The organism is Buchananella hordeovulneris (genome assembly GCF_001907235.1).
In the GTDB taxonomy this organism is placed as follows: domain Bacteria; phylum Actinomycetota; class Actinomycetes; order Actinomycetales; family Actinomycetaceae; genus Buchananella; species Buchananella hordeovulneris.
The window spans coordinates 56,818-114,488 of sequence record NZ_MQVS01000004.1 but is presented as its reverse complement, the minus strand read 5'-3'; the positions used below and the strand labels follow the sequence as shown (position 1 = coordinate 114,488).

Sequence of the window (57,671 nt, the reverse complement as noted above, 5' to 3'; positions counted from 1 at the left end):
CGAGCGCCAAATGGTACGCCGAGGTGGCGCGCACCCACACAATGGAAATAGGCTAAACCGGGTAAGGGGAGGAGGGATGATGGCCCGGCGACAAGCCCCGACGCTTGACGATGTCGCCCGCCTGGCGGGAGTCTCGCGCGCGACGGTGTCGCGGGCGGTGCGCGGTGGCCACCTGGTGAGCGCCAGCGCCCGCCGGGCCATTGACGCCGCTATCGAGGAACTCGGCTACGTGCCGAACCAGGTGGCCCGCTCCCTGGCCACCCGGCAAGCCAACAACATCGCCGTCATCGTCTCCGAGCCCCACGCCCGCCTCTTCGGTGACCCGTTCTTCGCCACCTCCGTGGCGGGCGTGGCGGAGACGCTGGAGTCCACCTCCCGGCACATGGCGCTCTTCATGGCCTACGGGGGATACCGGCGCAAACTGGAGGAATACCTGCGCGGGGGCTACGCCGACGCCGCGCTAGTTATCTCCCACCACGACGAAGATCACCTGCCCGATCTGCTGGCAGAGCTGCGGCTGCCCTGCGCTTTCCTCGGCCGTCCGGCCGCCGCCACCCGCAGCGGCTTTTCGGTGGCAGACCGCTTCGTCGACATCGACAACGTCGCTGGGGGGCGCATCGCGACCGAGCACCTGTTGGCGCAGGGTTGCCGTCGTATCGCCACCATTACCGGCCCGATGGACATCGCCTCGGCGCGCGAGCGCCTGGCGGGGACACGGGCCGCGCTGGCCGCCGCGGGGTTGGAACTGTGCGGCAGCTACCCGGGCTCATACGAACCAGCTTCGGCGCAGGTGCAGACCCTGGAGCTCTTAGATCGGGGCGAGCCCATCGACGGGCTCTTCGTCGCCTCGGACCTAATGGCGGCCGCCGCCATCGGGGTGCTGACCGCCAACGGCAAGCGGGTGCCGGACGATATTCGCGTCATCGGGTTCGACGACGCCGACATTTCCCGGCTCATGGTGCCGTCCCTGTCCACCGTGACCAACCCCTGGCGCGAACTGGCCATTCGCGCCACCCAGATGGTGTTGGCCGAATTGGATGGGGCCACCCCCGCCCGCCCGGTGATCTTGCAACCAGAGTTGGTGGTGCGTGAGAGCACCCAATAGTGGGCCCGGTCCCGCAGGCGGACCGCGAGTTTTGTCGAGCAAATTTTGTCCGGGGCAGGCAGGCCCCGGTGGCCAGAAAGGTCTGTGATGGGAGAGCAGCCACGCTGGGTGGTGTTAGTGCAGGCCGGCGGCACGGCCCTGCTGCTAGAGGTCGGGCAGGCGGGCCTACCCCACGTGGTGCACTGGGGACCGCACTGGGGGGCAGCCAGCCCCGCGGACCTGGCCGAGTTGGTGGCAGGAACGGCCCGCATGGACGTGGACAACGTCCCGGACCTGCCGCTTAACCCGGGGGTACTACCGGGCGGCTGGACCGGCTGGTCAGGCCGCCCGGGCCTGCTGGGGCACCGCGACGGTGGGGCAGCGTGGTCGCCCCGCCTGCGCACCACCGCGGTGAGCTTCGTGGCCACCCCGGCGGACGGGGGCGCGCCGACTGGCGAGAGTGCGGCCGAGAACCTGGCCCCCGGAGAGTATTGCCGCGGTAGTGGCACCCTCACCTTTACCCTGACCGATCCGGTGGCGCAGCTGGCGGTGCAGCTGGAGCTGAGACTCACCCCCGTCGGCACCGTGCAGGTGCGCGCCCAGCTCCACAACGAGGGCCAGGACAACTACCACCTGCACGAGCTCAACCTGGCCTTGCCGCTGCCGCTAGAAGTCGACGAAGTGCTGGATTTCAGCGGGCACTGGGCGAAGGAACGCTGCCCGCAGCGGCGGGCCCTGACCATCGGCACCCATCTGCGGGAACATCGCCGGGGGCGGCCCGGCTTCGACGCCACCACCTGCCTGCTGGCCGGGCGGCCCGGCTTTAACTTCCGGCGCGGCCAGGTCTACGGCCTGCACGTGGCGGCGCCGGCCAACTCGCGTTTCTACATCGAACGCCTGCCGGAGGGCTGGCAGGTGCTCGGTGGGGGGGAGCTGCTGCACCCGGGGGAGGTCACGCTCGCCCCGGGCCAGAGCTATCGCGGCCCGCTGTTGCACTTTACGCAGGGACAGGGGCTAGACGAGGCCGCCGGGCGCTTCCACGACTGGATCCGCAGCCTGCCCACCGCTCCGGGCCCCGCCCGGCCGGTGACCCTGAACGTGTGGGAAGCCGTCGGCTTCGACCAGCGGCTGGACAAGCTGCTGGCCCTGGCCGATGCCGCCCACGCACTGGGGGTGGAACGCTTTGTGCTGGACGACGGCTGGTTCCTGGGACGGCGCGATGACACCGCGGGCCTGGGGGACTGGCAGGTAGACCCGATCGTGTGGCCCGACGGCCTCACGCCGCTCGTAGAACGGGTCGTGGGCCACGGCATGGAGTTCGGCCTGTGGTTCGAACCGGAGATGGTCAACCCGAATTCGCAGGTGGCGCGGGAACACCCCGACTGGCTACTGGCCGCCCACCCGGAACTGCCGGTGGCCTGGCGCCACCAGCAGGTGTTGGACCTCACCAACCCGCAGGCCTGGAACCACGTGCACACCCAGATGGATGCGCTGCTGCGGCGCTACCCCATCAGCTACCTCAAGTGGGACCACAACCGCGACACATTCGACGCGGGCAGCCAGACGGCCGACCGGCGAGCAGTAGCGGGGGAACAGGTGCGCTGTGCGCTGCGCCTCATGGACCGCCTACGTCGCGACCACCCCGGCCTGGAGATCGAAAGCTGCTCCTCCGGCGGGGGCCGCATCGACCTGGAAACCATCACCCACACCCAGCGCTTCTGGGTCTCAGATTGCCTGGACCCGTTGGAGCGGCAGGCGATGCTGCGCTGGACACTGCAACTGGTGCCCCCCGAATTCCTCGGCAGCCACGTGGCCTCCGCCCGCTCCCACACCACCGGTCGGCAACACGACCTCGCCTTCCGGGCGCTGACCGCCCTGTGGGGCCACCTGGGGGTGGAATGGGATCTGACCGCGGCCAGTGCGGACGAGCTGGCGCAACTGGCCGACTGGATTGCCTACTTCAAAGAGCAGCGAGAGCTGCTGCTCACCGGGCGGGTGGTGCGCGACGAGGTGGGGGAGGGAGCCCTCTGGTTGCACGGGGTGGTGGCCCGGGACGCCTCCACCGCCCGTTACATGGTGCACAGCCCCTACACGGGCGCCCTCGGACTGCAAGGACGCCTCCGCCTGCCCGGCTTGCAGGCTGACACCCGCTACCGGGTGCGGCCCCGGTTCGTCGGTCGCGCCCCGGCCGGGCTCATCCCACCCCCTTGGTTTACCACCGGCGTCACCGCCACCGGTGCGGCGTTGGCCAACGTGGGCCTGACCCCCCCGAGCCTCAACCCGGAACAAGCCGTGCTGCTCGAAGTCGAGCGGTGCTAGGCAGAGAGGAAAACATGCGCGCACTACTGCCCCAACCCGCGACGGTCCAGTGGCGGGCGGAGGGATACACCCTCACCTCCACCACGACTCTGGGGCCCGCCAGCGCGGCCGCCGCTCCCGCTGCGGCGGTGGTGTGGCGACTGCTCAGCCGCACCACCGGCCTGCCGTTGGCCCCCCGGCAGGCCCCGGACGTCGTCGTGCAGTTGACGGATGAACTAGCGGAAGAGGCCTACCACCTGGCAGTGGGGCCGGAGGGAGTGCAGATTGTGGCCGGCGGGCAGCGCGGTGCCCTGTGGGCCGCCCAGACCCTGCTGCAACTGGGCCCGGCAGAAATTTACGCCGCCCCCCGCGGCGTCGACGTGCCTCTGGACGGGGCCAACATCAGCGATGCCCCGCGGTTTGCGCGGCGCGGCGCCATGCTCGACTCTGCCCGCCACTTCGTGCCGCTGGCCGACGTGCTGGACTTTGTCGACTGGCTGGCCCGGCACAAGCTCAACGTCTTCCACTGGCACCTGACAGACGACCAAGGCTGGCGCGTGGCCCTCGACAAGTATCCGCGCCTGGCCACGCACGCCAGCTGGCGGGCCCGCACCACCAACCGGGCCGGGGGCGACGACCACACCCCACACGGTGGCTACTACACCCTGGACCAAATCCAGCAGGTAGCCGACTACGCCCGCGCCCTCGGGATCGAGATCGTCCCCGAACTCGACTTCCCGGGCCACGCCACGGCGGTCCTCCACGCCTACCCCGAGTTCGCCACCGACCCGCACGCCGTCACCGAGGTGGCGCACTATCCGCAAATCTTCCCCAACGTGCTCAACCTGTCTCCCGCCGCCCTCGACTTCGTCCACGACGCGTGGCAGGCCGTCATCGACGCCACCGGCGCCACCTACGTGCACATCGGCGGAGACGAGGTGCCCACCACCCACTGGGAAGCTTCCCCGGAGGTCAAGCAGCGGGCCGCCGCCTGGGGGGTGGCCGACGTGCGCAAACTGCAGCGGTGGTTCACCGAGCATCTGCGGGACTGGCTGCGCCAGCGCGGAGTCATCCCCATCGGCTGGGACGAGATTATCGACGACGGCCCCGTGCCCGGCATGGTGTGCCAGGCCTGGCGGGGCGCGGACGCCGGCAGACGAGCCGCCCAGCACGGCATGGACGTTATCATGTCCCCCCTCAGCCACACCTACCTCGACTTCTACCAGTCGCCGTTGCGCAGCGAGCCTTACGCCCAGGGCGTGGTGTTGCCCATTGAGGAGGTCTACGCCTTCGACCCAACCGCCGAGCTCGACCCGCCCGCCGCCGCGCGCGTGCTCGGCACCCAGTTCCAGCTGTGGGCCGAGTTCCAACCCACCTACCGCAAGCTCCAATACCAGGCCTGGCCGCGGGGCTGTGCGCTCGCGGAGGTGGCGTGGTCCGCGCCTGCGGGGCGCAGCTGGCAAGCCTTCGCTCCGCGGTTGGAGGCCCACTTGCAGCGGCTCGCCGCCGCGGGCCTGAACTACCGGCCGCTGGCCGGGCCGCACCCGTGGCAGGAGGGCGGCACTGGCTGGTTCCAGCGCCCCGCTGCGGACTAGTCGGCGGCCGATCCCCGCAACTGCCAGCGGGCGGCGTCGGTGCTGGCTGCCAGATAGTCGGCATACCTGCCGCCCGCGGCGGCCAGTTGGGCGGGCGTGCCCTGCTCGCAGATGCGGGCCCCGCGGGGCCCGCCCTCCAGCACCAATATTTGGTCAGCGCCGCGCAGGGTGGTTAGGCGGTGGGCCACCACGATGACGGTGCGGCCCACGGCGAGCTCGGCGAGCACCTCCGTGATGGCCGCCTCGTTTTCTCCGTCGAGGGCGGAGGTGATCTCGTCTAGCAACAAGATAGGGGCGTCCTTGAGGAATGCCCGCGCGATGGAGACGCGTTGGCGCTCCCCACCGGACAGTCGCAAGCCGCCCGGCCCGACGCGGGTCTGCCAACCGTCGGGCAGGGAGGCGATCACCTGGTCGAGGCGGGCGGCCCGCGCGGCCGCGGCTAGCTCTGCATCGGTGGCGTCCGGCCGGGCCACTCGTAGATTCTCCCGAATGGTGGTGTCGAACAGGTAGACGTCCTGGAATACCAGCGATATCAGGGCCATGAGGTCGGTGGTGGTCACATCGCGCACGTCCGCCCCACCGACAAGCACTTGCCCAGTGTCGGTGTCCCAGAAGCGGGCGGCTAGCCGCAGGAGCGTGGACTTTCCTATCCCGGAGGGGCCGACCAGGGCGGTGATGCTGCCTGCCTGGGCGGTGAAGCTGATGTCGTCCAGGATGGGACGGTCCGCCCGGTAGCCAAAGGAGACATTGCGCAGCGTGATGTCGGTGCCCTGCGGCTGCACGGGGGTAGCGGGCTCCGGCAGCGGGCGGGAGTCCATGATGTCGCTAACCGACCGCAGCGCGACCTTGGCGTTGTTGGCTTCGGTGGCAAACAGCACCGCGGTGGCGAGCGGTCCGGTGGTGCGGGTGGCTATCGCGGCGATCGCCAGGAAGGCGGCCACGTCGAGTTGCTTGCCCAAAAGCTGGGCGGTAGCCAACGCCAGGGTGAGGGCGCACGCCGCCTGCACCAACAACTGGAAGGCTGCCCCCGGGCGCCCCTTGGCGCGCAGGCTAGCGCGGACCGCCTCGTCTTCGGCGCGCAGGGCCTGCGTCAAGGGCGACCAGTCTCGTTCGGCGTGCCCGGTGGCACGCAGCACGCTCTGGAGGCGGGCAAATTCGATCAGGCGGCCGGCCGAATGTTGGGCAGCTTGCTCCTCCACGGTGTTGACCTGCTCGGCCCGTCGCACGGTCAGGCGCCACGAGAGCGCCAGCGGCACCGCGCAGGCCAGCAACACCAGCCCCAACTGCCAGTCCACCACCAGGACGGTAACGGTCATCACCGCGGGAACAATTACCGCCGAGCATAAGGCGGGCAGCACCATGGAAGCGATGTGGGACAGAGTGTTGATATCGCGAGAGACGGCTGCCGCCACTTGCGCTTCGCGTTCGGCGGTGAACCAGCCTAGGGGGAGCCGCAGCACGTGTTCCCCGATGCGTCCGATCAGCGCGTCGCACACGTCGTACACCGAGATGCGATAGGAACGGATCATCACGGAAGTAGACAGCGCGAAACTGAGTGCCCCGCCTGCCACCACCAGCCCCGTCCAGAGGCCCAGGTGGGGTCCGCCTGTCAACAATTGACGGAGGAACGGCAGGAGCGCCGCCAACGTCAGGCCCTGGCAGAGGGCAGTCAGTACGTAGCCCCCCAGCAGGACGCGCAGCTCGCGGGCGTCGACTAGGCGGGATAACAGTCGAAACATTATTCGCCTCCTTGCTGGGCGGACCAAAGTTGGGCGTACAGTCCCTCGGCGGACAGCAACGTCGAGTGGGTGCCGCGTTCCACCACCTGCCCGGCCTCCAGCACCAGGATCTGGTCGGCGTTTTGCACGGTGGACAGGCGGTGGGCGATGACCACCACCGTGCGGCCGACCGCGAGGTGGCTGAGAGCGGCGTGGATGTCGCGTTCGGACTGCGGATCGGCTTGGGCGGTGGCCTCATCAAGCACCAGCAGGTCAGTGTCTTGCAGCAGGGCTCGTGCGATGGTCAGCCGCTGGCGCTCCCCGCCGGAGAGCTGTCCCTCCGCACTGCCTAGTACCGTGTCGTAGCCCGCCGGTAGTTGCAGGATGCGTTCGTGCATACCGACCGCGCGGGCGGCTGCCTGCAGCTGTTCGGCGCTGGCCTGCGGGCTGCCAAGGGCGAGGTTGTGGGCGACCGTGTCGTGGGCGAGGGTTATGTCCTGGAAGACGACCGCCACCCGGCTGTAGAGCCAATCGAACGAGGTCTCCCGCACGTCCACCCCGCCGACGTGGACGCTGCCCTGGTCCGGGTCGTAGAAGCGGGCCACCAGGCGGGCCAACGTCGTCTTGCCGCTGCCGGAGGGGCCAACGATCGCGGTGACAGTCCCGGGAGCCGCCTGCAAGGACACATTTCGCACGACGGGGTGAGATGGCTCGTAGCCGAAGGTGACATCCCGCAGCTCTAGGTGCCCCGGTGCCGGGTCCGGCAGGTCGCGGCCGGGGCCCTGCGGCATGGGGGGCTGCGCTAGCACGGCTGCCGTGCTCTCGGCGGCCCGCTGCGCCTCGTACAGGTGTTGCATGAGTGACATTAGGTGAATGGCACCCTGCGGCAGGCCGAGGGCCAGGGTGAAGAAGGCCACCGATTCCGCCGGGGTCAACCAGTCCTGTCGAATGAACCAGACCGCCAGGGGGGCGACCACGGCGAGCACGGTCGCGGGCTGCAGCAGCGCCTGGGCAGCAGCCATGCCGCTGCCCGCCGCCCGGGTCCACCGCAGCGAGAGGGAGGAGAAGGCCGTGCGGGCCGCGGTGAACCGAGTGCGCGCGGCGTCGGAGGCTTGGAAAGACTTGATCTCCTTGATGCCTTCAGCCATCTCCACGGTTGCCGCCGCTAGGCGGGTTTGGGCGGAGGAGAAATCCGCGAAGAGGCTTTGGTCGTAGCCGACCCGGAGGGCGAGCGCGGGAATGGCCACCCAGATGGCGACGAGGATGAGGGCCAGCACCCAGTTCACCCAGGCCAGGTACAGCAGGCCCGCCACGGCGGAGACCGCCGCAAAGGTGGCGTCGGCCGCCTGGTGGGCTACCAGGGTGTGGATGGCAGAGGTGTCGTCGCACACCAGTTTGCGCAGGGCGCCGGCCGACGTCTGTTCCACCCGCCCTAAGGGCAGGCGACTGAGGGTGGCGATCAGGGCTTGGCGCAGGCGGTAGCGCAGGCGTGCCTCCACCGTATGCGAATAGCCGAGCGCCGCACCGTGCAATAGCTCGCTGGCCAGCAGGCAGGCGCTGGCGAGGGCTATCCACGGCCACAGGGCGGAGGGGGTTTCCTGCACTAGCAGGCGACGGGCGATCTCAGTTAGGGCGATGTAGGGCACTACCGACAACAGGCCCCCCAGGCCGGAGAGCACCGCCGTTAAGCGCATGGCGGGGCGGACGGGCGCGAGTAGCTTGCGTGTCGGATTGGACATATCTTCCCCCTCGTCGTCGCTGACCAGGCGCCGGGCTACCCCGGCGTCGCCACCCACCCAGCATACTCCTAAAGTAAGGTTAGCCTTAGTTGCGAGGGGGGTGAGGGGCCAAGGTGTTGCTGTGGCGCGCAGCGGCCGCCTGGCAGGCTTCCACCGCGCCCCTGCGGCAACCCGGTGCCCTTATGTGATCAGCATGCTCTTGGGTGACCGCCGCGCCCTGGCGCAACCAGTCCTTGGGTGACCGCCGCGCTCTTGGGTAACCATCATGTCCTTGGGTAACCATCATGCCCTTGCGCAACCATCATGCCCTTGCGCAACCATCATGCCCTTGGGTAACCATCATGTCCTTGCGCAACCATCATGTCCTTAAAACACCGAAATAAGGGCATGACGGTGAAGTAAGGGCATGACGGTGGAGTAAGGGCATGACGGTGGAGTAAGGGCATGACGGTGAAGTAAGGGCGGGGTGGTGAACCATGGGCGAGGCGGTGCGCTAGATCCCCGGCACGCCACGCCGCGCCCGTACATACATCTGTGCCGCCAACCCCACACTCTTGCCGCTGCCCCACTTTGGGGGCGGACAAGGAACCGGCCCCGAGCAGGGGCGTGCCCGGGGCCGGCAGTAGCAGCTAAAAAAGGGGGTGGGGGATAGCTGCTACCCCTCAATCACGTCGCAGATGTGGCCACCACTGGCCACCTGTGTTCCCACACTAACCGCCAAACCCTGTACCAGGCCAGTACGCGGGGCCGTAATTGGTTGCTCCATTTTCATTGCTTCGATCACAACCAGCGTTTGTCCCTGTTCGACGGCTTGTCCTTCGCTGACCTCCACCTTAATCACGGTTGCCTGCATTGGGCACGTCACCGCGCCGGGACCTCCGGCACTGCCGCGCCGCCCGCCCCGGCCGCGGCGTCCGCTCGGGCGGGCGGGAGCCGCCGGGGGCACGCTGGCCGCGCGCGGAGCTGCCATCAGCCCGGCGGGCAGAATCACCTCCAGGCGCTTGCCGCCCACTTCGACCACGAGGCGCTCGGTGGCGGCCTCGTCTTCAAGGGCCGTGGCGGGCCCGCCGGGCTCTCCCAACTGATCGCGCAGCAAGTCCAACCCGCCGCTGTCAATCCACGTGGTATCCACCCCGAAACCGTCCTCAGCGGTGAATGCGGGGTGTCGCAACACGGCGGCGTGGAACGGCAGCGTGGTGGTCAACCCGGAGATGTGGGTCTCGCGCACGGCGCGCCGCGCCCGCGCCAAGGCGATCTCACGGGTGGGTCCCCAGACGATGACCTTGGCCACCAAGGAATCAAACAGGCCGCTCAGCTCGTCCCCGGCGGCGATGCCGGCATCAATACGGACCCCCGGCCCCGCCGGCCAGGTCAGGGCCGTTGGCTTGCCGGGTGTCGGCAGGAAACCTCGGGCGGGATCCTCGGCGTTGAGACGCAATTCCACGGCGTGGCCGCGTGCCTGCACCTGCGTGTAGCCCAGTTCCTCGCCGGCCGCCAAGCGAATCTGTTCGCGTACCAGGTCTATGCCCGTGATCTCTTCTGTCACCGGGTGCTCCACCTGTAGCCGGGTGTTGACCTCCAGGAAGGAGACCAGGCCGTCGGCCGCCACCAGGAACTCGCAAGTTCCGGCCCCGACGTAGCCGGCCCGGCGCAGAATATTGCGCGAAGATTCCTCGATTACCTGTTCCTGTTCGGCAGTCAGGAAGGGCGCTGGGGCCTCTTCCAACAGCTTTTGGTGGCGGCGCTGCAGGGAACAGTCGCGAGTGGAGACCACCGCGACGTTGCCGTACTGGTCAGCTAGGCACTGGGTTTCCACGTGGCGCGGCCGGTCCAGGTAACGCTCCACGAAGCACTCGCCGCGCCCGAAGGCCGCCACCGCCTCGCGCGCGGCCGCCTCGAACGCCTCGACTACCTCCCCCTGGGTGCGCGCCACCCGCAGGCCGCGCCCGCCCCCGCCGAACGCCGCTTTGATGGCCACCGGCAGTCCGTGTTCGGCCACGAAATCCAGCACCTCCTGCGGCCCGGCCACCGGGCCGGGAGTGCCGGGCGCGAGCGGGGCGCCCACCTCGGCGGCGATCCGCCGGGCCGTGACCTTGTCGCCGAGTGCCTCAATAGCCGCCGGGGGCGGGCCGATCCACACCAGCCCGGCGGCGATGACGGCCCGGGCAAACTCGGCGTTTTCCGCCAGGAAGCCATAGCCGGGGTGCACCGCCGACGCCCCGCTGCGCTCGGCCACCGCCAAGATCGCCTCAATGTTGAGGTAGGTGTCCGCCGGGCGGGAACCCGGCAGGGCAAAGGCCTCATCGACCATCCGCGTGTGCAGGGCATCTCGGTCGGGGGCGGCGTAGACGCCGATCGATTTCAGCCCCGCATCGGCGCAGGCGCGCGCGACCCGCACCGCGATCTCGCCCCGGTTGGCAATCAGCACACTGCGGGGCCAGGAAGGAAGGGTGGTCATGCGTTTAAGCTAGCCCGCCGCACCCCGAATCCAGCAATCGCTGGGGGGTGCGGCGGGCCTTTCTCGCCCGGGCACAAACCCGCCTAGTGGGTTCCGTTCCCGCTCAACAATTCCGCCCGCCACAGGTCCGTCCACGTCACCGCCAACTGGGCGCACAGCTCCCGCACTAGCGGCAGGGAGATGCCCACCACGCCGTGCGGGTCGCCCTCGATGCCGCGCACGAAGGCACCGCCCAGGCCGTCCAGCGTGAAGGCCCCGGCCACCGCGAGCGGCTCCCCGCTGGCGAGGTAGGCGGCAAGCTCGGCGGGCGTCGGGGAGGCGAAATGCACCACCGTGCTAGAGGTGGCGCAGGCCTCCTGCCAGCGACCGTCCACCGCCCGCAGCACGCAGTGGCCCGTGTGCAGCACGCCGCTGCGCCCCGCCATGGCCTGCCAGCGTTCCCGCGCCACCGCCGCCGAGCCCGGCTTGCCCACCACCTGCCCGTCCAGCTCCAGCATCGAGTCACACCCGATGACCAGCAGCTGGCGCGTGGCGTCCAGCCGTCCGGCCACCTCCGTGGCCTTGGCGCGAGCCAGGGCCTGCACTTGGTCGGCGGGCGCGGCCGCCGACAGCTGGGTCAGCAGACCCTCCTCGTCGGCGTGGGAGACGAGCACCTGCGGCGCCAACCCGGCGGCGCGCAGGGTGGTCAGCCGCGCAGGGGAGGCAGAGGCGAGGACTACTTGCATGGCACCAGCGCGTCACGAAGCACGTCCAGGCCCACCGAACCCAGCGCCAGGGCCCGGGCGTGGAAATCGCGCAGTGTGAAGTTGGGGTCGGCGGCTGCGTTCGCGTCGCGGATTTCCTCCCACAGGCGTTGGCCGAGCTTGTAGCTTGGCGCCTGCCCGGGCCAGCCCAGGTAGCGGTCCAGCTCGAAGCGCAGGAACCCTTCGGCCATGGCCACGTTGTGGCGCAGGAACCGCCAGGCGACCTCCGCATCCCAACGCTCGGCGTCGACGTCGGCCGGCAGCAGGCCGCCCGCCCGCAGTGCCGGGTCGACCGGCAGCCCCAGGTGGACGCCGGTGTCCAGCACCACCCGGGCCGCCCGTAGCCGCTGTCCGTCCAGCATGCCGAAGTAGTCGCCGCGTTCGCTGAGAAAACCGAGATCGGCCATCAGACGCTCGGCGTACAGAGCCCAGCCCTCGCCGTGCCCCGAGACCCAGCAGAGCAAGCGCCGCCAATCATTCAGGGTGTCACGGAGCGCGACCGCCGTGCCCAGTTGCAGGTGATGGCCCGGGACGCCCTCGTGGTAGACGGTGGTTTTTTCCTGCCAGGTGGTGAACGTGTCTTCCCCTTCCGGGACGGCCCACCACATGGCACCGTTCCGGGAGAAGTCGTCCGACGGCGGGGTGTAGTAGATGCCGCCCGAGCCGGACGGGGCAATCTTGCAGTCCAACTTGGTCAGCTGCTCCGGAATATCGAAGTGCGTGCCCGCCAGGGCTGCCACGGCGGCGTCCGACGTCTCCTGCATCCAGGCCTGCAGGGCGGCGGTGCCGTGTAGCTGCCGGGCCGGGTCGTTGTTCAGGCGCTCCATCGCCTCGCCGGGGGTTGTGCCCGGGCCGTACAACTCGGCGGCCACCTCCCGCTGCTCGGCGTCGATGCGGGCCAGCTCGGCAATGCCCCAGGCGTGCGCTTCCCGCGCGTCGATCTTGGCCCCGAGGAAGTAGCGAGAGGCACGCTCGTAGACCTCCGGACCGACCGCGTCGGCCTGCGGGGCGCTGGGGGCCACCTCCCGCAGCACTGCCGCCAGGTCCGCGTAGGCCGCCCGTGCCTGGGCCGCCCCGGATTGCAGGGCCGCGGCTGCCTGCGGGTGCTTTTCCGCCAACTCGCTGGCCAGGCGACTGAACGGAGACTTCTCGCCCGCCGCCTCCTCGGCTTGCGCGATGCACTTTTCGATCTGCCGTCGCGCGCTGGTGCGGCCCTGCTCGGCCCGGTAGCGCACCGCCTGCGCGAACTGCGCGGCTGCCTGCGGCAGGGCCGCCAGGCGTTGGGCGATGTTGTCCACCTGCTCGGCCGTCTCCGTGGGCATCAGATCGAAGACGTCCCGGAAGGACTGCAACGCCGAGGCGATCACGTTGACATCCCCGGTGTGGTCCAGCGCCTCGATGCTCTCCACCGTCAGGCCCAGCCGCTCGCGCATGGCCGCCACCGTCACCTCGTCGACGGCATCGGTTACTTCGACGGCAGCTAGTTGCGTCAGTGCCCGGCGCGCGAGGTCTGCCTGGGCCGCAATGCCGTCGGGGGAGTAGTCGGGCAGCAGGTGATCGGAGCCTGCCCAGCCAATCGAGGTCGCCAGGATCGGCTCCAGGGCGGCACAGTCGACGACGTATTGGTTGGCAAGTTGGTCCACTGCAGTGGGGGTACGCGAAGTCATGCCGCCAGGATAGGGGGTCCCGGCCGCGCAGGCGGCCGGGCAGGACCACTAATGCCAGGTGCGTGACCAACCGGGCGGGCCGAACGGCAGGGCCCCCGGGGTCAGGCGGACCCGTTGTTGCCAGCCTGTATTGGGCGCCGCCGGGGCCGGGGCGGGCGGTGTGGCCGCCGCCAGGGCCGCCAGGGAGGCCACCACGGCGGCGAGTTCGTCGTCGTCGGGTGCCCCCCGCACCACCTGCACCTCGCTCACAGCGGCACGTTCCCGTGGCGCCGGGCCGGACCAGCCACCCGCTTCGTGGCCAACGCTCGCAAAGCGGCCGCCAGCTGCTGGCGTGTCTCATTCGGGGAAATGACGGCGTCGACGAAACCGCGGCGGGCCGCTTCCCACGGATTGACCAACGTCTCCTCGTACTGAGCGGTTAATCGTTCCCGCTCCGCCGTCACGTCGCCGCCCGCCGCATCAAGGGCCGCCAGTTCGCGTCGATGCAAGATGTTGACGGCTCCCGCCGCGCCCATGACCGCCACCTGGGCCGTCGGCCAGGCCAGGTTGATATCCGCCCCCAACTTTTTGGAGCCCATCACGATATAGGCCCCGCCGTAGGCCTTGCGGGTGATCGTGGTTATCAGTGGCACCGTCGCCTCTGCGTAGGCGTAAATCAGCTTGGCGCCCCGCCGAATGATGCCGTCCCACTCCTGCTGGGTGCCCGGCAGGAACCCCGGCACGTCCACGAACGTCAGCACCGGCAGGTTGAAGGCGTCGCAGGTGCGCACGAAGCGTGCCGCCTTCTCGGCGGCCGCGATGTCAAGCACCCCGGCCAGCTGTTGCGGTTGGTTGGCCACGATCCCGACCGCCTGCCCCTCCAGGTGCCCGAAAGCGCAGATCACGTTCGGGGCGTAGGTGGGCATGACCTCCAGGAACTCGCCGTCATCCAGCACTGCCTCCAACACCAGGCCCATGTCGTAGGGCTGGGAGGGGTTTTGCGGCACCAGGGAGTCCAGGTCGATGTCGGTCACGGCCTGCCCCGGGGCGCAGGCCGGGGCCTCGGAGAGATTGTTGTCTGGGAGGTAGTGCAGCAGCTCCCGCACGTACGCGAACGCGTCGTCTTCGTCGGTCGCCGCGTAGTGGCAGGCCCCGGAGCGGTCGGCGTGGGCCCGGGCCCCGCCCAGCTCCTCCAGTCCGACGTCCTCGCCCGTGACCGCGCGGATCACCTCCGGGCCGGTGATGAACATGTGTGAGGTGCCCTCCACCATGATGGTGAAGTCTGTCAGCGCGGGGGAGTACACCGCGCCGCCCGCGCACGGCCCCAGGATGAGGGAAATTTGTGGGATCACGCCGGAGGCGGCAACGTTGCGGCGGAAGATTTCCGCAAATTGGGTCAGCGCGCCCACGCCCTCCTGGATGCGGGCCCCGCCGCCGTCGTTGAGGCCGATCAGGGGGACCCCGGTACGGACCGCCAGGTCCATGACCTTGGTGATCTTCTGCCCGTGCACCTCACCGAGAGAGCCGCCGAAGACCGTGAAGTCCTGCGCGTAGATGCACACGCGACGGCCGTCAATGGTGCCAAAGCCGGTGACTACCCCGTCGCCCGGCAAGGCCCGGCCTGCCATTCCGAAATCGGTGCACCGGTGCTCGGCCAGGGCATCTAGTTCCACGAATGAGCCCTCGTCCAGCAGGGCCAAGAGCCGCTGCCGGGCGCTGCGGCGGCCCCGGGCGTGCTGGCGGGCGGCGGCCGCGTCGGCATGGTCGGCAAGCTGCTGGCGGCGGGCCGCCAACTGGTCGGCAGGAGAGAGGTTCACCCCTCCCACGTTAGTGCCAGCTGGCGGGCAAACGCGTGAGGGACGGCGCGCCAAAGCGCCCGGCTGGCTTGTAGGGGATCGACAAGGTGTGGGCGGGATAAGGGTGAGCAGTAGGCTGGCGGACATGAACACTGCCGCCCTGCCTCCCGTCCACCTAGTGCTTATCGCTGAATGCGATTCCACCCAGGATGTGGTCCAACAGCTGGCGGACAGCCCGGCGGGGCAGGCGGTGCCGCCTGGGGCGGTGCCGGTGGTGCGCGCCCAGACGCAACGCGCCGGGCGGGGCCGCCTTGGCCGCACCTGGGTCACGCCCCCCAATGGGGCGCTCACCATGTCGTGTCGGGTGCCGGTGCCTGCCGATCCGGGCTGGCTGCCGCTGGCCGCTGGATTGGCGGTGCGCGACGTTGTTGGTGAGCCCCTCATGCTCAAGTGGCCCAACGACCTGCTGTTGCCCGCCGCCGGGGCCAACCTGGTTGGGTGGGGGCAGGCCCGCAAGATCGGGGGCATTTTGGTGGAGAGCGACGGTACGACTGCGGTGGTGGGGATTGGTGTGAACACGAAGCGTCCGCCGGTCTGTCCGGCCCCGTGGGCCACCAGCCTGGCGGAGGCGGGCCTGCCGTATGCGCGCACGGACGCGGAGCTCGACGCCTGGGCTCTGGACATTACGCGTGCCTTGCTGCAGCGTTTGGGGCAGCCCGCCGCCGCCCGGCGGGCGGACTACCTGCAGGCGTGCTTGACGCTCGGGCACCGGGTGGAGGTGGAGCTGCCGGACGGACAGGTGTTGGTCGGATTTGCCCAGGACATCACGGGCAGCGGGGCGCTGCGCTTGGAGACGCGGCACGGCCCCCACGAGATCAGCGCCGGGGACGTGCGGCGGGCGCGCAGCCAGTAGCCCGGCCCGCCGGGGCAGTTTTGGGGTTGGCCACGGTGGATCGGGGTCGCGGCGCGAGGAAACCCACAAAAAATTAACTTGTGTGTTGTCTGACAGGTGAATGTGGCCGACGTCAAGTAGCGTGTAGGGGTGACAGAAGGTACGTCGAAGGAATCCCTGCCGGAAGCAGGCGCGGAGGGTTTTGCGCCCGAGCAGGCAGACTTCTCCCTCCTGCGCGACACTGACTACGTTCCGCCCCTGCCGAGCCTGGAGACGCCCGCCCGCGACGAGTTGCTCGACACCGGCGAACTGCCCCCCATCGACATCCCCACCTCCACCGTGGCCCGGCACGCGCTGTCGCTGCTCGGCCCCACCCCCTACACGCTGGCGGAGCTGGCGCGGCGGGCGGGCACCACGGTGGAGGCCGCCGCCCAATACTGGGGCGGCATGGGCTACACCCTGGGGCGGCACGACCGTCCCCGCTTCGGCGACATGGATGTCGCCGCGTTGCGCCGCGCCGCGGCCCTCATTGAAAACGGGGTGATCGATAACGAGACCTCCTCCATGCTGCTGCGGGCTGGGCAGCTGACCGACCGGCTGGTGCTGTGGCAGGTGGAGTCCGTGGTGGCCGATATCGCTCGGCGCCTCAACGTCGATGACACGACCGCCCGCCTGGTGGCCCTAGACCGGATGGGGGAGATGTTTGAGGAGCTGGAGCGGCAGCTGGTCTATACCTGGCGGCGGCAGATGGTGGCGTTGTTGGCCCGGCTCGACACCGATGTCTCCCAGGCCGGCGTCTCGCACATTGATCCCGAGGTCTACCCGCTGCACCGCACCCTCGGTTTCGTCGACATGGTCTCTTTCTCGCGCCATTCGGCCCAGGTGGGCGCGGCGGCGTTGGCGGAGTTGATCGGGAAGTTTGAGCTCATCTGCCGCGATGTCATCACCGCTCACGGGGCACGCGTCGTCAAAACCATCGGTGATGCGGTGCTATTCGTGGCCGATAATGTCGAAACTGGGGTCGAGGTTGCCCTTTTGCTGATGGAAGCTTTGCGCACCGCTGAGGGCTTGTTGCCCATGCGGGCTTCGGTGGTGGACGGTCACGTTTTCTCGCGCTATGGCGATGTTTTCGGCCCGACCGTTAATTTGGCGGCCCGCCTGGTGGATGTGGCAGACCCCGGCTGTTTGTTTACGGATGAGGCCACCGCGCAGGCGCTGTCCGCCCCCGAGTTTGCCGGGCGCTACGTGCTCAAGGGGCGGGAACCTATGGAACTGCAAGGTCTGGGCGAGGTGCAGCCTTTTGCGCTATTCCGCGCGGGAAACCACACTTGCGGGGACGAGGAAGGTTAATCTCCCCGGCATTTGCGGCAACCTTTGGGACTTCTTTAACGTATCCTGGCCCCGTGACTACGGTTCTGCTTGTTGAAGACGACCCCGCCATCTCCGAGCCGTTGGCCCGGGCGCTTGGCCGGGAGGGTTATGAAGTGCGTCCCCACGGCACCGGCCGCGGGGCGCTGGATAATGCTGAAGGTGTCGACCTAGTGGTGTTGGACCTCGGGCTGCCGGATATCGACGGCCTGGACGTGGCCCGAACCCTGCGGGCGGCGGGCTCCAGCGTACCGATCCTGATTTTGACGGCCCGCACCGATGAGGTTGACATGGTGGTGGGCCTGGACGCGGGAGCGGACGACTACGTCACCAAGCCGTTCCGGCTGGCGGAACTGCTGGCGCGGGTGCGGGCGCTGCTGCGACGGGCCGGGGGCGAGTTGACCGACGAGGACGAACTCGTCGCACAGGACGTCCGCGTCGACGTGGGGGCGCACCGGGCGTTCCAGGGGACGCGAGAGCTACACCTGACGGCCAAGGAGTTCGAGCTGCTGCGGGTGTTGGTGCGCGATGCCGGCAGCGTCGTGGAGCGGGACGTCATCATGCGTGAGGTGTGGGGCAGTGACCCGACCGGCTCGACCAAGACCCTGGACATGCACGTATCGTGGCTGCGGCGCAAGCTCGGCGACGACGCCACCAGCCCGCATTACATTTCCACCGTGCGGGGCCTCGGCTTCCGGTTCGAGACCGCCTCGGGCGCGTAAGCGGTGCGGCGGCGCGCTATCCGCATGACGGTCAGCGCGGTCTTGGTGGCCGTGCTGATCTTTGGGATACCCGCCGCCGTGCTGGGCATCGTCTTGGTCTGGCGCGGGGCGGAGACGTCGCTGGATATTCGCACCGAGTCCCTGGCGTGGGTGGTGGACCGCTCGCTGGCCATGGACCGCGAGGTCTCGGTGGAAATGCTCGATGTGCGTTCCGGTGGGGTCCGCACTCCGTTGGCAGCCTCGCGGGTGCTGCTGCCCGACGGCACGCTCGTGGTGTCCACCGCCGAGGTGGAAGAACCGGTCATCACCTCCCAACAGATCACCCCGTCGGGCGCCCACGTGGAGATGCGCATCTCGGCCCTCACCCCCGTGCCGGCCGCGTTGGTGGTCGTGGTGTTCGTGCTGGCGGGCATCGGGGTGGCGCTCCTGGTGGGGCTCGCGGTGGCGCTGCGCCAGTCGCGCCGCCTGTCTGCCCCGCTCATCTACCTGGCGGCGGAGGCCGAACAGATCGGCTCGGGGCAGGTGCGTCCGCAGCTGCGCACCTCGGGTATCGAGGAGATCGACCTGGTGCAGGCCGAGCTGGTGCGCTCGGCGGAGCGGGTGGCGGGCCGGATCGCGGCCGAGCGGCAGTTTGCGGCCGACGCCTCCCACCAGCTGCGCACCCCGCTGACGGCCTTGTCGATGCGGTTGGAGGAGATCGAGCTGATTTCCTCCGAGGAGGAGGTGCGCACCGAGGCGCAGCAGTGCCTGGAGCAGGTGGAGCGGCTAACCAACGTGGTGGCCGAGCTGCTGGCCACCTCGCGGCAGGCGGGCGGCGGGACGACGGAGGCCATCCGCCTGCAGGACATCTTCGCCCAGCAGGAGCGCGAGTGGGCCAGCCAGTACGAGCTGGCGGGCCGCGAGTTGACGCTCACCGACGAGGTCAACGTCCCGGTGCTCGCCTCGCCGGGGTCGCTGTTGCAGGCCATTGCCACCCTGTTGGAAAACTCCCTGAAGTACGGGGCGGGGCACACGCGCGTGACCACCCGCCTGGCGTCGGGGCGGCGCGGGGTCTACGTCGACGTGGCGGATGAGGGCAGCGGCGTGGCCGATCACGAGGCGGACCGCATCTTCGACAAGCACGTGTCGTTCCGGGGCGGCACGGGCCTGGGCCTGGCCCTGGCGCGCGACCTGATCGCCGCCGACGGCGGGCGGCTGGAGCTCACCCAGCGGCGCCCCCCCGTGTTCTCGGTCTTCGTCAACTCGGTGCCCAAGTCCCTCGACCCGGACCGGGTCATGCCCCGCAGCGCCGCGGTGTCGGTGGGGCGACGGCGGCGCGGCAACTAGCGGGAGCCTGACCGGATGGATCGGGAACTCTTGCTGCCGACCGACTTCGGCGACTACGCGTGGGAGATCGAAGCCAAGGGGGTTTGTTGGGAGGTTTCAGTGCGTGTCGGCGACCGCCTGGTGGCGGTTACCTTCTACGATCCTGTGCGGCTCGCGCAAGACATCGCCGCGGAGCTGCGGGGCGGTGCCTACCCGGAACTTCGCCGGGTTCTCGTCGTGCCGCGCGTGACAGCCGAGCAGATGCGTGCGGCTATCGCGCGCGTGCCGCGAGAGTTCTTCGCCTGATGGCTGGCGCTAGGCGCGGTCCTTGGCGGGGGCGAAGACGATGTACTTGTAGCACAGGAACCGGAACACCATGCCGAGGATCAGGCCGATGATGTTGCCGGAGATGTTGTCCGCCAGCGTCGAGGTGAAGCCGAGGATGTAGCGGGAGATGTACAGGCAGCTGGCGGCGATGCCGATGCCGATCAGGTTGATGACCCCGAACTCGATGAACTCCCGCCGCGCCCCCTTGGACTTTTGGGCCTGGAAGGTCCAGGCGCGGTTGAGCAGCCAGGACACGACGGTGGCCACCGCAGCCGAGAGGATTTTGGCGCGCACCGACTGCCCGGCGAAGGGGGAGAAGGCGAACTGCGAGAGCAAGTTGAACAGCCCGACGTCGACGACGAAGGCGATGCCGCCGACAATGCTGAACTTGCCTACCTCCCACAGGCGGGCCGCCAAGCCCTGGTAGCGCGGCGGCACGGGGAAAGGACCAACTTTTACTTCCTTAACGGTCACCGGTTCATGGTAGGGCATGGCCAGCGCCTGGTTGGGGGCCGATAGGCTTGGCCCATGCCAACCGTTGCAGTGATCGGTGGCGGGCAGCTGGCCCGCATGATGCAGGCCCCCGCCACGGCGTTGGGGGTGACGTTGCGCCCGCTGGTGGAGGCGGCCGACGGGGCGGCCGGGCGGGCGAGCGTCGGCAGCGTGGTCGGACTGCCGACGGAGCGGGACGCCCTGGTGGCCCTCGGTAGCGACCTAGACGTGGTGACCTTCGAGCACGAGCACATCCCGCCGGAACTCTTCGCCCACTTCGCGGACCGGGTACCCACCCGCCCGGGCCCGGCGGCGCTGCGCTGCGCCCGCGACAAGCTGGCCATGCGCCAGGCGCTGCAGGAGCTCGGGGTGCCGTGCCCGCGCTGGCGGCAGCTCGCCACCGCCGCCGAGCTGACGGAGTTTCTGGCGCAGCAAGGCGGGCAGGCGGTGGTCAAGACCGCGCGCGGCGGCTACGACGGCAAGGGTGTGCGGGTGGTGGAGGCCGCCGACCAGGTGGCCGATTGGCTGGCCGCTCCCGCCCGCCACGGTGGGCTGCTGGTCGAGGAGAAGGTGGACTTTGAGCGGGAGCTGGCGGCCCTGGTGGCGCGGCGCCCGAGCGGGCAGGTGGTGGCCTGGCCGGTGGTCGAGACCCGGCAGCGCGCCGGCGTGTGCGACGTCGTCATCGCCCCCGCCCCGGAGCTGGCACCGACCGCGGCGGCCGCCGCCACGGCCATCGCGGAGCAGATTGCCGGTGCCCTGGACGTCACCGGGGTGCTGGCGGTCGAGATGTTCGAAACCGCCGACGGGCGCCTGCTCGTCAACGAGCTGGCGATGCGCCCCCATAACTCGGGCCACTGGACGATAAACGGTGCGGCCACCAGCCAATTCGAACAGCACCTGCGGGCGGTGCTCGACCTGCCACTCGGGCCGCCGACGCCCACCAGCCCGGTCACCGTCATGGTCAACGTGCTGGGCGCGGCAGTGGATCCGGCTACGCTGCTGGGGGAGGTGTTTGCCGCCTACCCGCAGGCCCACGTGGAGCTGTACGGCAAGGCGGTGCGGCCCGGCCGCAAGCTCGGGCACGTCAACGTGTGCGGCCCGCAGGTGGCGCAGGCGCTGGCCGCGGCCCGCGGGGCGGCGGACATACTCATGGGAAAGGAGCCGCGGTGAGCGCGCAAGTGGGCATCGTCATGGGATCGGACTCGGACTGGGGGGTGATGCGGGCCGCCGCCGAGGCGCTGAGCGAGTTCGGGGTGGACTTCGAGGCGGATGTCGTCTCGGCCCATCGCATGCCCACCGAGATGCTGGCCTACGGGCAGCAGGCCGCGCAGCGGGGCCTGCGGGTCCTCATCGCCGGGGCGGGGGGCGCGGCCCACCTGCCCGGCATGCTGGCGGCCGTCACCGAGCTGCCGGTCATCGGGGTGCCGGTGCCGCTGGCCCGGCTGGATGGCCTGGACTCGCTGCTGTCGATCGTGCAGATGCCCGCCGGGGTACCGGTGGCCACCGTGTCGATCGGTGGGGCGCGCAACGCCGGGCTGTTGGCGGTGCGGATCCTGGCGGCCGGCACCGACGCGGCCAGCGCGGGGCTTCGGTCCCAACTGCGGGCCTTCCAGGCCGAGCTGCGGGACATCGCACACGCCAAGGGTGAGAGCTTGCGCGCCGAAGTGGCGGAGTTGCGTCAGGAACTAGCTAAGGTGGAGGCATGAGTATCCTCGTCACCGGAGGCGCCGGATACATCGGCGCCCACGTCGTCCGCCTCCTGTTGGAGCGCGGCGAGAGAGTAGTCGTCGTCGACGACTTGTCCTACGGCCAGGCCGACCGCATCGGCACGGCCACCCTCATCGAACTGGACCTCGCCGCCCCCGAAGCCACCGCCGAGCTGACGGCGGCCATGCGCAGCCACGCGGTCACCGCCGTCATCCACTTCGCCGCCCGCAAGCAGGTCGGCGAGTCCGTAGCCAAGCCCGTGTGGTACTACCAGCAGAACATTGGCGGCATGGCCAACCTGCTGGCCGCCATGGAGGCCGCCGACGTCAAGCAGCTGATCTTCTCCTCCTCGGCGGCCGTCTACGGCATGCCGCCGGTGGAGGTGGTGCACGAAGACATTGACAAGCACCCCATCAACCCCTACGGCGAAACCAAGCTGATCGGTGAGCTGCTGGCCGCCGACTGCGAGACGGCTTGGGGGCTGCGATGGGCCGGGCTGCGCTACTTCAATGTGGCCGGGGCCGGGTGGGACGAGCTGGGAGACCCCGCCACCCTCAACCTGATCCCGATGGTGCTGGACCGGCTGTCCCGCTCCGAGGCACCCCGCGTGTTCGGTACCGACTACCCGACGCCGGACGGCACCTGCATCCGCGACTACATCCACGTCCTGGATCTCGCCGAGGCTCACATCGCCGCCCTCGACGCGCTGGCGGGCGAGGGGGAGCTGGCCCACCGGGTGTTTAACGTCGGCACCGGCACCGGCTCCTCCGTGCAGGAGGTCATCGACATGATCGGGCAGGTCTCCGGCCTGGATACCACCCCCGAGCTGGAACCGCGCCGCCCCGGCGATCCGCCGCAGCTCATCGGCGACGCCGCCCGCATTGGCCAGGACCTTGGCTGGCACGCTAAGCACGACCTGCGCGACATCGTCACCTCCGCCTGGTCCGCCTGGCAGGCCTCGCCCCGCCGCATCGGCTAGCGGCCGCGCCGCCCGCGATAGTTGCGCCCCACGCCCCCGGATAACGGGGCGCGGGGCGCAACTGCGTTACGGGGCTGAAGCTACGGCGCGGAGTTGAACGACTCGGGCTGCAAAGTTCCTTCCCGCAGCTGGGAGAAGAACGTCGAAGCGTAGCCGTCCTCCACCAGCAAGACGGCCGAGCCTGCCGCGCCGGCGTCGTAGGCCGGATCCTCAATCGGCGGGGCGCCCGTGAGGCCCGAGCCCTGCACCGACTTGAAGGCCCAGGCGAAGCTAGCCAGGTCGAACAGCGAAGTCTCCCGGTCCACCGACAGGGCCCCGGCAAAACTGGTGGCGACGTCGTAGGTGGTCTTCGGATTGAGGAAGACCCCGGGGCGGGCCGCGTTCTTGCTGATAGCGGCGATCACCTCCCGCTGGCGCCGCGCCCGCCCGATGTCGCCCTCCGGGTCCTGGTAGCGCATGCGGGCAAAGGCCAGCGCGGTGGGACCGTCGGCCACGTGGCAACCCGCCTGCCACACGAGCTCCGACTTCGGGTCGTCGACGTCGTAGTCCAGGCACAGCTCGACCCCGCCGACGGCATCGACGATCCGGGTCAGGCCCCCCATACCGACCTGCAGGTAGTGGTCCACATGCAGGCCCACCAGGCCCTCAACCGTCTGCACCAGCAGCGGCGCCCCGCCGTAGGCGTAGGCGGCGTTCAGCTTCGACCAGCCATACTCGGGAATCTCCACCAACGTATCGCGCGGCAGGGACACCAAGGCGGTGGCACCGTTAGGGGCCTGGTGCAGCAACATGATGGTGTCTGCCCGTTGCCCCTCGGTCCCGTCCTCCCAGGTGTCGCCACCACGCTCATCCGAGCCGACGATCAAATAGGTGGTGCCGGGAGTGTCAGCACCGGCACTGAGGGCATCGACCCGCTGCAACAGGGAGTTGGCGCGCGAGTAGAGGAACATGCCCCAGGCACCCAGCACCAAAACGAAGACCAGGAAGCCGACCAACACCCGGCGACCCCGCCTGCCCCGGCGACGGCCCGCGCTCGGCGGACGGCCCGGCGGGAGGGGTGGGCGTCCCCCAGGCGGGGGCGGCTGCGGCGGGGGCGGTTGACTGCCGCCCGGCCCACCACGCGGACCGCTTGCCCGGCGCGGCGCAATCACCGGTGCCGGGCTGCCGGGGGAGCGGGCGCCGCGCGGGCGGCCAGGCAGCACCGCCGTGCGCCCGGTGGCAGTTGCGCTGTCGCGCTCGGCCGCCGCCATCCCCACGCGCCCCGGCAGCACTGCGGTCGGTTCACTAGGGGGCTGCGGCGCGGGCCGCACAGAGCGGCGCACCGGCCCGGCCGTGGTGGCGGGGCGCTGAGCCGGGGCCTGCCGGGTGGGGGCGGCCCCGGCAGGGGGCGGCACCGCCGGGCTGCGGCGTTCCGGGCGCGGCGGCACGGTGGCCGGGGGAATCGACCGCGGCGTCGTGCGGGCTTCGGGCTGCGAGGGGCGCGGACGGGGAGGAATTGCGGCGATCTCGTGCCCGACGGCGCGGGCCCCGGCCGCACTCGGCCGTTTACCGCGCTCTCGGGGGGTAAAGCTAGGCGGGTTGCTCACTCCACGTTCCCTTCGTTGCCAGTTCCCCCCTCAAAGGTCGTGTCCGAGCCGGGCGTGCCCGGCACATCCACCTCCTGCGGGGTGGGGGAATGCGTCTGTGTCCAATCGTCCCCGTTGCCGTCAGTCCCGCCCAAACGGTCAGGCACCTGCCGGTCGTTACGCAAAGCTTCCCACAAGATCTCGGCCTCAGAGGAGAACTCGACCGCCCCCGGTAGCACCGAGGAATCCACCACCGGGGCCATGACAAACCGAATGTTGGCGCGGTCAATGTTGCGCATGGCGACCGCTAGGCCCGCCATGTTTTCCACCCGCCCCAGCTCGGAGGCGGTCAGCGACTTCATGCCGGTGCGCAGCACGTTGTACAGCGTGGGCAGGTCGCCCACGAGGTCCCGGGAGAAGACCTCGGAGACGATGGCACTGACCACCTTTTGCTGGCTCCCGATACGGTCCAGATCAGAGCCGTTGTCCAGCGATTTACGGGAGCGCGAGTACCCCAGGGCCTGCTCACCGTTTAGGCGATAGCAGCCCGGCACGAGGCGCAGATAGTTGGCGGCCGGATCGAAGACGTTGCGGTTCTGACAGATCGTGATGCCGCCCAGCGAGTCGATGATCTCCTGGAAGGCCGAAAAATCGACAACGAAGTAGTCAGTAACCGTCAAGGAAGTGATGTTCTGGATCGTGCTTTTGGCACACGCCACAGCGGCCGTCAGATCCTTGGAACCCCCCACCGAGAACGCCGCGTTGAACTTGTCGAAAGAGCCCGGCACCACGCTGTTGTCTGTCAGCATGCAGTCCGGGATCTCGACTAGCGTGTCGCGCGGGATGCTGACCGCAGTGACGTTGCTGCGATCGGCAGAGATGTGGATGAGCATCGTGGCGTCGGCCCGTTGCCCATCAACCTCCTCGTACACCTCCTCTTCGGGAGTGCGGATGTCGGAACCAATCACCAAAATGTTCATGGCCCCGTTGGGGGGCGCCACCGTCGTCGTGGCCTCGCCCTTTTCCCCGCCGGTGATGAGCTTGTCGACGTCGTCTTCCTTGATGATCTGCGCCTGATTCAGATCCTGCAGCACAAAGTAGGCCGAGCTGAACAAGCCGAGTCCTAACGCGAGCAGGAGGGGGCCGATTCGGTGGCGCGGTCGCGGCTTGAAAAAGACGTGCCGTGCGCGAACGTAGTCCTTCTTCACAGTTCCTTATCGCCATTCACATCGTCGGGACCGGAGCTGGAGGGCAGGGCGGAGGAGGGGCCCCGCAGATCCGGGGCGTTGGACAATGCTAACTGGCGAGCCAGCTTCGTCAAGCGGCGATCGTGCTCGACTGAGCGTTTGAACTGGTTGGCCAGAGACGCCAAGAATGCCAACAACAGGAGATAGAGCAGCAGGTCCGTGCCACGGCCCACCCCCACCCACGCGGCCAACTTGGACAGTATGCGGGGATAGAACACCGAGACGATGGCACACAGCATGAAAAACAGCAGGCCGAGGCGGCGCAACGCCTGATTGCGGGCACCGTGCTGCCGCATCGACACGAAGCTGATCGCCACGATGACCGTGACAAGAATCAGCTGAATGATTAGCTTCTGGCCTCCAGCGAGCATAAGAAATCGTGCCTTTCCCTAGGAGAACAGCAGCTCGACGACGATATTGATCGAGTTCAGCATCGACTGGCCCTTGGAGCGGGAATAGTCGGTGTACCGGATGTAGACCGGGATCTCGGCCCACGGCAGGCCCGAGCGTGCCAGTTGCGTGACGATCTCGGTGGCGTGTGCCATGCGATTGTGCCGCAGCTCCACGATCTCGGCCGCCCGACGGCTAATCAATCGCAAGCCGTTGTGCGTGTCAGTGAGTTTGATGCCAGTCGAGCGCCGCGAAGCCCACGCCGTAGCCCGCAACACGATGGTCTTGAGCCAGTTTGCCTCGACCTTCTCGGCCCGAAAACGGGACCCGAAAACGATGTCGAGATTGTCTTGGTCGGCGAGGCGGACCATCTCCAGCGCGTCCGCCACCCGATGCTGGCCGTCCGCGTCGAACGTCACACAGTACTTGCCATCAGTGTGAAATTTAAAGAAATCCAGGCCCGTTTGCAGGGCCGCACCCTGTCCCAGGTTGATCGGGTGATTGATAACGATGGCCCCGGCAGCCTCCGCCGCCTCGCCTGAACCGTCCGTCGAGCCGTCGTTCACGCACACGATATTGGGGAACGTCTGGCGGGCTTCCCGAATCACCTCACCGATCACCGCCGACTCGTTATAGAGCGGAATGAGCAGCCAGGTCTCAGACGTGGGCAGAGGCGTAGACATGGCCTCTAGTATTCCAGCGCCTAGGCCCTGGGGCATGTTGCCGCGGCGTGGGGATGGATACACTACTGCCCGGTCCCTCAACGAAAGGCCAGACCGTGTCCGAACCACGAATCATTGACAGCGCCGATGTTTCCCCCGCCGCCCAAATAGGCGATGACTCCAGCGTGTGGCACCTGGCGCAGGTGCGCGAAGGGGTGGAGATGGGGCCGGGCTGCGTGGTCGGGCGCGGCGCCTACATCGGCACTGGTGTACGGATGGGAGCCAACTGCAAGGTGCAGAACTACGCCCTGGTTTACGAGCCGGCGGTGCTGGCCGACGGAGTCTTCATCGGTCCCGCTGCCGTGCTCACCAACGACACCTACCCGCGCGCCATCAACCCCGACGGCTCCTTGAAGTCGGCCCACGACTGGCAGCCGGTCGGGGTGACCATAGAGACGGGGGCGGCCATCGGCGCCCGGGCCGTGTGCGTCGCCCCCGTGACGATCGGGGCTTGGGCCACAGTGGCGGCGGGCGCCGTGGTGACACGCGATGTGCCTGCCTACGCCCTCGTGGCCGGAGTGCCAGCCCGGCAGATCGGCTGGGTGGGACAAGCCGGGGCCCGCCTGCAGCCTGTGGCAGGACAAGAAGGACACTTCTCCTGCCCCCTCACCGGTGACATCTACGTGGAAACCGATTCGACACTGCGAAAGGTCAGCAAATGACACGCGAATTCATCCCGGCAGCCAAGCCCATCATCGGGGACGAGGAGCGCGCCGCCGTTGATGCCGTACTCGCCTCGGGCATGGTGGCCCAGGGCCCCGAAGTGAAAGCCTTCGAAGAAGAGTTTGCGCACCAACTGGTGGCGGGCCGGGAGTGCGTGGCTGTCAACTCCGGCACCTCTGGCCTGCACCTGGGGCTGTTGGCCGCGGGTATCGGCCCCGGTGACGAGGTCATTGTCCCGTCCTTCACGTTCGCGGCGACCGGCAACTCGGTCGCCTTGACGGGCGCGACCCCGGTCTTTGCTGACATCGAACTGGACTACTTCTGCTTGGACCCGCAGGCGGTGCGCGCGGCCATCACCCCGCGGACCAAGGCCATCATGCCGGTCCACCTGTACGGTCACCCGGCCAACATGACCGAGCTGCGCCAGATTGCCGACGAGCACGGTCTGCTGCTGTTTGAGGACGCCGCTCAGGCACACGGAGCGTCTCTCGACGGGCAGCTGGTGGGCACCTTCGGCACGTTCGCCATGTTCAGCCTCTACCCGACGAAGAACATGACCTCCGGGGAGGGCGGCATGGTCTCCTGCGCAGATGGGGACATCGCCCGGCGGGTGCGCCTGCTGCGTAACCAGGGTATGGAGCGGCAGTACGCCAACGAGCTGGTGGGCCTGAACAACCGGATGACCGACATTCACGCCGCCATCGGGCGCGTGCAGCTGACGAAGGTGGGGGGCTGGACCGAGCAGCGCCAGGCCAACGCCCGCTTCTTGGACGAGAACCTGCGGGGCGTGGTGGTGCCGCAGGTGGCCGCCGGGGCAGTCCACGTCTACCACCAGTACACGATTCGGGTGGAGGCCGGGGCGGCCGAGCGCGACCGCATGGTTAGCGCATTGCGGGAGGAGTACCAGATCGGTTCCGGTGTCTATTATCCGATCCCGAACCACCGGTTGGAGTCCCTGGCGCCCTACGCCCCGGGCCTGGAGCTGCCGGTCACCGAGGTGGCGGCCCAGCAGGTAATTTCCCTGCCGGTGCACCCCTCGCTCAGCCAGGGGGACCTGGAGCGCATCGTGGAGGCCGTGAACGCGCTCGCGAAGGCGGGGGCATAAATGGGCAACATTCGGGTGGGCCTGATCGGCCTGGGTTCCATGGGGCGGCACCACGCCCGGGTCATCCGGGCCACCCCGGGCTTTGAGCTGGTGGCGGTGGCCGACGAGTATGGCGACAAGTTCGGGGTGGCTGGCGAACTGCCGGTGCTGCCCGGGGTACAGGCCATGCTGGAGGTCGGTATTGACGCGGCGATGGTGGCGGTGCCCACCGTCTACCACGAACCGATCGCGCTAGAACTGGCGGCCGCCGGGGTGCACACGATGGTGGAAAAGCCGATCGCCGATTCCGCCGAGGCGGGGCGGCGGGTGGCCGACGCCTTCGCGCAAGCCGGGTTGGTCGGGGCCGTGGGGTATGTCGAGCGCTGCAATCCGGCGCTGCGCGAGATGCGGCGCCTCATCAGCGACGGGGCACTCGGCGAGCTGTACCAGATCACCACGCGCCGCCAGGGCCCCTTCCCGGCGCGCATCGCCGACGTCGGCGTGGTCAAGGATTTGGCGACGCACGACGTCGACCTGACGGCCTGGCTGGCTGGCGCGCCCTACGAGTCGATCTCGGCCGCCACCACTCACCGCTCTGGCCGCGAACACGAGGACATGCTGGTGGCCACCGGCCGCCTGACTAATGGGGTGATCGTCAACCACACGGTGAACTGGCTCAGTCCGTTCAAGGAACGCATCACCGTGACCATTGGTGAGCGGGGGGCGTTCGTGGCTGACACGGCCCTGAGTGACCTGACCTTCTACGCCAACGGGACCGTGGCCACCGAATGGGACCAGGTCGCGGCCTTTAGGGGCGTGACCGAGGGGGATGTCATCCGGTACGCCCTGGCCAAGCGCGAGCCGCTGCTGGTCGAGCAGGAGAACTTCCGCGACGCCATTAACGGCGACACCTCCAAGATCGTGTCCATGCGGGAGGCAGTCCACACCCTGGAAGTGATCGACGCGATGGTCGCGGCGGGCGCGGACGGTCGCCAGGTGCGGCTCTAGCGACTACGTGGTGTGCGGGGCGGGCGCGTGGTGCCCGCCCCGCCGCGTTTTACAGCAGGGAGGAAACCAACTCGGTGATGGTTTGGCTTTCCTGCTCGAAGTTGAGTTCGGCGGCCGCCCGGTGGGCCGCTTCCTTGTAACGTCGCACCGCCTCCGGGGTGAGGGTGGCCAGCGACGCGGCGGCTTGCTGAGCGGTGGCCCCCTCGGATACCACCCCGAGGTCGTACTGGTGGACGAGGCGGGACATCTCCACCGAGGGGCTGACCGCCACCGCTAGCCGCGCCTGGATAAAGTCGAAGAACTTGTTGGGCAGCGCCAGGCGGGCGTTGGTGTTGAAGGGGGGGAGCCAAAACACCCCGACATCGTAGGCATTGAGAGTGGCGGGCAGCTGCGCGGGGGCGACCGGTTCCCGGAAACGGATGCGCGGACAAGCGGCGGCGCGGGCCCGCAGCTCCTCCAGGTAGTTGCCGTAGCGGGGCGGCAACAGGTAAAGGTCGAGGGTGAATCGCTCCCCGGCCTGCTGGACCGCGTCGATCGTGTCCTCCAGGCTGCGGCCGGGCACCGCTACCCCCGAGTGGACGAGCCGAATGGTCTCACCCGTGGGAGTCGGTTGCAGGTCAGCGTACGCGGGCGCGTTGCGCACCACCCGCGGGGAGACGCCAAAGTGCTCCTGGTACAGCTCGGCGATCGCCCCGCCGACGGTGGTGGTCGCGGCGCAGCGCGGCAGGTAGCGGCGGCAAATGTCGGTCATTAGCGGGGCGATGAACCAGCGCCAGGCCCGCACGTGGGTGCGCTCCTCCGGGGCCCACTCGTGCAGATCCGCCCACACGGGCGCCCCGTGGGCGCAGGCGAAGGCCAACGGCAGCGCGCGGGCGTCGTTGGCGATCACCAGGTCGAAGCGGCGTTGCCGCAGGGCGGGCAGGACGGACTGCGCCGCGGGTATCTCGGCCTCGGCCCGGCGGTAGCGGCGCGTGGCCAGCGCCAGGGCGCCCCGGGCGGTCAATGGTAGTGAGGCTTTGCCCCGCGGAATCTCCACGTGGTCAGTGGCGGCGGGGGGATGGGCGCCGTAGGCGACGGTGGTCACGGCCGCCAGTTTGCTGACGGCGGTCAACTGGCGGGCCACCCGGGAGTCGGTGGCGATGTCTGAGTAGGAAATGAGCAGGATGCTGGCCGTCATACCGCCAGCATATCGGGCAGGCAGCCCACGAAAGAGAACGCTGGTATCCCGCAGGGGGCGCGCGGGGCTGGAGTATATTGACCCGGTGACGAAATCGGCTAGCGCGCGCCCGCGGGTGCTTATCGTGTCGCGGATCTGGGCGCCCGAGCCCGCCGCCGCGAGTTGGCGCCTGGCGGCCCTGCGAGAGCAGCTGTTGCGGCGGGGCGCCCGGGTGCGGGTGCTAACCGCCGCGGTCCCCGCCAGCCTGGATCCGGGCGCAGAGCAGGCCGTCAGCCGGTGGCCGGTCAAACGGGACGCGAACGGCTACATCCGCGGCGTTTTGCCCTACCTCAGCTTCGATCTGCCGCTGGTGGTGCGGCTGCTTGCGGCCCGCCGCCCCGATGTCGTCGTGTGCGAGTCGCCCGTGACCACCGGCACCGCCACCCGCCTGGCCTGCCGCCTGCGGCGCATCCCCTTCGTCTACTACGCGGCCGACCTATGGTACGAGGCCGCGGCGGGGGAGGGGCACCGGTCGTGGGTGGTGCGGTTGCTGCGGCGGCTCGAAGGTGGGGTGTTTCGGGCCGCCCGCCGCGTGCTGGCGGTTTCCGCGCCGGTGGCCGACAAAGTGGCGGCCCTGGGTGGGCGCAGCGTGCTGGTGGGCAACGGCGTGGACACCACCGTCTTCAGCTACGCCCCGGTCGCCCCCGCCGCGCGCCCGACCTTCATTTACGCGGGCACGGCCGCCCCGATCCACGGTGCCACCCTCTTGGCGCGCGCCTTCGTGCGACTGTACGCCCGCCACCCCGAGGTGCGCCTGGAGTGGTACGGCCAGGGGCCCGACTGGGACGAGATAGCGCAGATCCTGCGTCCCCTGCCCCCCGACGCCTACCTGCTGCGCCCCCGCGTCTCCGGGCCCGAGATCGCGGCCAAGCTGCGCGCGGCCTGGGGGGCGGTGGCCACCATTCGCCCCGGGCACTACGGCTTCGCCGTGCCGTCGAAGGCCTACGCGGCCGCCGCGTGCGGCGCGCCGACCCTGCGCGTGGGGCCCACCGAGGCGGCCTGGCAACCCGAGCTTGGCCCCCAGGTGCCCTACACCGAGGACGACGTGGAGGCGGGCCTGGCGGCGCTCGTCGCGCAGGGGCGCGCCCTGCAGGAGACCGGGCAGTGGCACGCCACGCGGGCGGCCCGTGCTGCCTGGGTGGCCAACAACGCCTCCCTGGCGGCCGCCGGGGAGCGGGCCGCTACGGCCGTGCTGGCCTGCCTGTAGGGGCAGGGGCGCGGTCGGCGCGCCGACCGCCTGCGGCGAGGGAAGCTAGGTAATGGGGTGGACAGCGCCGATGCTGACCGCTTGACAACTGCGGGTCTGAAACGTTACTAACTGGCACCAACCATAAAAAACTACACCGTTAAATGCTTAACGGAAATATATGTCATTAAAAGTGGGAGATGTTGCGGGATTCACTGGTTGACAATCCGGCAAGTTTAGCTGCCGTGTTAATTTACTGCCGCAAGCATTCATTGCCAATGAAGGAGGAATCTTGCTGGGCAGAAAATATCTCACAATTCTCCCCGTCCTCGCGCTGTTTCCGGGCCTGGTTTCCCCTGCCGTGGCCCACTCCGCGCCAGGCGTTATCTCCGCGACAGTCACCGCCAATTCGTTTTCGCCGGTGCTGCAAGGCGACGAGTGGCAAGTGGACGGCGAATCCCTCCTGCAACTACTGGCGCCCGACGCGCTCGGCGCTAGTCCAGGAGCCGGAGAGAGGGCATCTGGACAATTGACGGGCGAGGTTTCGCTACCACCACTAACCGCACGCGGCTGGCGGTTGCAGCCCCAAACTTGGGCGGCCTACCGCCTAGCGGGCGAGCCGGGCGTCATCGTGGAGGTGACCGGAAAAGTGGCAGACGCTGCCGGAGTGGAAGGCTCGGCGGCGTTTGCCTTCGTGCCCGCTGGGGCGGCAGGCAGGCGCGTGTACGGACGAGTCGAGCACGCCGGGCAAGCCATTCGTCTCGCGGAAGAGACGCCGGGACAGGTGTTAGTGACCAGCGCTCCGCCGGAATCCACGCCCAGCGCCGCGTCCGCCCCCCTGGTGCCCGAGGAGGAAATTCCCGCCACCACGCCGCTGGCAGGCAGCCGGGGAGCGCCCGGTGAGAGCGCCGAGGCCCCGGTTGCCGACGTCTTGATCGTCTACAGCGACAACATCGCCCGCCCCAAGATGTTGCAGACACTGCCGCAATGGGTGGCTGAAAGTAACGGTGCGTTGGAAAAGTCGGGCATTGCCTTGCGCCTGAACCTGCTGGCAATCGAGCCTGTCGATTATCGGCAGTATCAGGGTGAAGAGGGTATATATCGAGATCTCAACCTTTTGCAGCAGGGAAAGGAGGGGTTGGCACAGGCCCACGCTCTCAGAAACTCTCTTGGCGCTGACCTGGTGGTAATGATAGTGCCGTCATCGGTGCCGTGGTGGTTGGGTGGGCTTAGCTATGTGCCTTATCCGGCAGGCTCGCCCGACTACGCCTTAGCGGTGGTTCCCCTCTCGACCGGTGCGCACAACTTCCTGCACGAGGTAGGCCACACATTGGGGGCCCAACATAACAGGGAAAACGCAGGCGAAAAGCCCTACCTCTTCCCCTACAGCTTTGGGCACAGGGTACCGGGGGTGGCCCGGACTGTCATGTCCTACGAGTGCAAGGAAATAGCACCGTGCCCGAGCCGCATGCAGTTCTCCAATCCGGACATCGACTTCCTCGGACACCCCGGGGTGCCCTCCGGTACGGCCGAGGCCAATAACGCCCGCAGCATCAACGAGATGGCGAGGGTCATCACCCGCTATCGGGCGCGCAGCCTGCGCCTGGAGGGGCGCAGTCGCTTCGACACGGCGGTGGCCGTCTCGCGGCACCTGGGGGAGCAGGTAGAGCAGAGCGACACCGTGGTGCTCGTCTCGGCGGCCCACCTGCCGGATGCGGTCTCGGCCGCCCCGTTGGCCACCAAGCTCGGCGCCCCGTTGCTCTACGCCGAGACCAAGTCACTTCCCGGCCAGACCGCGGCGGAACTGCAGCGGTTGCGCCCCCGGCGGGTCATCGTCGTCGGCGGCGAGCTCGCCATCAGCACGCAAACCGTCACGGAAGTCTCTCGTCTGGTCGGCCCAGCCGCCACCATCGAACGCATCAGCGGCTCGAATCGTTACCGCACCTCCCTGGCGGTGGCCCGGTACGGATGGCCGACAGGCAGCAACTCGGCCTTCCTCGTCTCCGGCCTCGACTACGCCGGGGCCCTGGCCGCCGGAACGGCGGCGGGCCGGGCGGACATCCCCCTGCTCCTAGTCAATGGCAGCGCCCGTTCCCTGCCCAGTGAAGTGTCTGACTTCCTGCAGGTGGGGACAGCAAGCGGCAACGTCTACCTCGTGGGAGACCCAACGAAGATGAGCGCCGACATAGAGGGCGAACTGCAGGCACACAAGGCCACTGTCCGATACGCGGGAGGCACCGAGGCCGAGGTGGCGGCCCAGATAGCCGCCGACCACGATGGGGGCGGCCCCGTTGTCATCGCCAACGGCACCCGCCTGGTGGACGCGCTGCCATCGGCGGTGCTGGCCGCCCGGCTCAATGGCCCCCTGGTTTACGCCACCAAAACCTGCATTCCCGCTCCCAGCCAGGGCGTGCTCACCCGGCACGGCCCCCGCCAGCGCATCCTCATCGGTGGGGTGCTCTCGCTCGACGAACAAGTCCAGTTAGGGGCCACCTGCCCGGGTTCCTGAGCCCAACCGCCAGCTAGCTAACCGGTGTAGGGGGTGGGCGACCAGTCTGCGGTCGCCCACCCCCGCGGGCTGCGGCTGCCGCCCGGCAGGTAGTATTTCGCCCGTGCTGACAATCCTCTCGCAGCCGGGCGCGGACCGGCGATGACCAAATCACAGTCGCTGGTCAAGGACTCGATGCTCAGCACGCTGGCCACCGCCGTGCAGGGCCTGGGCCGGTTCCTCACCAACTACTTTGTGGCCCGCTTTGCAGGCCCGGCCGCCCTCGGTGCGCTGGGGGCGAGCCTGTCGCTGGCGAGTTTCGCCTCCCTGGCCTGGCCATCGTCGGCAGGCAGCGCCGCCACCAAGTTCATCGCCCGCGAAGAGGTCGCGCACGGCCCCGCGGTGGCCGCTGCCGTCGAACGGCACCTGGCCAAACGCACCCTGGGCTGCCTGGCGCTCCTGGCTCCTGCCTGCGTGGCCCTCGCCTACTGGGTGCTCGACCTGTCTGCCCCCGCCGCCCTCGTGGCGGGCCTGCTGGCGGTGGCCTTTTCCCTGTACAACTTCACCCGGGGGGTGCAGTACGGGCGGGCGCAGGTGCGGCAGGCCACCTGGCTGGAGGCCGGGGCCTCGCTGCTGGCCCTGGCGCTGCTGGCGCTAGTGCTGCTGACCGACCTGTCGGCGCTCTACGCGCTACCGCTGGCGGCCGGCTACGGCCTGTACGGCCTGGTGTCCTGGCCGTGGCGGGCCCGCTCGGCCCCCCTGCCACCGGCACTGCGACGCGAAATAGACACCTTCGTGGGCTGGGCAGTCGTGGGCATCCTCGCCTCCACCGGGCTGCTGCAGCTAACAATGTTGGTGGCCAAAACCGTGGGCACCGAGGTGGAGGCCGGGATGTACGCCGCCGCCCTCGCGCTGGCCACCCCCATCTCGATGCTGGCCCGCTCCTTCTCCCTGGTCCTCTTCCCGTCAATGGCCCGCCGCGTGGGGGCCGGGGACACGGCAGGACTGCGGCGCCAGACAACGTCGGCTACCCAAGGCCTGATCGTCAGCCTCACCCCGCTCATGGGCTTACTGGCCATCGCTGCCGAACCGGTGCTGACCTTCATGTACGGGGCGCGTTACGCGGCGGCGGCCCCCCTGCTGCGGATTTTAGTGCTGTCCACCCTGCTCAACACGGCCACCGTCGCCATCGTCAACGCCCTCACCTCCGCCACAGCGCGCGGCATCCGCGATTCGGCGTTGCTGGCCCTCATCGGCACCGCCCTCGGGCTCGTCTCCCTAGCGATCCTCACCCCGCTGCTTGGCATCACCGGGGTGGCATGGTCCTACCTGCTGGGCTCCTCCGCGATCGCGATCGCCAACATTGCAGTCGTGTGGCGGCGCCAGCGCCAAAACTGGACCGCAATGTACGTGCGCCTGGCCCTGACGGTGGCGGCTATCGCGGCCGCCGTCCTGGCGGTACAGACCTGGCGGGGTGCGTGGGTAGTGCCCGGCGCACTGGCGGGATTCCTCACCGCCTGGGGCCTCATCGAACACCGAGCCATCGCCCAGCTGCCGCGCCGCCGAGCCCGCGCCCACTGACGTTGCCGCGCGGCTCGCCGGGCCGGGTTCAGCTCGCGGGGCGCAGCCGCCCGTCGGCCACCGCCCGCTGGTAGGCCGCCCGGATGGTGGCCGCGCCCCGGCGGGCATCGTGCACCTCGCTCAACCACTGCCGCCCGGCAATGCGCTGCGAGGTGGCCTGCGGATCGTCCAAGGCGGCCACCACCTGTTCCGTGAGCGCCGCCGCAGTCTTCTCGGCCAGCGGCGGGCCCGCCAAGTCCTGCATATCGTGCCCGTCTACGTCGTCAAAGGCCGCCAGCCCGCCCAGGGCCGGGGGCACGGGAATCCCGGCGATTCCATACCAGGCCGGATTCAGGGCCGCGGCCACCGGCACCCCGATTCCGAGGGCCTCCAACTCGCTGGTGGCTAGCATGCCGGTGGGTTGCCCCACCACCACGGTGGCGCGAGCCAAGTAATCCCGCAGGAAGGCGTCCGGGGCCACCTGCGGCAGGGTGCGCACCCCAACCGCTCGCGCCTGCTCGGCACCGTCACCCCAGTCCAAGCCAACCAGCTCGACGTCGGGGCGGGCTGCGCGCAACTGGCGTGCGATCTCCAGTTGGGTGGCCAGCCCTTTGACTGCCTCCCACCGCGAGGCGAAGAACACGCGCGGCCGGGCGGGCGGCTGCCAGGTCGGCAACTGGTCCACCATGATCGGGATCGGCAGATAGATCGCGTCGCTGCGCAGCGCCAGCGTGTGGGTGCGAATGTCGGGGGTGGCGAAGAACACCGCGAGCGCCTCGCGGGCGGCAGTCACGATGTGCTTGCGGTAGCGCGGCATGTACTGCACCGTACGCGCGTCGGAGCCGTGAAAATGCAGGCAGTACGGCTTGCGGGTAAAACGCGCGTGGCGGGCCATGAGGCCGTAATGCACATGCAGCAGGTCGAAGTGCCGCGACGCGCGCCACAGGCGGGCCGCCCACTTGGCTGCCCCCCAAGCATCCTGCGCCCGGCTCGCCCCGGCGGGGCGCCGATAGCGATCAATGAATTCCCACGGCCAACCCGCCTCAGTCGCGGCGGCTAGCAAGCGCAGCGGCGAGGAAGCAATGTCGTTGACGTGCAGGGCGCGCGGGTTATCCATACCCGAAGCATGGCAGAAGGGGCCGCAGCGGCACTAGGCGCCACCCCGCGCGCCTCACCAGGGCGGCGCTCCCAGCAAAGTCGGATCGAGCAACGGCACCTGCACGTGCGAAATCATCGGATGACGCGGGCGGTCATTGGACTCGTGGTAGCCGATGCGGACCTCGTGCAGCTTCTCACCTGGCCGCAGTCCCGTGAAGACAACCTCGTAGTCGGGCACGTCCAGGGCCTTGGCGAGGTGGGCCACCAAGTCGACGATCTTGACGGGCTGCCCCATGTCGAGGACCAGCACCTCGCCGGATTCGCCGATCGCGGCGGCCTGCAACACCAGCGAGCAGGCCTGGGAGATGGACATGAAGTAGCGGCTGGCTTCCGGGTGCACAACCGTGACCGGCACCCCCTGCAGGAGCTGGTGCCGGAACGTCCAGATTGCCGAACCGCGGGAGGCGATAACGTTGCCGAACCGCACCGACACGTACTTGCCGCCCTGCTGCTGCCCCATCCACGCCGTCAAACGTTCAGCCAGGTGCTTAGAGTGGCCCAGGTACGTTGTGGGATCTGCCGCCTTGTCGGTGGAGATCGTCACGAACCGCTCCACGTCCACCTCCTGTGCCGCCGCCAGCACGTTGGCGGTGCCCAGCACATTCGTCTTCCAAGCCTCCCGCGGATACTGCTCCAGCAGCGGCTGGTGCTTGAGGGCCGCGGAGTGAAAAACGACCTCGGGGCGATGGTGCAAGAAGTGCTCCCGCACCGTGTCGGCATCGCGGATGTCAGCGAGCACGAAGTTCGGGGTGTCTAGCAGGGCCTGGTCGAACAGCGACAGCGACAGACTGTGCAGGGCGTACTCGTCGCGGTCCAGCAGCACCAGGCTGGCCGGTTCACAGGCGGCCACCTGGCGGCAGATCTCCGATCCAACGGAGCCCCCCGCCCCAGTCACCAAGACCCGTTTGCCCGCAATTATGTGCTTGGGGATGTCCAGCACCGTGCCGTGGCTGGGGAAGAACTCCGCCAGCTTGGCCCAGGCCAGGGAGTCGTCGGTGGGGGCAAGATTCACGGCGTCACACTACCACGCAGCCCCGCCTCCCTTGGAGGCTATCGAACCCCCCTTCTGACCGGCCCGCGCCGGTGGTGGGTGGGGCAGACAGGTACGCTACTACCCGCGAGAAGAAGCGCGCACAGACACGGTGGGGGGAGCGGTTGCGATGGGCCAATGGCTGAGCTACCTGCCCCTCCTGGTTTTCCAACTGGCGGTGGTCTTCGGCGCGGGCTGGGCGGTGGCCCGCCTGGCCGGACTACGCGGCCTGCTCGCCCTCGCCCTAGCCCCCCTGGCGGCGGTGGCGGCGGCGGGCCTGGGAGCCATCGGCGCGAACCTGGTGGGGCTGCGGTGGCACACCGGGACCATGGCGGCCAGCCTCGCCTGCCTGGCGGTGGCGGCCTGGCTAACCGGGCGGCAGGCACGCAGATGGGGGTGGCTCGTCGCCCCCCTGCCGGTGGCCCCCGCCACCTACTGGCTAGTGGGGGTGGTGTGGGCCTTGCTGGCCGGGCCGGTCCTGTGGGCGACTAAGCCCCGGTGGCCGATCCAGGCCTGGGACCCGGTGTACCACATGAACGCGGTGTGGCTGGTGCAGGACACCGGGAATGGGTCGAGCTTCGGCGGGCTGACCCGCATGTTCGGGCTGGAGACGACGTCGACAACGGTGTTGGCAGGCTGGCACGACCTCCTGGCCATCCTGGCCCCCCACCGGCAGCTCGCCCCCGCCGTCACCCTCTTCGCCTGCGTGGTGGGCCTCATCTGGCTGACGGGCCTGGCGCTGCTGGCGGCACTCATGCGGCCCGGCACCCCCTACCTGAGCGCCGCCGTCGTCGCCGTCGGCGGATTAGGCCTAGTGTTTCCTACCTTCACCCAGACCATCTACCCGGTGCTGCCCAACTCGCTCGGCCAGGCGCTGCTGCCCGCCCTGCTGGCCGGCAGCTTGGCCACCTGGCGTGGTTTGCGGCGGCAGCGCAGCTGGCAACTGGCGGTCCTGCTGCTGGGGTGGCAGTTGGTGGCCTGGCTTGGCGCCTGCACGGTGCACGCCTCGGTGACCTACTCGGCCCTCGTGCTAGTCGCGCCTTTCGGCCTCTATCGTTTCGGGCGCCGCCAAGTGCGGCTGTGGCGGTCCGGGAATCGGCGGCGCACCGTGAGGGAACTGGGCAGCGTGCTAGCGGCCTGCGGCGCGCTGGCGCTCACGGTGGCGGTCGTACCGCTGCTGAGCAGCAAATTCCAGGGAATGTTGACGGCCTTCCAGACGTACCCGGGTTCCCTGGTGGGGGCCGTCTACAAGACGACACTGCTATGGCCGCTGCTGCCGCGCAACTCCGACTCCTACGTGATAGTCACGGTAATCATCGTCCAGCTGCTGCTGCTAGTCGGCACCATTGGCGGCCTGGTGGCGGTGCGGCGCGGCCACGGACCGCCCTGGCTGGTGTGGGCCTACCTGGGGGGCTGGCTGCTGACCTTCACCGCGGTCTCCCGCCAGGGGCCCCTCGTGCCAGTGGCGGGCCTGTGGTACATGTCGGTGCACCGCACCTCCATGGTCCAGCTCATCCCTGCCCTGTTGCTGGCAGGCCTCGGCCTGTGGGCGGGCGGGCGGTGGCTGGGCGCCCACCTCGCGGCGCGGGGCTGGCAGCGGGCGGGGCGCCCCGGCGTCGTGCTCCTGGCTGGTGCGGTGGCCTGCGGGGCGTTGGCGGTGCCCGCCCGCAACTTCTTCGCCCACCGGGTCTACGACCCCACCTCCGGCCACTCCACCATCATGGCGTCGCAGGCCGAGCTGGAGATGATCTACTCCCTGGACGCCACGCTCCCGGCCGACGCCTTCGTGCTCGGGGACCCCTTCCTGGGGGCGGGCTACGTGCAGGCCCTCGGCAACCGGCCCGTCGTCAATCCGCAACTGTTCGAGCGCGCCTCCAACTGGCCCGAACGCTACCTCTACCGCTACTTTCGGCACCTGCACCGCTACCCGGAAGTGTGCCGGACCGTCAGGCGCCTTGGCATCACCCACGTCTACCTCGACGCCCACACCTACTGGCACAACAAAGAACGCTCCGTCGGTACCTCGCGGGGACTATCCGGTTTCGTGCCGTTTGCGGGCCTGACCCCGGTGGCCCGCGGCGGCACGGCCGCCGTCTACCGCATCGACGCGTGCGCCGCGCCCACCGAGTGATGCCCAGCCCCCTGGTTGAGGTAGTGATCGCCACCCACCGCCCAGACCGGCCGGTGGAGCGGGCGGTGGCCTCCGTGCTGGACGGCACCACCGCCACTCGCGCCCTCGTCGTCGCCCACCAGCTGGACCCGGCAGCGCTGGCCACCCGCCTGGCCGCTTTCGGATCGCGGGCACAAGTGCTGCCCTGCCCTGACCGCACCGCCTCGCCCGCCGCCCCGTTGAACGTGGGCCTGGCGGCCGCCACCGCCCCGTGGGTGACCTGCCTGGGGTCGGACGACTACTGCGAGCCCGGCAGCGGCCCGGCCTGGGCCGCCTATCTGGCGCGCAGGCCAGTCGATGCCCTCATCTTGCCGCTGTGGTCGGCCCACACCGGCCGCACCGACATCCCGCCCGTGCGGCCCGGGCGGCGCCGCGACCTGCACGTGGTACGCGACCGCCTGTTTTACCGCACCAGCCCGGCCTTCCTCGTGCGGCGGGCCCTGCTGGCCACGCACGGCATCGCCATGACCGACGGCCTGGCCACGGGGGAGGACCTGGCCTACTCCGCCCACGTCTTCGCCTGCGCCCAGCGGGTGGACCTCGCCCCGCCCACCTTTCCCCGCTACCGACAGACCGCCGACGGTCCCGCACCCGTGACCGCGCGCCGCTTCAGCCTGCCGCAGCTGCTGGCCCCCGCCATCCACCTGCGCCAGGCCGCCTGGGTGACGGAGCTGGAGGTGGAGGTGCGGGCCGCCCTCGCCGTCCGGGTGGTCCGCAAGACCCTGCTGCCCGCCCTGGCGGCCGCCCCGGCCGCGCGCGCCACCGAGCTGGCCGCCGCGCAGGCGGAGCTCGCGGCCTGGGAGCGGTGGGCGCCACGCCTGGGGTGGGCGTTGTCACGCAGCGAAGCAGACCTGTGGGCGGCAGCCCGCCAGGCGCGCGAGGCGGCCCAGGTGCAGGTGGCGGCGCGGCGGTGGCGGGCGGCGGCCCGGTGGGCCGCCGTGGTGCCGACGCGCCCGGCGGGCTGGTGGGGGCGGGCGGCGGCATGGCGGTACGCGTGGGCGCGGCGCCCGGGCCGGGGGCAGCGGTGGGCCGGGGATGCCCGATGAGGCGGCTGGGGCGCGGCGTGGGGCGCTTGGTGGCGGTTTTGCCGCCGACAGCGCGCGGCTACCTGCGGCGTTTTGTGTTCGGCAGCTGCGTGGTGGCCCTGTTGGATTTGGCGGCGCTGGCGTTGTTGGCGGCCTGGTTGCGGCGCGTGGAGCAGGGACCCGGGCAGGTGCTGGGGGCCGACAGCGGGCAGCTGCTGGCCGTGGTGTGCGGCCTGCTAGTGGGCAAGGCAGGCCTGGCGATCTTGTTGCAGTGGCACGCCAGTCGCCGGTTTTGTCGCTACGAATTGCAGGTGGGGGACGAACTGTTGGCGGCCTACCTACACAGTCCCTGGGCCCGGCGGCCTGCCCGGTCGACGGCGGAGCTAGTGCGGCTAGCCGACGTGGGCATCGCCAACACTGTCTCCGGGGTGTTACTGCCGTGCTTGGCGCTGCCGCAGCAGGCCGTGACGCTGGCGGTGGTGGTAGTAGTGGTGGGCTGGGCGGCGCCGGGCCCGGCCCTGGTGGCGCTCGGCTATCTGACGGTCTTGGCGGTGGCGCTATATCTGGGGATCGTGCGCCGGGCCTTGGCGGCGGGGCAACGCAACCTGGATTACAGTCTGCGGACGGTCAAACTGGTCACCGAAATGGTGCACGCCCTGAAAGAAATAACCCTGCGTCGGCAGGCCGCCGAGGTGGCGGCGGTGGTGCACGCGGGCCGGGTGCACGCTACCGCCGCGCGGGCCCGCCTGCATTTTTTGGGCACCACCCCGCCGCGCCTGCTGGAGGCCGGGCTGGTGGGCGGCGTCTTCCTGGTGGGGGCGTTTGCCTACCTCACCGCAGGCCCCCGCGCGGCCCTGAGCGCTGTCGCGCTCTTCGTCGTCGCGGGTTTCCGTCTCGGCCCGGCTATCGTGCAGACGCAGACGATCCTGACCACCGCCAGCAGCAACCTGCCACACCTGGAGGCGGTGCTGGCCGATATTGAGCAGGCGCGGGCGCTGCGGGCACGGCCGCCCGCGGCGGTGGGGGAGGGGACGGCGCTCCCGGACGCGCCGCGGGCCCTGCGCCTGCGGGGAGTGGCCTACCGCTACCCCGGGCAGCGCCGCCCGGCGGTGCAAGACCTCACCGTGACCATTCCGCTGGGCTCCAGTTTCGGCATCGTCGGGCCGTCGGGGGCGGGCAAGACCACCCTGGCAGACCTCCTGGTGGGATTGCTGCCCCCCACGGCCGGGCAACTGCTGCTAGATAACCGACCGCTGGCGGAGGTGCTGGCGGCCTGGCAGGCCCGCATCGGCTACGTGCCGCAGGAGGTGGCCCTCTTCGACGCCTCCCTCGCCCAAAACGTGGCCCTGACCTGGGGACAGGACATCGACCTGGCGCGGGTCGCGCAGGTGCTGGGCCAGGTGCACCTCGGGCACTTGGCCCAGCGGCCGGGCGGCCTGCACGCCCAGTTGGGGGAGCGGGGCCTGACCCTGTCAGGCGGGGAGCGCCAACGCCTCGGCCTGGCTCGCGCCCTGTACCCGGACCCCCGGGTGTTGGTGCTGGACGAAGCGACCGCGGCCCTCGACCCAGCCACCGAGCAGACCATCACCGCCACCCTGCGGTCGATGCACGGCAAACTGACCGTCATCACCATCGCCCACCGCCTGACCACGGTGCGCCACTACGACCAGTTGGGCTACCTGCGGGCCGGGCGACTGGTGGCCGTGGGCTCATTCGCGGAACTAGTGGCCACCGAACCAGACTTTGCGCACCAGGCCCGCCTGGCGGGGCTGGCCTGACCTGCCTGCCGCTCAACCCAACGCCACCGGTCCGTCCCCCGCCAAGCACAAGCCGACGTTTTCGTTCCAGGTATCGGTCAAAAACGCGCGGGCGTACAGCCCCAGGTGGTGGCCGCCGCGCAGGAGCTGGGCCGCCAGCGCGGGCCGCGCGCCCGGCCAGTAGCGGTCGAGGGCCAGCGGATGGTGCAGCACATAGTGGGTGCTGGCCACCCGCGCCCCCCACGCACGCACCCGCAGGGCCGCCGCGAGGCGACTAAGGCGCGCCACCGCGGCAGCCGACAGGCGGCGCTCGCGATGGACCGGCAGCACGGCGGGCGCCACTGCCGCGGCGAACTGCGTCGCCAGGGCCGTGAACCAGGCGCGCCCGGTGCGCTGCTCGCGCCGCAGCCGCCCGGCGACCTCCCACAGCGGGGCCGCCGCCAGGGGCAGATCCCAGTCCAGGCCGAGGAACTCGTAGGTGCGCACCGAGTTGTAGATGTACTTGGCCTGCCGCTCGACCACGTTGCACACCTCCCAGGCCGCGGCCCAAGCGTCCGGGTCGTCCCGGGCCAGCTGCCCAGCCAGGAAGCCCCGCACCCAGCCGCCGAGGTCCGTCGCCCGCCACACCCGGCGGGCCCGGCCATCCAACAACAGGTGGTGGGCCACCAAGGCCCGGGCCAGGGGCGTGCGATCCGGGCCGGCCGCGGTAAACAGGCCCCCGGGCGGCAGGCTGCCGAGGGCGGTGTGCCCGGGCACGACGACGTCGCCCACCCCCACCAGCCCCGCCGCCTGCAGGGCCCGCAGGGCCACCCAATCCTGCACGTGGGGCAGGCTGGTGCCCCGCCACGCGAACCGCACCAGCTGGGCGCTGAGGGCGTCGGCCCACGTGGCCGTCACCTGCGCCCCCGCCAGCTCCACTCCGTGCCACGGGTAGCCAAAGGCGGCGGCCACTTGCCGGGAGACCGCCATCTCCCGGCACCCGGGCCGTCCGTAGGAGAAGGTCAACACGTCGGCCACCCCGGCCCGCCGCAGCCACGCCAGCAACAGGCGCGAATCCAAGCCCCCGGACAGGGGAATAACTAAGCGGCGCCCGGCCCACCGCGCCAGCATGCTTCCCAAGGCCGCATCCAGGGCCGCCCGGGCGGCAGCATCCGCGCTGGCGTCGTCCGGGAACTGCTCGGCCCGCGGCCGGTGGTAGGGGGAGAAGACACTTAAGGCCCGCCCAGTGCGCAGATCGATGCGCACCGTGTGCCCAGCTAGCACCTGGTGGACGTCAGCCAACAGGGTGCGGGTGCCCAGGGTGAAACCAGCGGCCACAAACTGGCGCCGCCCCACCGGGTCGGGCAAGAAAGGACCGTACGCGGCCAGCCGCGCCGGGTCGTCGACCACTAGCACGCGGCCCGCGCGCACCGTCCACAGCAACGGCACCGACCGCACCCGGTCGCAGGTCAGCTCCAGGCAGTCACCTTGGCGGCGCACCTGCGCCCGCCCCCACTGCTCGCCCGGCCCGTTCGCCAAAGCGGCGCGGGTATCCACCACCACCTGTAGCACTTGCCCCTCCTGGCCCACGGCAGCCGAGCATAACGGTGCCCCGATGGAACAATGGCCGGGTGCACGCGCTGTGGATCCCGTCCTGGTACCCGGCAGACGACCAAGACCTCGCCGGGTCCTTCTTTCGGGAACAACTCCAGGCCCTGGCCGCGGCCGGGCTGCGCGTCGGAGCGCTCGTGCCCCACCTGGTCCCCCCGACCCGCCCCCTGACCGCGCCGCGCGCCGCCACCGAAGGGCCGGTCCGGCTCGTGCGCTTCCCCGCCCGCCGGGCCTGGCTCACCACCCGCCGCCTGAGCACCACGCTGGCCCACCGCCAGCTGGCGGCCGCCTGGCGCAGCTACGTGGCCCGGTGGGGACGGCCCGACATCCTGCACGCCCACGGTCTCTTTCCCGGCGCCTATTTCGCCCACCACCTCGCCGTCCGCCACGCCCTGCCCTGGGTCTACACCGAGCACCGCTCCCTGACCCACGCTCCCGCCCGCACCTGGGGCGGGCGGGCCAGCGAGCGCGCCCTCGTCGCCGCCGCGGCGGCCCGCACCGGCGTCTCCCGCCCCCACGCCGCCGCCCTCGCCACCCGCTTCGCGCAGCCCGCCGCCTGGCAGGCCCTGCCCAACCTCGCCCCCGCCGTCCCACCCCCCGCGCCCCGGCCCCCCGGCGGCGAGCCCGTTGTCGGGCACCTGTCCGTGCCCCACCCCGTCAAGCGCCACGACCTACTCCTGGCTGCCTTCGCCCGCGCCTTTCCCACCCGCGGTCGCCTCCGCCTCGCCGGTGACCTCACCGGCCCCTACGGCGCCACCGTGCGCGCCCTGGTGGCCGCCAACCCCGCCGCCGACCGCATCGACCTGGTCGGGCCGCTGCCGCGCGCCGCCGTGCCCACCTTCCTCGCCAACCTTGACGTCTTCGCCCTGCCCTCCCACAGCGAAACCTGCGGCGTCAGCCTGCTGGAGGCCCTCAGCGTCGGCACCCCCGTCGTGACCACCCCCACCTGGGGCGGCCGCGATCTTGCCGACCTGCCCCACTACGGTCGCCAGGCCGCCCCCACCGTCGCCGCCTTCGCTGCCGCCCTGCAGGCCGTGGCCGCCGAGAATCCGCACACCCGCCCCGCCCGCGCCGCTGCCACCGCCGCCCGCTACGGGCCGGCCGCCTACACCCGACGCGTGCGCGCCCTGTACGAAAGCGCCTCCTGATGCCCACCATCGTCTTCCACACCCCGTTCCCCCTCCAACCCACCCGCCCCGCCGCCTCCGCCCAACGCCCCATCCACCTCCAACAAGCCTTCACCGAGCTGGGCTACCGCGTATTGAGCGTGACCGGGCGGGCCGCCGAACGGCGCGCCGCCATCGCCCGCGTCCGCGCCCACCTCGCCGCCGGCGGCCGCCTCGACTTCGCCTACTCCGAGGCCGCCACCCTGCCCACCTGGCTCACCGAACCGCACCACCTGCCCCTCCACCCACGCCTCGACCTGCCCTTCCTCGCCTCCCTCGCCGCCCACGGCGTGCCCGTCGGGCTGTACTACCGCGACATCTACTGGCAATTTCCCGAATACCGCGAGCGGGTCGGTCCCCTGGTGGCCACCACCACCATCGCCCTCTACCGCCACGACCTGCGCGCCTACGACCGCTTCCTCACCCGCCTCTACCTGCCCAGCCGCGAAATGGCAGCCCACGTGCCCCACGTCGCCCCCAGCAAAATGACCGCCCTGCCCCCCGGCACCACCCTCGACCTGCGGGACTGGTCTGCGCCCCGCGGCCCCCTCCGCCTCCTCTACGTCGGCGCCCTGGGCACCCACTACCGCCTCCACGCCGCCCTGGCCGCCCTGGCTGCCACCCCCGCTGCCCACCTGACCCTGTGCACCCCCGCCGCCAACTGGCACGCCGCGTCGCCCACCTACCCACCCCTGCCCCCCAATGTCACCCTCGTCCACGCCGCCGGGGCCGCGCTCGCGGCCCACTACCGCCCCGCTGACCTCGGCCTGCTGCTGGTAGAACCGCACCCCTATCGCGACTTCGCCATGCCCTACAAACTCTTCGAATACCTCGGGCGGGGTCTGCCCATCATCGCCACGGCGGGCACCCTGGCGGGCCGCTTCGTGGCCGCCCACGGCCTCGGTTGGGCCATCGACTACACCGCCGCCGCCCTGCAGCAGCTGCTGGCGCGCTTGGCCGCCGCCCCCACCGAGCTCGCCGCCGTGGCCGCCCGGGTGCGGCAGGTGGCACCCGCCCACACGTGGCAAGCGCGCGCCCGGCAGGTGCGCGCCGACCTCGCCCCATCCGCCTAAGATGGTCGCGCACCGTCGTGAAGGAGAAACACATGCGCATCGCCGTGGTGGCCCTCGGAAAAATTGGCCTCCCCCTCGCCGTCCAATTCGCTGATTCGGGGCACGACGTCATCGGCGTCGATGTCAACCCGGCGGTCGTCGCTGACGTCAACGCGGGCCGCGAACCCTTTCCCGGCGAGGCTTTCCTCGCCGAGAAGCTGGCCGCCCTCGTGCCCGCCGGGCGCCTGCGTGCCACCACCGACTACGCCGAAGCCATCCCGGGCGCCGACGCGGTCGTCGTCGTCGTGCCCCTGTTCGTGGACGAAGCCACCGGGCAGCCCGACTTCGGCTGGATGGACAGCGCCACCGAGTCCATCGGGCAGCACCTGACCCCGGGCACTTTGGTGTCCTACGAGACCACGCTGCCGGTGGGCACCACCCGCAACCGGTGGGCCCCCAAGCTGGCGGAAGTCTCGGGTCTGCGCGAAGGCACGGACTTCCACGTCGTCTTCTCCCCGGAGCGGGTGCTGACCGGCCGGGTGTTCGCGGACCTGCGCCGCTACCCGAAGCTGATCGGCTCGCTGTCGCCCGAGGGCACCCGCCGCGCCCGCGAGTTCTACGAGGCGGTGCTGCAGTTCGACGAGCGCACCGACCTGCCGCGCCCCAACGGCGTGTGGGACCTAGGCGCCGCGGAGGCCGCCGAAATGGCCAAGCTCGCCGAAACCACCTACCGGGACGTCAACATCGGGCTGGCCAACCAGTTCGCCCGCTACGCCGACCAGCTCGGCATCGACGTGGCCCCCGTCATTGAGGCGTGCAACTCCCAGCCCTACAGCCACATCCACGCCCCCGGCATCGCGGTGGGTGGCCACTGCATCCCCGTCTACCCGCGCCTGTACCTGTCTACCGACGCGGCGGCTTCCATCGTGCGCACCGCCCGGGCGGCCAACGCGGAGATGCCTGCCTACGCGGTGGAGCGCCTCGCCCACACCCTGGGGGACTTGACGGGCCGCAAGGTGGTGGTGCTCGGGGCCTCCTACCGCGGCAAGGTCAAGGAGACGGCCTTCTCCGGGGTTTTTGCCACGGTGGAGGAACTGGGCAAGTTGGGGGCCGAGGTCTTCGTCCACGACCCGATGTACAGCGCCGAGGAGCTGGCCCAGTTCGGGTGGCAGCCCTACACGCTCGGCGAGCCGGTCGAGGCGGCCATCATTCAGGCCGATCACCCCGAGTACGCGGCGCTGACCCCGGCCGACCTGCCGGGGGTGCGCGCCCTGCTGGATGGACGGCGCGTGACCGATCCCGCCAAGTGGGAAGGTGTGGCCCGCCTGACTATCGGCGGCTAGTAGCAGGGGAGCGAGGCAAGGAGGAGACGTGCGGGTCACGCTGGTGACACGAATTCACGCCCCCGAACCGGCAGCGGCCAGCCTCCGGCTGGCGGCGGTGGAGCGGGCGCTGGTGGGGCGCGGACACCGGGTGGTGGCCCTGACCTCCCGTTACCCGGGGGCGGCCGGGGCGGACAGCGACGAGCCGGGGGTGCAGGTGCGCCGGTGGCCGACGCTGCGGGCCGCTGACGGACAGCTGCGCGGCTACCTGCCTTACCTCTCCTTCGACCTGCCGCTGGTGGGCCGGGTGTTGGGGCGGCGGCGGCCCCACGTCTTCCTCGTGGAGCCGCCGCCCACCACCGGGGCCGTCATGCGGGGGCTGGCGGGGCTGGTGGCCCGCCCCTACGTGTGGTACGCCGCCGATGTGTGGTCCGACGCGGCGGCCGGGGCGGGCGCGCCCGGCCCGGTGGTGCGGGTGGTGCGGGCCTTGGAACGGTTCGCGGTGCGGGGTGCCAGCGCTGTTATCGCCGTGTCCGACGACGTCGCCGAGCGGGTGAAACAGTTGGGGGCCCGCTCGGTGCATGTGGTGCGCAACGGGGTCGACACCGAGCTGTTCACCGCCCACCAGGCGGGGCCGGATGCGGCCCTGCGGGCCCAGGCCGCCGTGCATCACCCCTACTTCGTTTACGCCGGTACCGCCTCCGAATGGCAGGGGGCGGAGATCTTCGCCCAGGCCGCCGGACAGGTGGCCGACGCCAACTTCCAGCTTGTCTTCCTGGGGCAAGGCTCGGCCTGGCCGACGATCACGGCGGTGGCCGCCTCGCTACCGCCCCTGCCGGATGGGGCGCCCCGCGTGGTGCTGCTCGGGCAACGCTCGGCGGCCGAGGCGGCCGCCTGGCAAGCCGGGGCGCTGGCGGCGCTCGTGTCGATCCGCCCGGGGCAGGGCTACGACTTCGCCTATCCCACCAAGGTGCTGTCAGCCCTGGCCTGCGGCACCCCGGTGCTCTATGCCGGGGTCGGGCCGGTGTGCCAGGACCTGGCTGACCCCCTGCTGGGCCGGGCCGTCGACTACGACGTGGCGGCCCTGGCCCAGGCCTTCCGGGAGCTGGCGAGCGCCGCCCCATCGGAGGCGGCGGCGCGCGCGGCCCGGCACGCCTGGGTGGCCGAGCACCGTTCTACCCGGCGGGTGGGGCAAGCGGTGGCCGAGATCCTGGAGGCCACCGTCCGCGCCCGCAGCTAAGCTCGGCCCCACACGGGGAGCGCCCGGGCAGAGGCGAGGCTCCGCAGCTGCGCCGCGCCGCTGGCCAACTAGCACGGGGGCCGGGTGGGGCTGTCCCCGGCCCGGCCCCGGCGCTGCGTTCAGCGCAGGTGTTCGCGCAAGACCTCCACGACCCGGTCGGCCGCCCGCCCGTCCCCGTAGGGGGCCAGCTCGGTGTCCGCCGGGCGGGGTCGCTCGGCAGCGGCCTTCAGCTCGCTCGGCCCCACCAACACGTTCCAGCCGCTCTCCACGGTTTCGACCCACTCGGTTTGCGGCCGCACCGTGGTGCACGGGGTGCGCAGCAGGAAGGCCTCCTTTTGGAGCCCTCCCGAGTCGGTGATGACCCCGCGGGCCCCCAAGGCGGCGGCCACCAGCTGCGGATAGGCCAGCGGTGAGTGGGCCCGCAGGTTACCGCGCGCTATCTCCAGGCCGTGCTCTTGCGCCTTCGCCACCAGGCGCGGGTGGGCGAGGATCACCACCGGGTGGTCCACCGAGCCGAGCGCGTCGAGGACGGCGGTCAGCTGGGCGGCGTCGTCGGTGTTGGCGGGCCGGTGAATGGTGGCCAGCGAGTAGCCGCCCGGGGCCAGGCCCAGTTCAGTCGTGAGCGGGTTAGGGGCCTTAGCCACCGCGTCGCGGGTGGCGTAAAGCACATCCGTCATCACGTCGCCCACCACGACCGTCCGGTCGGCCAGCCCCTCGGTGGCCAGGTGGGAGGCCGCCACCTGCGTGGGGGCCAGCAGCAAGTCGGCGGCGTGGTCGGTGAGGACCCGGTTGATCTCCTCCGGCATCTGGCGGTTGAAGGAGCGCAAGCCTGCCTCCAGGTGGGCCACCGGGAAGTGCAGCTTGACGGCGCTTACGGCCGCGGCCAGGGTCGAGTTGGTGTCCCCGTACACCAGCACCCAGTCCGGGCGATGCTTCATGATGACGTCGTCCATCGCCGCCAGCATCTGCCCGGTTTGCACGCCGTGGCTCCCCGAGCCCACCCCCAAGTGCTCGTCGGGCGCGGGAATGTTGAGGTCGGTGAAAAATACGTCGGACAGCAACGGATCGTAGTGCTGCCCGGTGTGCACCACGACGTGTTCCACCCCCGCCCGTGCGCAGGCATGCGCGATGGGAGCAAGTTTGACGAACTGGGGCCGCGCCCCGACAACTGACATCAGCTTCATGGCGCCCGAGTCTATCCACCTGTGGGGCGACGTTCGCCCCCCGTCCGTCCCTCTATTGTTGTCGCCATGACCGTACAAAGACGTATCAGCGTGGTGGCAGTCGCAGTCTGGAGTCTGATGACATCCCTGAGCGCTCCCGCGGTGGCCAGCCCGCTGCCAGGGGTGGGCCACGGGCAGCCTGCGGCCCCCGCAGGCCCGCCACACAGCGCCCTGCCGGCGCAGGAAGTGCCGACCCCGGACGAGACCGAGCCGCCCAGCACCCCGGAGGAAGACTCCCCGGCCCCGGCCGCCCCGGAGCCGAGCGAGCCGAGTGAGCCGGACGCGCCCGCCGAGCCGAGCGAGCCAAGCGCGCCAGACGACCCCGCCGAGCCGAGCGCGCCAGACGACCCCGCCGAGCCGAGCGAACCCAGCCCGGGTCTGCCGACTCCCACCGCGGAGCCGGAGGATACCCCGCACCCCAGCCAGTCGCCGACCGCGGTCCCACAGCCGACGCCCAGCGCCTCCATCACCCCGCTCACCGGCCGCCCGCAGCTGCCGCGGCTGCCGCTGACCCCCAGCGGGGACCTGACGCAAGGGGGCGGGGTCCAGCGTCTCTCCCCAACGGCAGGCAGTGGCGAGCTGGAACACCACTACAGCGCCACGTTCCCCGGCGCGACCCAGGCGGCGGTGCTCTTCGCCGCCGACGATCCCGCCGCCGGGGCCGCCAGTGCCGCCCTGGCCGCCCACCTGGGGGCCGTCCCCATCCCGGTGGGGGCCTCGCTGCCCGGCGCCGCCCGCGGCGTGCTGGAACGCACCCGCCCGGCCACCCTCCTGGTGGTGGGCGGGCCCAGTGCCGTGCCCGACAGCGTCGTCACCGCCAGCCAAGCCGCCGCAGGCGCCACCACCGTCACCCGGGTCAGTCCCCACACCTCGGTGGCGGCCGGAGCGGCAACCGCCAAATACTTCCCGACCGGTGCGCCCGTCGTTCTGGTGCCCGCCGACAACGGGGTGCTGGTGGGCCCGGCCGTGGCCTTCGCCGCCCGGCAGCAGGCCGCACTCCTGCCGGTGCGGGGTGGCCGCCTTGAGGGCGCCACCAAGGCCGCCCTCAGCGAGCTGGCCCCCAAGCAGCTCTACGTGGTGGGCGGCAGCGCCTCCTTCAGCGACCCCCTGCTGCAGGAGGCCCAGCAGGCGGCCAAAGGCGCGCAGGCCACCCGCATCGGGGGCGCTAACCGCTACGCCACCAGCGCCAACCTCTTCGGGGTCGGCTGGCCCGGTCACCGCGCCGACCGCCCGCTCCTGGTGACCGGCAACGTGCTCGCCAACGACCTGGTGGGGGCCGTCAGCGCCGCCGCCCTGGGCAGCCCCCTGCTGCTGACCAATCCGGCCTGCGTGCCGCCCGACACGGCCAAGGCCCTGGCGGCCGCCCCCCGCGTGGCCCGCATCGCCGTCGGGCATCCGCACGAACTACAACCCAGCGGGGTAGTGGACGGCTGCGGACGCTTGCGCCCGGTAACCAACAGCCACACCGTGGCCGACCGCCCGAGCCGCACAGCGGTCGCCCTGTCCGCCCAGCACTACAGCCCCGGCGTGGAGACGGTGGTCATCATCGGGGCGGGGGCGGTCCCAGACGGCCTGGCTGCCGCCCCGCTCGCGGTCCGCAGCGGCGGTCCCGTGTTGCTGGCCACCCCGCAGGGCCTAGACCAGTGGACGGTGCAAGAACTGCAGCGCCTGCAACCCAAGCGCATCGTCATCCTCGGCGGCACCGGCTCGGTCTCGCCCCAGGCCGAAGCGCAAGCTCAAGCCGTCGCGCCGGTCACCCGCCTGGCGGGCCGGGATCGGGTGGCCACCTCCCTGGAGGTCGCCCGCACCTACAGCCGCGCCGACCTGGTTTACGTCGCCGGGGCCATCTCCCAGGTCGACGCCGTGCCGATCGCGGTTCAGGCCGGGCAAAACGACGCCCCCGTGCTGCTGGTCGGCTCCAACCCCGCCCCGGTGGCCGCCGAGCTGCAACGCCTGCGGCCCCGCGCGGTGGTCGTCGTCGGCGGCCCGGGTTCGGTCAGCGACCAGATCGCCAACCAGCTCACCAGCGGCCTGTCCCTCCGCTGGAGCCGCATCTCCGGTCCCAACCGGTACGCCACCTCGCGGGCGATAGCGGAGCGGTCCCCCAAGCGCGGGACCTACGTGGCGGTCAACTCCACCGCCCTGGCGGAGGCGATCGCGGCGGCCCCCTTCGCCTCCCATCAGCGTGCCCCCCTCATCTACATCACCCCCGGCTGCCAGGAACGTCACCACCTCGACCACCTTCGCGGCATGGGACTAAACACCCGCCTGGCAGTCGGGCCGGTGTCCAACGCCGAGAAGAACACCGTGTGTGGCTTTGCCAACTCCCTGCCCGCGCCCGCGGACGGGTGCAGCGCCGAGTACGCCAAGTTCCGCTCCTCCCTACCCGCCAACGACCGCCCGTGGTGCGCCGCGGCAGGCAAACTGGGGCCGGTGCGTTCCATCACGCCGGTGCGCGGGGGCCAAGAACTGCTGGCGGGCTGGAACGGCACCAAAGTTAGCCTCACCCAGCGCGCCCTCGGGCTCGGCTCCCGGTGGGAAACCATGGACAGCACCACCATCAACGCGGTGCGCCGATTCCAGGCCCGGTCCGGGCTGGCCGTGGACGGCATCGTCGGCCCCCGCACCTGGCAGGCGCTGCACACCGGCTACCCGTGGACCATCGACGCCCACCAGGAAAAGGTGCAGGTGCGGCCCAACGCCAGCCGCCACGAACGCATCGAAGCCATGATCGCCTACGCCATGCGCCAACGCGGCACCGAATACACCTGGGGCGGGGCCGGGCCCACCAAACTAGGGTTCGACTGCTCCGGTCTCGTGCTGCAAGCCCTCTACGCCGCCGGTCTGGACCCGCAACCCATCAACGTGATGAAGCATCAGTGGCCGGACTACCGCACCAGCCGGGAGCTGCACGCCCACAACGGGTTCCTGAAGGTGCCGTGGGCCCAACGCCAGCGCGGCGACCTGGTCTTCTACCACAACGGCTACGGCACGATCGACCACGTTGCCATCTACCTCGGCAACGATCGCATCATCGAATCCGGCGGCATCGCCCTGGATACCCACGTGACCGATCTGCGGTGGAACAGCTACATCGCCACCGTGGTGCGGCCCTTCCCGTAAGGGATCTGCCTGCCACCCTGCCCGCCTCCCACCGGGCAGGGTGGCACAATGTCGACAGTCGGAAAGGGGCAAGTAAGTGGGCGAACGCATAGTGGCCGTGGTGGTGGCCTACAACCGTCGCGAACTGCTGACGCAGGTACTGGCCAAGCTCGCGGCCCAAACCCGCCCAGTGGACGCCCTGGTGGTGGTAGACAACGCCTCCAGCGACGGCTCCGGCGAGGTGGCCCGCACCCACCCGGCCGTCACCGAGGTGGTGACGCTGCCGAGAAATACCGGCGGGGCGGGCGGCTTCACGGCGGGCATCGCCCGCGCGGTGGCGCAACACGCCGCCGACTACGTGTGGATCATGGACGACGACACCCTGCCCACCCCCACGGCCCTGGCCGAGCTGCTGGCCGCCAAGGCCCGCTACGGGGGCAGCCCGGCGCTCCTGGCCTCCAAAGCGGTGTGGACCGACGGCACCGAACACCCCATGAACACGCCGCGCCCCCGCCCCTTCCTCGCCCGCGCCGCCCGCCTGCGCGCCGCGCGGGCCGGGGTGCAGCACGTGCGCACCGCCTCCTTCGTCTCCATCCTGCTCGACGCCCGCGCGATTGCCGCCGTCGGCCTGCCACGCGCCGGCTACTTCCTGTGGAACGACGATTTTGAGTACACCGCCGCCCTCCTGCGGGGCCGCACCGGCCTGTTCGTGCCCGACTCCGTCGTGGTGCACGCCACGAAAGTGCTCGGCGACTCCAGCGCCGACCCAGGCGACCGCTTCGAATGGGAGGTGCGCAACAAGCTGTGGGCGCTGCGCTCGCGGCGCAGCTTCGAGCCGCTCGAACGGGTGGCCTACGCTGGGGCGAGCGTGCTGCGGTGGGTCCGGACACTGGCCAAGTCGCCGGATCCGGCGCGGCTGCGGCGCGTGGGGGCGGTCGGCTTGCGGGCCGGATTGGCCCCGGCCCCGGCCACTCCCGCTGTGCTGGCCGACACCCCGGTGGCTGGTGATGTGCTGCACGTGGAGTCGCTGCGACTGCCGTCAGCCCCGCCGCCCCCGGCGGCGCGGGTGGAACGACGGGGCGGGCGGGCACTGCCGGGCGCCTGCCAGTTGGTCTCCGGCGTGTCGGTCCTGGTGTCGACCTACCTGGGCGACGACGCCGCGCAGCTGCGGCGGGCCCTGCGCTCGGTGACGGTGGAACAGACCTGTCCGCCCAGCGAATTGGTGCTCGTCACCGACGGGCCGCTGCGCCCCGAAGTCGAGGAGGTGGTGGCCGACCTGGGGACCCGCAGCCGCACCGACCCGGTGGCGGGTCTGTCGGTCACCGTGGTCCGACTGGCAGCGAACCTGGGGCTGGCGCGGGCGCTGTCGGCCGGGCTCGCCCACTGCCGCTACGACGTCGTCGTGCGCCAGGACGCCGACGATATTTCGCTGCCCACCCGCCTGGCCACCCAGTTGCCGCTGATTGCCGCCGGCAAGGACCTGGTCGGTTCGGCGATTGCCGAGTTCGAGACCGATCCCGCCGAGCCGGGCATGATCCGACGCTACCCGCAAAGCCAGGCGGACATCGCCCGGCTCATGCGGCGGCGCGACCCCTTTAACCACCCATCGGTCGTCTACCGCCGGTCGGTGGTCGAGCAGGTGGGCGGCTACCAACACCTAGCGCTCATGGAGGACTACTGGCTGTTCGCCCGCATGGTGGCGGCGGGGGCGGCGGCCGCCAACGTGCCCGAGGCCCTGGTGGCCTACCGGGTGGGGGAGGGCGCCTATCGCCGCCGCGGTGGCTGGAAGCTGCTGGTCAGCGAGGTGCGCATGCAAAGCAAGCTCTGGCAGCTGGGGATCGTGACCTGGGTCGGCCTGCTATTCAATTTGGCCACCCGCGGCGGCTACCGCCTGGTGCCGACGGGGCTGCGGCGCCGGGTGTACGCCCTCCTGACGCGGCGGGGTGGGCAATGAGTGGTGAACGTGCACCCCGGCCGGGCCCCCGGTACGCTTTCGCCGGATAGTAACCGCACACGTTAGGGGAGCTGTGGCCGCTACTTGGGTAAATCTGGCTGTCGGGGCCGTGGTCGCTGTGGCGCTGGTGTTCGGCCCGGGGGCGGCAGTGGCCTGGGGCGCCGGACTGCGGCGCGGGGCGCTGTGGCTGGCGGCCCCGCTCGTGACGTTCACACTCTCGGCCCTGCTGACGCACGGCTCGGCGGTAGTGGGCGTGCGCTACCACTTCCTGACGTTGCTGGGCAGTGCCGCCGTGCTGGCCGGGGCCCTGGCGCTGACGCGGCGCGTGCCGCAGGTGGCGCCGTGGCAGGGGCGCTGGTGGTGGGGGCTGGCGCCAGTGGCAGTGGCCGGGCTGGTGCACGCCTGCCGCCTGGGGTGGGCCTGGCAAGTGCCGTACGCCGTGTCCCAAACGTTCGACGGCCCCTATCACCTGAACTTGGTCTCCCAGATGCTGCGCGACGGGGACGTGTCCTTCCTGCACGTGAACCTGGCCGCTCCCGACGCCGGGGGTGCCTTCTTTCCCACCGCCTGGCATGCCTTCGTTTACCTGATCGTGCAACTCACCGGCCTGCCCATCCCGGTGGCGGCCAACGCCTTTACCGTGGTGCTGACGGCGTTCGTCTGGCCACTCGGCTGCGGCCTGCTGGTGGGGGCACTCACCCGCCGGTGGGCCGCCGTCGGGGTTACCGGCCTCGTGGCGTTCACCCTGCCGCACCTGCCCAACCACTTCACCTGGTTCGGGGTGCTGTACTCCAACCTCACGGGCTACGTGCTGGTGCCTTTCGCGCTCGGTTTAGCGGTGTTGGCGGCCGGTCGGCCAGCGGCGCAGGCCTGGCGGTGCGCCCTGGTGCTGGCCGGTGGCTTCCTCGGGTTGGGGGTGGCCCACCCCACCGCGGTCTTCGCGGTGTTGCTGTTCGGCGTGCCATTGGGGGCCGTGGCGGCAGGCCGCCGGGCCGCGGCCTGGGCCGGGCCCGGGGTGGGGCGGCAACTGGCGGCGGGCGCGGCGGCCGCCGCGCTGGTCGTCGGGGGAGCGCTGGTGGTCGATCGGTTGACGCTGCGGGTGGAGATGCTGCGGTCCATGCGGATGGCAGCGGGGACCTGGCAGCCGCAGGGGAACTGGGTGCAAGGCGTCGGGCGCACCCTGGCCCTGGCCGGTGATGTGCAGGTGCGGGTGGCCGGGCCGGTGGCTTGGGCCCTGGCTTGCCTGTGCCTGCTTGGCATCGTGCGCTGCTTTACCTCCTGGCGTACCGCCTGGCTGCCGCTGGCGCACGCCATCGCCGGCTTCCTCTTCGTGGCCTCCTTCTCCTTCGTCTCCTCCTGGCGCTCCTACCTGGTGGGGCTGTGGTACGGCGATACCCAGCGGCTGATTGCGCTGCTGGCCATCACGGCCGTCCCGCTGATCGCCCTCGGCGTGGATTGGTTGGGCCTGTTCATTCAGGGCCGGGTGGAGGCGCTGCGCCCCAGCCCGTGGGCGGTGGCCGCGCCCGTTGCCCTGGCTGTGGTGGTGGCGCTCGGTGCCCAGGCCGCGCCGCGCCTGCAGCACTCCTACTGGGAGATTCGCTCCAATTTCCAGTTCGACACTGCGCGTCCGGAAATACTGGGACTGCTGTCGCGGGACGAATACGTGCTCCTGGAGCGGGCAGCCCGGCAGCTGCCCGCCGACACGGTACTGACCGGCAACCCGTGGAACGGCTCCGTCTTCGCCCCCGCCATCACGGGACTGCGCTTTACCCACTCCCATGTTGCCCCGGTGGAGGACAAGCAGGCCCGCCAACTGGTGGAGACGTTGAACCAGGCCCGCCCCGGGTCGCCCGCGTGTGAGTTGGCGCGCCAGCTGCACGTCAC

The 57,671-nt window shown here is 70.4% G+C and carries 45 protein-coding genes (2 of these 45 only partly in view); 28 read left to right on the top strand and 17 right to left on the bottom strand.

What is annotated here, in order from left to right:
- The 4 genes from BSZ40_RS05220 to BSZ40_RS05205 all read left to right on the top strand — a co-directional run.
- Positions 1-56, top strand: the 3' end of a protein-coding gene (locus BSZ40_RS05220; RefSeq protein WP_073824008.1) for a GH1 family beta-glucosidase. Its footprint begins 1,363 nt before the window's first position; 56 of the gene's 1,419 nt are visible here — the last part of the coding sequence; its start codon lies off the left edge, out of view; its stop codon occupies positions 54-56.
- 23 nt (positions 57-79) lie between these two features.
- Entirely contained in the window at positions 80-1,105 is a 1,026-nt protein-coding gene (locus BSZ40_RS05215) for a LacI family DNA-binding transcriptional regulator (RefSeq protein WP_158020867.1), read from the top strand.
- 87 nt (positions 1,106-1,192) lie between these two features.
- Positions 1,193-3,403 carry an alpha-galactosidase gene (locus BSZ40_RS05210; RefSeq protein WP_073824004.1) on the top strand — a complete coding sequence of 737 codons (2,211 nt, stop codon included), beginning with the start codon at positions 1,193-1,195 and terminating at the stop codon, positions 3,401-3,403.
- 14 nt (positions 3,404-3,417) lie between these two features.
- Positions 3,418-4,977: a beta-N-acetylhexosaminidase gene (locus tag BSZ40_RS05205; RefSeq protein ID WP_073824002.1), complete on the top strand. Its 1,560-nt coding sequence runs from the start codon at positions 3,418-3,420 to the stop codon at positions 4,975-4,977.
- Here BSZ40_RS05205 and BSZ40_RS05200 read toward each other — a convergent pair.
- From BSZ40_RS05200 to BSZ40_RS05170, 7 genes are all read right to left on the bottom strand, one after another.
- A complete protein-coding gene (locus BSZ40_RS05200; protein WP_073824000.1) occupies positions 4,974-6,716 on the bottom strand; it encodes an ABC transporter ATP-binding protein in 1,743 nt (580 codons plus the stop codon). The two genes, BSZ40_RS05205 and BSZ40_RS05200, sit on opposite strands and share 4 nt — an antisense overlap.
- The gene (locus BSZ40_RS05195; RefSeq protein ID WP_073823998.1) at positions 6,716-8,491 is read right to left on the bottom strand and encodes an ABC transporter ATP-binding protein; all 1,776 of its coding nucleotides are present in this window, start codon (positions 8,489-8,491) and stop codon (positions 6,716-6,718) included. Before BSZ40_RS05195 ends, BSZ40_RS05200 begins: the two co-directional genes overlap by 1 nt.
- Positions 8,492-9,089: 598 nt before the next feature.
- Complete coding sequence (locus BSZ40_RS05190; protein ID WP_073823996.1) at positions 9,090-10,892, bottom strand: acetyl/propionyl/methylcrotonyl-CoA carboxylase subunit alpha; 1,803 nt, start codon at positions 10,890-10,892, stop codon at positions 9,090-9,092.
- Positions 10,893-10,975: 83 nt separating this feature from the next.
- Positions 10,976-11,617: a Maf family protein gene (locus tag BSZ40_RS05185; protein ID WP_073823994.1), complete on the bottom strand. Its 642-nt coding sequence runs from the start codon at positions 11,615-11,617 to the stop codon at positions 10,976-10,978.
- Positions 11,608-13,302, bottom strand: a complete 1,695-nt coding sequence (locus BSZ40_RS05180) for a DUF885 domain-containing protein (protein WP_073823992.1) — start codon at positions 13,300-13,302, stop codon at positions 11,608-11,610. Before BSZ40_RS05180 ends, BSZ40_RS05185 begins: the two co-directional genes overlap by 10 nt.
- A gap of 48 nt (positions 13,303-13,350) precedes the next feature.
- Positions 13,351-13,551 carry an acyl-CoA carboxylase epsilon subunit gene (locus BSZ40_RS05175; protein ID WP_073823990.1) on the bottom strand — a complete coding sequence of 67 codons (201 nt, stop codon included), beginning with the start codon at positions 13,549-13,551 and terminating at the stop codon, positions 13,351-13,353.
- A complete protein-coding gene (locus BSZ40_RS05170; protein ID WP_245793859.1) occupies positions 13,548-15,098 on the bottom strand; it encodes an acyl-CoA carboxylase subunit beta in 1,551 nt (516 codons plus the stop codon). The genes BSZ40_RS05175 and BSZ40_RS05170 overlap by 4 nt, the downstream gene beginning before the upstream one ends.
- A gap of 124 nt (positions 15,099-15,222) precedes the next feature.
- On the opposite strand from BSZ40_RS05170, the gene BSZ40_RS05165 reads away from it, so the two are divergent.
- The 5 genes from BSZ40_RS05165 to BSZ40_RS05145 all read left to right on the top strand — a co-directional run bounded on the left by BSZ40_RS05165 (position 15,223) and on the right by BSZ40_RS05145 (position 19,670).
- Positions 15,223-15,990 (top strand): biotin--[acetyl-CoA-carboxylase] ligase, encoded by a 768-nt coding sequence (locus BSZ40_RS05165; protein ID WP_073823986.1) that lies wholly within the window; start codon positions 15,223-15,225, stop codon positions 15,988-15,990.
- 129 nt (positions 15,991-16,119) lie between these two features.
- Positions 16,120-17,319, top strand: coding sequence for an adenylate/guanylate cyclase domain-containing protein (locus BSZ40_RS05160; protein ID WP_084542647.1), 1,200 nt, complete (start codon positions 16,120-16,122; stop codon positions 17,317-17,319).
- A gap of 53 nt (positions 17,320-17,372) precedes the next feature.
- Entirely contained in the window at positions 17,373-18,059 is a 687-nt protein-coding gene (locus BSZ40_RS05155; protein WP_073823984.1) for a response regulator transcription factor, read from the top strand.
- A 24-nt stretch (positions 18,060-18,083) separates the two neighbouring features.
- The gene (locus tag BSZ40_RS05150; protein ID WP_084542646.1) at positions 18,084-19,385 is read left to right on the top strand and encodes an ATP-binding protein; all 1,302 of its coding nucleotides are present in this window, start codon (positions 18,084-18,086) and stop codon (positions 19,383-19,385) included.
- Positions 19,386-19,400: 15 nt separating this feature from the next.
- Positions 19,401-19,670, top strand: a complete 270-nt coding sequence (locus BSZ40_RS05145; RefSeq protein ID WP_073823980.1) for a hypothetical protein — start codon at positions 19,401-19,403, stop codon at positions 19,668-19,670.
- A gap of 9 nt (positions 19,671-19,679) precedes the next feature.
- On the opposite strand, the gene BSZ40_RS05140 is transcribed toward BSZ40_RS05145, so the two are convergent.
- A complete protein-coding gene (locus tag BSZ40_RS05140) occupies positions 19,680-20,165 on the bottom strand; it encodes a GtrA family protein (RefSeq protein ID WP_222842749.1) in 486 nt (161 codons plus the stop codon).
- 54 nt (positions 20,166-20,219) lie between these two features.
- Here BSZ40_RS05140 and BSZ40_RS05135 point away from each other — a divergent pair, with 54 nt between their 5' ends.
- The 3 genes from BSZ40_RS05135 to galE are packed head-to-tail and all read left to right on the top strand — an operon-like array spanning position 20,220 to position 22,869.
- A complete protein-coding gene (locus tag BSZ40_RS05135; protein WP_073823977.1) occupies positions 20,220-21,353 on the top strand; it encodes a 5-(carboxyamino)imidazole ribonucleotide synthase in 1,134 nt (377 codons plus the stop codon).
- The gene (gene purE / locus BSZ40_RS05130) at positions 21,350-21,889 is read left to right on the top strand and encodes a 5-(carboxyamino)imidazole ribonucleotide mutase (protein ID WP_281246634.1); all 540 of its coding nucleotides are present in this window, start codon (positions 21,350-21,352) and stop codon (positions 21,887-21,889) included. Before BSZ40_RS05135 ends, purE begins: the two co-directional genes overlap by 4 nt.
- Positions 21,886-22,869: a UDP-glucose 4-epimerase GalE gene (gene galE, locus BSZ40_RS05125; protein WP_073823975.1), complete on the top strand. Its 984-nt coding sequence runs from the start codon at positions 21,886-21,888 to the stop codon at positions 22,867-22,869. The genes purE and galE overlap by 4 nt, the downstream gene beginning before the upstream one ends.
- 80 nt (positions 22,870-22,949) lie before the next feature.
- Here the strand turns inward: galE and BSZ40_RS12205 are convergent, their stop codons facing one another.
- Genes BSZ40_RS12205 through BSZ40_RS05105 form a run of 4 tightly spaced genes read right to left on the bottom strand, consistent with a single transcriptional unit; the run spans position 22,950 to position 26,754 of the window.
- The gene (locus BSZ40_RS12205) at positions 22,950-24,455 is read right to left on the bottom strand and encodes an LCP family protein (RefSeq protein WP_073823973.1); all 1,506 of its coding nucleotides are present in this window, start codon (positions 24,453-24,455) and stop codon (positions 22,950-22,952) included.
- A complete protein-coding gene (locus BSZ40_RS05115) occupies positions 24,452-25,642 on the bottom strand; it encodes an LCP family protein (RefSeq protein WP_073823972.1) in 1,191 nt (396 codons plus the stop codon). The genes BSZ40_RS12205 and BSZ40_RS05115 overlap by 4 nt, the downstream gene beginning before the upstream one ends.
- The gene (locus BSZ40_RS05110) at positions 25,639-26,052 is read right to left on the bottom strand and encodes a DUF2304 domain-containing protein (RefSeq protein WP_073823971.1); all 414 of its coding nucleotides are present in this window, start codon (positions 26,050-26,052) and stop codon (positions 25,639-25,641) included. The genes BSZ40_RS05115 and BSZ40_RS05110 overlap by 4 nt, the downstream gene beginning before the upstream one ends.
- Before the next feature lie 18 nt (positions 26,053-26,070).
- On the bottom strand, positions 26,071-26,754 hold the full coding sequence (locus BSZ40_RS05105) for a glycosyltransferase family 2 protein (protein ID WP_073823970.1): 684 nt from the start codon (positions 26,752-26,754) through the stop codon (positions 26,071-26,073).
- A 95-nt stretch (positions 26,755-26,849) separates the two neighbouring features.
- Between BSZ40_RS05105 and BSZ40_RS05100 the strand changes: the two genes are divergently transcribed.
- The 3 genes from BSZ40_RS05100 to BSZ40_RS05090 are packed head-to-tail and all read left to right on the top strand — an operon-like array spanning position 26,850 to position 29,548.
- A complete protein-coding gene (locus BSZ40_RS05100; RefSeq protein ID WP_245793857.1) occupies positions 26,850-27,455 on the top strand; it encodes an acyltransferase in 606 nt (201 codons plus the stop codon).
- Positions 27,452-28,561, top strand: a complete 1,110-nt coding sequence (locus tag BSZ40_RS05095) for a DegT/DnrJ/EryC1/StrS family aminotransferase (protein WP_073823966.1) — start codon at positions 27,452-27,454, stop codon at positions 28,559-28,561. The genes BSZ40_RS05100 and BSZ40_RS05095 overlap by 4 nt, the downstream gene beginning before the upstream one ends.
- Entirely contained in the window at positions 28,562-29,548 is a 987-nt protein-coding gene (locus BSZ40_RS05090; protein ID WP_073823964.1) for a Gfo/Idh/MocA family protein, read from the top strand. It begins immediately after the preceding gene.
- A gap of 49 nt (positions 29,549-29,597) precedes the next feature.
- Here the strand turns inward: BSZ40_RS05090 and BSZ40_RS05085 are convergent, their stop codons facing one another.
- Positions 29,598-30,725, bottom strand: a complete 1,128-nt coding sequence (locus BSZ40_RS05085; RefSeq protein ID WP_073823962.1) for a glycosyltransferase — start codon at positions 30,723-30,725, stop codon at positions 29,598-29,600.
- An 85-nt stretch (positions 30,726-30,810) separates the two neighbouring features.
- On the opposite strand from BSZ40_RS05085, the gene BSZ40_RS05080 reads away from it, so the two are divergent.
- The 3 genes from BSZ40_RS05080 (at position 30,811) to BSZ40_RS05070 (ending at position 36,019) form a co-directional block, all read left to right on the top strand.
- Positions 30,811-31,971 carry a glycosyltransferase gene (locus BSZ40_RS05080; RefSeq protein WP_073823960.1) on the top strand — a complete coding sequence of 387 codons (1,161 nt, stop codon included), beginning with the start codon at positions 30,811-30,813 and terminating at the stop codon, positions 31,969-31,971.
- A 271-nt stretch (positions 31,972-32,242) separates the two neighbouring features.
- On the top strand, positions 32,243-34,459 hold the full coding sequence (locus BSZ40_RS05075) for a cell wall-binding repeat-containing protein (protein WP_073823958.1): 2,217 nt from the start codon (positions 32,243-32,245) through the stop codon (positions 34,457-34,459).
- 141 nt (positions 34,460-34,600) lie between these two features.
- On the top strand, positions 34,601-36,019 hold the full coding sequence (locus BSZ40_RS05070; protein ID WP_073823956.1) for a lipopolysaccharide biosynthesis protein: 1,419 nt from the start codon (positions 34,601-34,603) through the stop codon (positions 36,017-36,019).
- A gap of 28 nt (positions 36,020-36,047) precedes the next feature.
- Here the strand turns inward: BSZ40_RS05070 and BSZ40_RS05065 are convergent, their stop codons facing one another.
- Together BSZ40_RS05065 and BSZ40_RS05060 are read right to left on the bottom strand one after the other, a co-directional pair.
- Positions 36,048-37,115: a glycosyltransferase family protein gene (locus tag BSZ40_RS05065; protein WP_073823955.1), complete on the bottom strand. Its 1,068-nt coding sequence runs from the start codon at positions 37,113-37,115 to the stop codon at positions 36,048-36,050.
- 54 nt (positions 37,116-37,169) lie between these two features.
- Positions 37,170-38,168: a polysaccharide biosynthesis protein gene (locus tag BSZ40_RS05060; protein ID WP_073823953.1), complete on the bottom strand. Its 999-nt coding sequence runs from the start codon at positions 38,166-38,168 to the stop codon at positions 37,170-37,172.
- 148 nt (positions 38,169-38,316) lie between these two features.
- On the opposite strand from BSZ40_RS05060, the gene BSZ40_RS11875 reads away from it, so the two are divergent.
- From BSZ40_RS11875 to BSZ40_RS05045, 3 genes are read left to right on the top strand one after another with little or no spacing between them, the layout of a single operon-like run.
- A complete protein-coding gene (locus BSZ40_RS11875) occupies positions 38,317-40,317 on the top strand; it encodes a DUF6541 family protein (protein WP_073823951.1) in 2,001 nt (666 codons plus the stop codon).
- Positions 40,296-41,402, top strand: coding sequence for a glycosyltransferase (locus tag BSZ40_RS11870; RefSeq protein WP_073823949.1), 1,107 nt, complete (start codon positions 40,296-40,298; stop codon positions 41,400-41,402). Before BSZ40_RS11875 ends, BSZ40_RS11870 begins: the two co-directional genes overlap by 22 nt.
- On the top strand, positions 41,399-43,159 hold the full coding sequence (locus BSZ40_RS05045; RefSeq protein WP_073824128.1) for an ATP-binding cassette domain-containing protein: 1,761 nt from the start codon (positions 41,399-41,401) through the stop codon (positions 43,157-43,159). The genes BSZ40_RS11870 and BSZ40_RS05045 overlap by 4 nt, the downstream gene beginning before the upstream one ends.
- Positions 43,160-43,171: 12 nt before the next feature.
- Here BSZ40_RS05045 and BSZ40_RS05040 read toward each other — a convergent pair whose 3' ends face one another.
- Entirely contained in the window at positions 43,172-44,689 is a 1,518-nt protein-coding gene (locus tag BSZ40_RS05040) for an asparagine synthase-related protein (RefSeq protein WP_073823947.1), read from the bottom strand.
- Positions 44,690-44,748: 59 nt separating this feature from the next.
- Between BSZ40_RS05040 and BSZ40_RS12355 the strand changes: the two genes are divergently transcribed.
- Genes BSZ40_RS12355 through BSZ40_RS05020 form a run of 4 tightly spaced genes read left to right on the top strand, consistent with a single transcriptional unit; the run spans position 44,749 to position 49,508 of the window.
- Positions 44,749-45,876 (top strand): glycosyltransferase, encoded by a 1,128-nt coding sequence (locus BSZ40_RS12355; protein WP_073823945.1) that lies wholly within the window; start codon positions 44,749-44,751, stop codon positions 45,874-45,876.
- The gene (locus BSZ40_RS05030) at positions 45,876-46,967 is read left to right on the top strand and encodes a glycosyltransferase family protein (RefSeq protein WP_073823943.1); all 1,092 of its coding nucleotides are present in this window, start codon (positions 45,876-45,878) and stop codon (positions 46,965-46,967) included. The genes BSZ40_RS12355 and BSZ40_RS05030 overlap by 1 nt, the downstream gene beginning before the upstream one ends.
- 32 nt (positions 46,968-46,999) lie before the next feature.
- The gene (locus BSZ40_RS05025; RefSeq protein ID WP_073823941.1) at positions 47,000-48,289 is read left to right on the top strand and encodes a nucleotide sugar dehydrogenase; all 1,290 of its coding nucleotides are present in this window, start codon (positions 47,000-47,002) and stop codon (positions 48,287-48,289) included.
- A 28-nt stretch (positions 48,290-48,317) separates the two neighbouring features.
- Complete coding sequence (locus BSZ40_RS05020) at positions 48,318-49,508, top strand: glycosyltransferase (RefSeq protein WP_073823940.1); 1,191 nt, start codon at positions 48,318-48,320, stop codon at positions 49,506-49,508.
- A 119-nt stretch (positions 49,509-49,627) separates the two neighbouring features.
- Here the strand turns inward: BSZ40_RS05020 and wecB are convergent, their stop codons facing one another.
- Positions 49,628-50,692: a non-hydrolyzing UDP-N-acetylglucosamine 2-epimerase gene (gene wecB / locus BSZ40_RS05015; RefSeq protein ID WP_073823938.1), complete on the bottom strand. Its 1,065-nt coding sequence runs from the start codon at positions 50,690-50,692 to the stop codon at positions 49,628-49,630.
- 66 nt (positions 50,693-50,758) lie between these two features.
- On the opposite strand from wecB, the gene BSZ40_RS05010 reads away from it, so the two are divergent.
- From BSZ40_RS05010 to BSZ40_RS05000, 3 genes are all read left to right on the top strand, one after another.
- Positions 50,759-53,854 carry a cell wall-binding repeat-containing protein gene (locus BSZ40_RS05010; RefSeq protein ID WP_084542639.1) on the top strand — a complete coding sequence of 1,032 codons (3,096 nt, stop codon included), beginning with the start codon at positions 50,759-50,761 and terminating at the stop codon, positions 53,852-53,854.
- Positions 53,855-53,930: 76 nt separating this feature from the next.
- Positions 53,931-55,787: a glycosyltransferase gene (locus BSZ40_RS05005; RefSeq protein WP_073823935.1), complete on the top strand. Its 1,857-nt coding sequence runs from the start codon at positions 53,931-53,933 to the stop codon at positions 55,785-55,787.
- A gap of 73 nt (positions 55,788-55,860) precedes the next feature.
- Positions 55,861-57,671: the 5' portion of a DUF6541 family protein gene (locus tag BSZ40_RS05000; protein WP_073823934.1), read on the top strand. The gene runs 169 nt beyond the window's last position; the window shows 1,811 of its 1,980 coding nt (coding positions 1-1,811); its start codon is at positions 55,861-55,863; its stop codon lies beyond the right edge, outside the window.

What these genes read in the sequence shown, in the direction of transcription:
- BSZ40_RS05215 (WP_158020867.1), top strand. Translation starts at nt 80, where the DNA reads ATGGCCCGGCGACAAGCCCCGACGCTTGACGATGTCGCCCGCCTGGCG.
- BSZ40_RS05210 (WP_073824004.1), top strand. Translation starts at nt 1,193, where the DNA reads ATGGGAGAGCAGCCACGCTGGGTGGTGTTAGTGCAGGCCGGCGGCACG.
- BSZ40_RS05205 (WP_073824002.1), top strand. Translation starts at nt 3,418, where the DNA reads ATGCGCGCACTACTGCCCCAACCCGCGACGGTCCAGTGGCGGGCGGAG.
- BSZ40_RS05200 (WP_073824000.1), bottom strand. Translation starts at nt 6,716, where the DNA reads ATGTTTCGACTGTTATCCCGCCTAGTCGACGCCCGCGAGCTGCGCGTC.
- BSZ40_RS05190 (WP_073823996.1), bottom strand. Translation starts at nt 10,892, where the DNA reads ATGACCACCCTTCCTTCCTGGCCCCGCAGTGTGCTGATTGCCAACCGG.
- BSZ40_RS05185 (WP_073823994.1), bottom strand. Translation starts at nt 11,617, where the DNA reads ATGCAAGTAGTCCTCGCCTCTGCCTCCCCTGCGCGGCTGACCACCCTG.
- BSZ40_RS05180 (WP_073823992.1), bottom strand. Translation starts at nt 13,302, where the DNA reads ATGACTTCGCGTACCCCCACTGCAGTGGACCAACTTGCCAACCAATAC.
- BSZ40_RS05165 (WP_073823986.1), top strand. Translation starts at nt 15,223, where the DNA reads ATGAACACTGCCGCCCTGCCTCCCGTCCACCTAGTGCTTATCGCTGAA.
- BSZ40_RS05150 (WP_084542646.1), top strand. Translation starts at nt 18,084, where the DNA reads ATGACGGTCAGCGCGGTCTTGGTGGCCGTGCTGATCTTTGGGATACCC.
- BSZ40_RS05145 (WP_073823980.1), top strand. Translation starts at nt 19,401, where the DNA reads ATGGATCGGGAACTCTTGCTGCCGACCGACTTCGGCGACTACGCGTGG.
- BSZ40_RS05135 (WP_073823977.1), top strand. Translation starts at nt 20,220, where the DNA reads ATGCCAACCGTTGCAGTGATCGGTGGCGGGCAGCTGGCCCGCATGATG.
- galE (WP_073823975.1), top strand. Translation starts at nt 21,886, where the DNA reads ATGAGTATCCTCGTCACCGGAGGCGCCGGATACATCGGCGCCCACGTC.
- BSZ40_RS05110 (WP_073823971.1), bottom strand. Translation starts at nt 26,052, where the DNA reads ATGCTCGCTGGAGGCCAGAAGCTAATCATTCAGCTGATTCTTGTCACG.
- BSZ40_RS05105 (WP_073823970.1), bottom strand. Translation starts at nt 26,754, where the DNA reads ATGTCTACGCCTCTGCCCACGTCTGAGACCTGGCTGCTCATTCCGCTC.
- BSZ40_RS05095 (WP_073823966.1), top strand. Translation starts at nt 27,452, where the DNA reads ATGACACGCGAATTCATCCCGGCAGCCAAGCCCATCATCGGGGACGAG.
- BSZ40_RS05090 (WP_073823964.1), top strand. Translation starts at nt 28,562, where the DNA reads ATGGGCAACATTCGGGTGGGCCTGATCGGCCTGGGTTCCATGGGGCGG.
- BSZ40_RS05085 (WP_073823962.1), bottom strand. Translation starts at nt 30,725, where the DNA reads ATGACGGCCAGCATCCTGCTCATTTCCTACTCAGACATCGCCACCGAC.
- BSZ40_RS05070 (WP_073823956.1), top strand. Translation starts at nt 34,601, where the DNA reads ATGACCAAATCACAGTCGCTGGTCAAGGACTCGATGCTCAGCACGCTG.
- BSZ40_RS05065 (WP_073823955.1), bottom strand. Translation starts at nt 37,115, where the DNA reads ATGGATAACCCGCGCGCCCTGCACGTCAACGACATTGCTTCCTCGCCG.
- BSZ40_RS11875 (WP_073823951.1), top strand. Translation starts at nt 38,317, where the DNA reads ATGGGCCAATGGCTGAGCTACCTGCCCCTCCTGGTTTTCCAACTGGCG.
- BSZ40_RS05045 (WP_073824128.1), top strand. Translation starts at nt 41,399, where the DNA reads ATGAGGCGGCTGGGGCGCGGCGTGGGGCGCTTGGTGGCGGTTTTGCCG.
- BSZ40_RS05030 (WP_073823943.1), top strand. Translation starts at nt 45,876, where the DNA reads ATGCCCACCATCGTCTTCCACACCCCGTTCCCCCTCCAACCCACCCGC.
- BSZ40_RS05025 (WP_073823941.1), top strand. Translation starts at nt 47,000, where the DNA reads ATGCGCATCGCCGTGGTGGCCCTCGGAAAAATTGGCCTCCCCCTCGCC.
- wecB (WP_073823938.1), bottom strand. Translation starts at nt 50,692, where the DNA reads ATGAAGCTGATGTCAGTTGTCGGGGCGCGGCCCCAGTTCGTCAAACTT.
- BSZ40_RS05010 (WP_084542639.1), top strand. Translation starts at nt 50,759, where the DNA reads ATGACCGTACAAAGACGTATCAGCGTGGTGGCAGTCGCAGTCTGGAGT.